At 29.4% G+C, this 57671-nt stretch carries 60 protein-coding genes and 4 tRNA genes (2 of these 64 running past the window's edge); 21 read left to right on the top strand and 43 right to left on the bottom strand.

The window, feature by feature from the left end; all coding sequences use genetic code 11:
- Positions 1 to 122 carry the final stretch of a hypothetical protein gene (locus QZ306_RS02415; protein WP_295160562.1) on the top strand. The gene continues 1069 nt to the left of window position 1, outside the view, so only the last 122 of its 1191 coding nucleotides appear in the window; the start codon falls outside the window, past its left edge; it ends in the stop codon at positions 120 to 122.
- Between the two features lie 3 nt (positions 123 to 125).
- Entirely contained in the window at positions 126 to 404 is a 279-nt protein-coding gene (locus QZ306_RS02410) for a hypothetical protein (RefSeq protein ID WP_295160559.1), read from the top strand.
- A 6-nt stretch (positions 405 to 410) separates the two neighbouring features.
- Here QZ306_RS02410 and smpB read toward each other — a convergent pair whose 3' ends face one another.
- From smpB to QZ306_RS02355, 11 genes are all read right to left on the bottom strand, one after another.
- On the bottom strand, positions 411 to 890 hold the full coding sequence (gene smpB, locus QZ306_RS02405; RefSeq protein ID WP_295160556.1) for an SsrA-binding protein SmpB: 480 nt from the start codon (positions 888 to 890) through the stop codon (positions 411 to 413).
- 145 nt (positions 891 to 1035) lie between these two features.
- Positions 1036 to 1992, bottom strand: coding sequence for a thiamine-phosphate kinase (gene thiL / locus QZ306_RS02400; protein WP_295160553.1), 957 nt, complete (start codon positions 1990 to 1992; stop codon positions 1036 to 1038).
- Positions 1993 to 2115: 123 nt separating this feature from the next.
- Positions 2116 to 2688, bottom strand: coding sequence for an FMN-binding protein (locus QZ306_RS02395; protein WP_295160550.1), 573 nt, complete (start codon positions 2686 to 2688; stop codon positions 2116 to 2118).
- Between the two features lies 1 nt (position 2689).
- A complete protein-coding gene (locus tag QZ306_RS02390; protein ID WP_295160548.1) occupies positions 2690 to 3787 on the bottom strand; it encodes an RnfABCDGE type electron transport complex subunit D in 1098 nt (365 codons plus the stop codon).
- 4 nt (positions 3788 to 3791) lie between these two features.
- Entirely contained in the window at positions 3792 to 5099 is a 1308-nt protein-coding gene (gene rsxC, locus QZ306_RS02385; protein WP_295160545.1) for an electron transport complex subunit RsxC, read from the bottom strand.
- A gap of 52 nt (positions 5100 to 5151) precedes the next feature.
- Positions 5152 to 6006 carry a 3-oxoacyl-[acyl-carrier-protein] synthase III C-terminal domain-containing protein gene (locus QZ306_RS02380; RefSeq protein ID WP_295160542.1) on the bottom strand — a complete coding sequence of 285 codons (855 nt, stop codon included), beginning with the start codon at positions 6004 to 6006 and terminating at the stop codon, positions 5152 to 5154.
- Positions 6007 to 6031: 25 nt separating this feature from the next.
- Positions 6032 to 7051, bottom strand: coding sequence for a phosphate acyltransferase PlsX (plsX, locus tag QZ306_RS02375; RefSeq protein WP_295160541.1), 1020 nt, complete (start codon positions 7049 to 7051; stop codon positions 6032 to 6034).
- A gap of 24 nt (positions 7052 to 7075) precedes the next feature.
- A complete protein-coding gene (gene rpmF, locus QZ306_RS02370; protein ID WP_295160537.1) occupies positions 7076 to 7270 on the bottom strand; it encodes a 50S ribosomal protein L32 in 195 nt (64 codons plus the stop codon).
- A gap of 120 nt (positions 7271 to 7390) precedes the next feature.
- The gene (locus QZ306_RS02365) at positions 7391 to 8392 is read right to left on the bottom strand and encodes an ABC transporter substrate binding protein (RefSeq protein ID WP_295160535.1); all 1002 of its coding nucleotides are present in this window, start codon (positions 8390 to 8392) and stop codon (positions 7391 to 7393) included.
- A gap of 5 nt (positions 8393 to 8397) precedes the next feature.
- The gene (gene trmB, locus QZ306_RS02360; RefSeq protein ID WP_295160532.1) at positions 8398 to 9048 is read right to left on the bottom strand and encodes a tRNA (guanosine(46)-N7)-methyltransferase TrmB; all 651 of its coding nucleotides are present in this window, start codon (positions 9046 to 9048) and stop codon (positions 8398 to 8400) included.
- 90 nt (positions 9049 to 9138) lie between these two features.
- A complete protein-coding gene (locus QZ306_RS02355; RefSeq protein WP_295160529.1) occupies positions 9139 to 10287 on the bottom strand; it encodes a hypothetical protein in 1149 nt (382 codons plus the stop codon).
- 127 nt (positions 10288 to 10414) lie between these two features.
- Here QZ306_RS02355 and QZ306_RS02350 point away from each other — a divergent pair, with 127 nt between their 5' ends.
- Positions 10415 to 11353, top strand: coding sequence for a hypothetical protein (locus QZ306_RS02350; RefSeq protein ID WP_295160527.1), 939 nt, complete (start codon positions 10415 to 10417; stop codon positions 11351 to 11353).
- Between the two features lie 18 nt (positions 11354 to 11371).
- Positions 11372 to 11689: a cell division protein ZapA gene (locus tag QZ306_RS02345; protein WP_295160524.1), complete on the top strand. Its 318-nt coding sequence runs from the start codon at positions 11372 to 11374 to the stop codon at positions 11687 to 11689.
- Positions 11690 to 11845: 156 nt separating this feature from the next.
- Here the strand turns inward: QZ306_RS02345 and QZ306_RS02340 are convergent, their stop codons facing one another.
- The 5 genes from QZ306_RS02340 to QZ306_RS02320 are packed head-to-tail and all read right to left on the bottom strand — an operon-like array spanning position 11846 to position 15655.
- The gene (locus tag QZ306_RS02340) at positions 11846 to 12799 is read right to left on the bottom strand and encodes a TIGR01212 family radical SAM protein (RefSeq protein WP_295160521.1); all 954 of its coding nucleotides are present in this window, start codon (positions 12797 to 12799) and stop codon (positions 11846 to 11848) included.
- A gap of 48 nt (positions 12800 to 12847) precedes the next feature.
- Positions 12848 to 13300, bottom strand: a complete 453-nt coding sequence (locus tag QZ306_RS02335; RefSeq protein WP_295160518.1) for a DIP1984 family protein — start codon at positions 13298 to 13300, stop codon at positions 12848 to 12850.
- Between the two features lie 29 nt (positions 13301 to 13329).
- Positions 13330 to 13929, bottom strand: a complete 600-nt coding sequence (locus QZ306_RS02330; protein ID WP_295160516.1) for a RecX family transcriptional regulator — start codon at positions 13927 to 13929, stop codon at positions 13330 to 13332.
- Between the two features lie 58 nt (positions 13930 to 13987).
- On the bottom strand, positions 13988 to 14488 hold the full coding sequence (locus tag QZ306_RS02325; protein ID WP_295160513.1) for a YcxB family protein: 501 nt from the start codon (positions 14486 to 14488) through the stop codon (positions 13988 to 13990).
- Between the two features lie 57 nt (positions 14489 to 14545).
- Positions 14546 to 15655: a glycosyltransferase family 2 protein gene (locus QZ306_RS02320; RefSeq protein WP_295160510.1), complete on the bottom strand. Its 1110-nt coding sequence runs from the start codon at positions 15653 to 15655 to the stop codon at positions 14546 to 14548.
- A gap of 331 nt (positions 15656 to 15986) precedes the next feature.
- Between QZ306_RS02320 and QZ306_RS02315 the strand changes: the two genes are divergently transcribed.
- Positions 15987 to 17456, top strand: a complete 1470-nt coding sequence (locus tag QZ306_RS02315; RefSeq protein ID WP_295160508.1) for a S41 family peptidase — start codon at positions 15987 to 15989, stop codon at positions 17454 to 17456.
- A 68-nt stretch (positions 17457 to 17524) separates the two neighbouring features.
- On the opposite strand, the gene QZ306_RS02310 is transcribed toward QZ306_RS02315, so the two are convergent.
- From QZ306_RS02310 to QZ306_RS02285, 6 genes are all read right to left on the bottom strand, one after another.
- Positions 17525 to 18661, bottom strand: a complete 1137-nt coding sequence (locus tag QZ306_RS02310) for a VWA domain-containing protein (protein WP_295160505.1) — start codon at positions 18659 to 18661, stop codon at positions 17525 to 17527.
- A 67-nt stretch (positions 18662 to 18728) separates the two neighbouring features.
- Positions 18729 to 19919, bottom strand: a complete 1191-nt coding sequence (locus tag QZ306_RS02305) for a hypothetical protein (protein ID WP_295160502.1) — start codon at positions 19917 to 19919, stop codon at positions 18729 to 18731.
- An 81-nt stretch (positions 19920 to 20000) separates the two neighbouring features.
- Positions 20001 to 20074, bottom strand: a tRNA-Arg gene (locus tag QZ306_RS02300).
- A 155-nt stretch (positions 20075 to 20229) separates the two neighbouring features.
- A tRNA-His gene (locus tag QZ306_RS02295) sits at positions 20230 to 20305 on the bottom strand.
- Between the two features lie 64 nt (positions 20306 to 20369).
- A tRNA-Arg gene (locus QZ306_RS02290) sits at positions 20370 to 20443 on the bottom strand.
- A gap of 2 nt (positions 20444 to 20445) precedes the next feature.
- Positions 20446 to 20519 (bottom strand) — tRNA-Pro (locus QZ306_RS02285).
- A gap of 159 nt (positions 20520 to 20678) precedes the next feature.
- On the opposite strand from QZ306_RS02285, the gene QZ306_RS02280 reads away from it, so the two are divergent.
- Complete coding sequence (locus tag QZ306_RS02280; RefSeq protein WP_295160500.1) at positions 20679 to 22622, top strand: fructose-1,6-bisphosphatase; 1944 nt, start codon at positions 20679 to 20681, stop codon at positions 22620 to 22622.
- 17 nt (positions 22623 to 22639) lie between these two features.
- Here QZ306_RS02280 and QZ306_RS02275 read toward each other — a convergent pair whose 3' ends face one another.
- Positions 22640 to 23218: a chromate transporter gene (locus QZ306_RS02275; protein ID WP_295160497.1), complete on the bottom strand. Its 579-nt coding sequence runs from the start codon at positions 23216 to 23218 to the stop codon at positions 22640 to 22642.
- Between the two features lie 17 nt (positions 23219 to 23235).
- A complete protein-coding gene (locus QZ306_RS02270) occupies positions 23236 to 23820 on the bottom strand; it encodes a chromate transporter (protein ID WP_295160494.1) in 585 nt (194 codons plus the stop codon).
- 175 nt (positions 23821 to 23995) lie between these two features.
- Between QZ306_RS02270 and QZ306_RS02265 the strand changes: the two genes are divergently transcribed.
- Together QZ306_RS02265 and QZ306_RS02260 are read left to right on the top strand one after the other, a co-directional pair.
- The gene (locus tag QZ306_RS02265) at positions 23996 to 24238 is read left to right on the top strand and encodes a (2Fe-2S)-binding protein (protein WP_295160492.1); all 243 of its coding nucleotides are present in this window, start codon (positions 23996 to 23998) and stop codon (positions 24236 to 24238) included.
- A gap of 22 nt (positions 24239 to 24260) precedes the next feature.
- Complete coding sequence (locus QZ306_RS02260) at positions 24261 to 24725, top strand: YbaK/EbsC family protein (protein WP_295160489.1); 465 nt, start codon at positions 24261 to 24263, stop codon at positions 24723 to 24725.
- Positions 24726 to 24761: 36 nt separating this feature from the next.
- Here the strand turns inward: QZ306_RS02260 and QZ306_RS02255 are convergent, their stop codons facing one another.
- The 13 genes from QZ306_RS02255 to QZ306_RS02195 form a co-directional block, all read right to left on the bottom strand.
- Positions 24762 to 26351 (bottom strand): arginine--tRNA ligase, encoded by a 1590-nt coding sequence (locus QZ306_RS02255; RefSeq protein WP_295160486.1) that lies wholly within the window; start codon positions 26349 to 26351, stop codon positions 24762 to 24764.
- 86 nt (positions 26352 to 26437) lie between these two features.
- On the bottom strand, positions 26438 to 27157 hold the full coding sequence (locus tag QZ306_RS02250) for a nuclease-related domain-containing protein (RefSeq protein WP_295160483.1): 720 nt from the start codon (positions 27155 to 27157) through the stop codon (positions 26438 to 26440).
- Between the two features lie 23 nt (positions 27158 to 27180).
- Complete coding sequence (locus tag QZ306_RS02245) at positions 27181 to 28128, bottom strand: transketolase C-terminal domain-containing protein (RefSeq protein WP_295160480.1); 948 nt, start codon at positions 28126 to 28128, stop codon at positions 27181 to 27183.
- A 23-nt stretch (positions 28129 to 28151) separates the two neighbouring features.
- Positions 28152 to 28961, bottom strand: coding sequence for a transketolase (locus QZ306_RS02240; RefSeq protein ID WP_295160477.1), 810 nt, complete (start codon positions 28959 to 28961; stop codon positions 28152 to 28154).
- A 137-nt stretch (positions 28962 to 29098) separates the two neighbouring features.
- Positions 29099 to 30952, bottom strand: a complete 1854-nt coding sequence (gene mnmG / locus QZ306_RS02235) for a tRNA uridine-5-carboxymethylaminomethyl(34) synthesis enzyme MnmG (protein ID WP_295160474.1) — start codon at positions 30950 to 30952, stop codon at positions 29099 to 29101.
- Positions 30953 to 30971: 19 nt separating this feature from the next.
- Complete coding sequence (locus tag QZ306_RS02230) at positions 30972 to 33191, bottom strand: DNA methyltransferase (RefSeq protein WP_295160472.1); 2220 nt, start codon at positions 33189 to 33191, stop codon at positions 30972 to 30974.
- 228 nt (positions 33192 to 33419) lie between these two features.
- The gene (gene scpB, locus QZ306_RS02225) at positions 33420 to 34037 is read right to left on the bottom strand and encodes an SMC-Scp complex subunit ScpB (RefSeq protein WP_295160468.1); all 618 of its coding nucleotides are present in this window, start codon (positions 34035 to 34037) and stop codon (positions 33420 to 33422) included.
- A gap of 160 nt (positions 34038 to 34197) precedes the next feature.
- The gene (locus QZ306_RS02220; protein ID WP_295160465.1) at positions 34198 to 35397 is read right to left on the bottom strand and encodes a phosphoglycerate kinase; all 1200 of its coding nucleotides are present in this window, start codon (positions 35395 to 35397) and stop codon (positions 34198 to 34200) included.
- A gap of 111 nt (positions 35398 to 35508) precedes the next feature.
- On the bottom strand, positions 35509 to 36558 hold the full coding sequence (gene gap / locus QZ306_RS02215) for a type I glyceraldehyde-3-phosphate dehydrogenase (protein ID WP_295160462.1): 1050 nt from the start codon (positions 36556 to 36558) through the stop codon (positions 35509 to 35511).
- Between the two features lie 129 nt (positions 36559 to 36687).
- Positions 36688 to 38499 (bottom strand): translation elongation factor 4, encoded by a 1812-nt coding sequence (lepA, locus tag QZ306_RS02210; RefSeq protein WP_295160459.1) that lies wholly within the window; start codon positions 38497 to 38499, stop codon positions 36688 to 36690.
- Between the two features lie 247 nt (positions 38500 to 38746).
- Positions 38747 to 39907 (bottom strand): iron-containing alcohol dehydrogenase, encoded by a 1161-nt coding sequence (locus QZ306_RS02205; RefSeq protein WP_295160455.1) that lies wholly within the window; start codon positions 39905 to 39907, stop codon positions 38747 to 38749.
- Between the two features lie 173 nt (positions 39908 to 40080).
- Positions 40081 to 40515: an EamA family transporter gene (locus QZ306_RS02200; RefSeq protein ID WP_295160452.1), complete on the bottom strand. Its 435-nt coding sequence runs from the start codon at positions 40513 to 40515 to the stop codon at positions 40081 to 40083.
- A 16-nt stretch (positions 40516 to 40531) separates the two neighbouring features.
- Positions 40532 to 41371 (bottom strand): bifunctional 5,10-methylenetetrahydrofolate dehydrogenase/5,10-methenyltetrahydrofolate cyclohydrolase, encoded by an 840-nt coding sequence (locus QZ306_RS02195; RefSeq protein WP_295160449.1) that lies wholly within the window; start codon positions 41369 to 41371, stop codon positions 40532 to 40534.
- Positions 41372 to 41492: 121 nt separating this feature from the next.
- On the opposite strand from QZ306_RS02195, the gene QZ306_RS02190 reads away from it, so the two are divergent.
- Complete coding sequence (locus QZ306_RS02190; protein WP_295160446.1) at positions 41493 to 42656, top strand: hypothetical protein; 1164 nt, start codon at positions 41493 to 41495, stop codon at positions 42654 to 42656.
- Positions 42657 to 42681: 25 nt separating this feature from the next.
- Here QZ306_RS02190 and QZ306_RS02185 read toward each other — a convergent pair whose 3' ends face one another.
- Positions 42682 to 43593 carry an energy transducer TonB gene (locus QZ306_RS02185; RefSeq protein ID WP_295160444.1) on the bottom strand — a complete coding sequence of 304 codons (912 nt, stop codon included), beginning with the start codon at positions 43591 to 43593 and terminating at the stop codon, positions 42682 to 42684.
- 365 nt (positions 43594 to 43958) lie between these two features.
- Here QZ306_RS02185 and rsmI point away from each other — a divergent pair, with 365 nt between their 5' ends.
- Together rsmI and QZ306_RS02175 are read left to right on the top strand one after the other, a co-directional pair.
- A complete protein-coding gene (gene rsmI / locus QZ306_RS02180; protein WP_295160619.1) occupies positions 43959 to 44705 on the top strand; it encodes a 16S rRNA (cytidine(1402)-2'-O)-methyltransferase in 747 nt (248 codons plus the stop codon).
- Complete coding sequence (locus QZ306_RS02175; protein WP_295160442.1) at positions 44695 to 44988, top strand: flagellar biosynthesis anti-sigma factor FlgM; 294 nt, start codon at positions 44695 to 44697, stop codon at positions 44986 to 44988. The genes rsmI and QZ306_RS02175 overlap by 11 nt, the downstream gene beginning before the upstream one ends.
- Positions 44989 to 45103: 115 nt before the next feature.
- Here QZ306_RS02175 and QZ306_RS02170 read toward each other — a convergent pair whose 3' ends face one another.
- Both QZ306_RS02170 and QZ306_RS02165 read right to left on the bottom strand, forming a co-directional pair.
- On the bottom strand, positions 45104 to 46054 hold the full coding sequence (locus QZ306_RS02170; protein ID WP_295160439.1) for a helix-turn-helix transcriptional regulator: 951 nt from the start codon (positions 46052 to 46054) through the stop codon (positions 45104 to 45106).
- Positions 46051 to 46824, bottom strand: coding sequence for a sensor histidine kinase (locus QZ306_RS02165; protein WP_295160436.1), 774 nt, complete (start codon positions 46822 to 46824; stop codon positions 46051 to 46053). The genes QZ306_RS02170 and QZ306_RS02165 overlap by 4 nt, the downstream gene beginning before the upstream one ends.
- A gap of 569 nt (positions 46825 to 47393) precedes the next feature.
- Here QZ306_RS02165 and der point away from each other — a divergent pair.
- From der to QZ306_RS02150, 3 genes are read left to right on the top strand one after another with little or no spacing between them, the layout of a single operon-like run.
- On the top strand, positions 47394 to 48737 hold the full coding sequence (der, locus tag QZ306_RS02160) for a ribosome biogenesis GTPase Der (RefSeq protein WP_295160433.1): 1344 nt from the start codon (positions 47394 to 47396) through the stop codon (positions 48735 to 48737).
- A gap of 2 nt (positions 48738 to 48739) precedes the next feature.
- A complete protein-coding gene (gene plsY, locus QZ306_RS02155) occupies positions 48740 to 49387 on the top strand; it encodes a glycerol-3-phosphate 1-O-acyltransferase PlsY (protein ID WP_295160430.1) in 648 nt (215 codons plus the stop codon).
- Positions 49388 to 49411: 24 nt separating this feature from the next.
- Positions 49412 to 50287, top strand: a complete 876-nt coding sequence (locus QZ306_RS02150) for a DMT family transporter (protein ID WP_295160427.1) — start codon at positions 49412 to 49414, stop codon at positions 50285 to 50287.
- Positions 50288 to 50375: 88 nt separating this feature from the next.
- Here QZ306_RS02150 and QZ306_RS02145 read toward each other — a convergent pair whose 3' ends face one another.
- Both QZ306_RS02145 and QZ306_RS02140 read right to left on the bottom strand, forming a co-directional pair.
- Positions 50376 to 50801 (bottom strand): hypothetical protein, encoded by a 426-nt coding sequence (locus tag QZ306_RS02145; RefSeq protein WP_295160424.1) that lies wholly within the window; start codon positions 50799 to 50801, stop codon positions 50376 to 50378.
- Complete coding sequence (locus QZ306_RS02140; protein WP_295160421.1) at positions 50798 to 51322, bottom strand: hypothetical protein; 525 nt, start codon at positions 51320 to 51322, stop codon at positions 50798 to 50800. The genes QZ306_RS02145 and QZ306_RS02140 overlap by 4 nt, the downstream gene beginning before the upstream one ends.
- A gap of 177 nt (positions 51323 to 51499) precedes the next feature.
- Between QZ306_RS02140 and QZ306_RS02135 the strand changes: the two genes are divergently transcribed.
- Entirely contained in the window at positions 51500 to 51727 is a 228-nt protein-coding gene (locus QZ306_RS02135) for a hypothetical protein (protein WP_295160419.1), read from the top strand.
- 40 nt (positions 51728 to 51767) lie between these two features.
- Here the strand turns inward: QZ306_RS02135 and QZ306_RS02130 are convergent, their stop codons facing one another.
- Positions 51768 to 53093, bottom strand: a complete 1326-nt coding sequence (locus tag QZ306_RS02130; RefSeq protein WP_295160416.1) for an NfeD family protein — start codon at positions 53091 to 53093, stop codon at positions 51768 to 51770.
- A 182-nt stretch (positions 53094 to 53275) separates the two neighbouring features.
- Between QZ306_RS02130 and QZ306_RS02125 the strand changes: the two genes are divergently transcribed.
- The 6 genes in view from QZ306_RS02125 to QZ306_RS02100 are tightly spaced (at most 44 nt apart) and all read left to right on the top strand, a layout consistent with a single transcriptional unit that may run on beyond the window.
- Positions 53276 to 54070, top strand: a complete 795-nt coding sequence (locus tag QZ306_RS02125) for a hypothetical protein (protein ID WP_295160414.1) — start codon at positions 53276 to 53278, stop codon at positions 54068 to 54070.
- Positions 54070 to 55665: a hypothetical protein gene (locus tag QZ306_RS02120; RefSeq protein WP_295160412.1), complete on the top strand. Its 1596-nt coding sequence runs from the start codon at positions 54070 to 54072 to the stop codon at positions 55663 to 55665. The genes QZ306_RS02125 and QZ306_RS02120 overlap by 1 nt, the downstream gene beginning before the upstream one ends.
- A 44-nt stretch (positions 55666 to 55709) precedes the next feature.
- A complete protein-coding gene (locus QZ306_RS02115) occupies positions 55710 to 56261 on the top strand; it encodes a hypothetical protein (RefSeq protein WP_295160409.1) in 552 nt (183 codons plus the stop codon).
- A complete protein-coding gene (locus QZ306_RS02110; RefSeq protein ID WP_295160406.1) occupies positions 56248 to 56529 on the top strand; it encodes a hypothetical protein in 282 nt (93 codons plus the stop codon). Before QZ306_RS02115 ends, QZ306_RS02110 begins: the two co-directional genes overlap by 14 nt.
- The gene (locus tag QZ306_RS02105; RefSeq protein WP_295160403.1) at positions 56513 to 56785 is read left to right on the top strand and encodes a hypothetical protein; all 273 of its coding nucleotides are present in this window, start codon (positions 56513 to 56515) and stop codon (positions 56783 to 56785) included. Before QZ306_RS02110 ends, QZ306_RS02105 begins: the two co-directional genes overlap by 17 nt.
- Positions 56786 to 56812: 27 nt before the next feature.
- A protein-coding gene (locus QZ306_RS02100) for a phage tail protein (RefSeq protein ID WP_295160400.1) crosses the window boundary here: on the top strand, positions 56813 to 57671 show its 5' portion. The gene runs 545 nt beyond the window's last position; only the first 859 of its 1404 coding nucleotides appear in the window; it begins with the start codon at positions 56813 to 56815; the stop codon falls past the right edge of the window.

Genomic DNA, 57671 nt, shown 5'->3' with positions numbered 1-57671 from the left:
CTTTAATGCTTTCAATAGCAGGAATATTTATATCTTCTATCTTTTATATAATAAAAGTAAAAAAAGAAATACCATTTATATATGAATTAAACTTATTAAAAATAAAAGACAATAACAGGTAATATATGATTTTTGATTTGCTCAGAGACTTAGAAATATTAATGTCAGATATAACTTTCAGCGGAATTAATAATATAGATTACAGCACAATAGAAAAAATAGAATTTTTTTCGGATCAATTTGAAAAAATATGTATGAATAATTTAAAAAATTTACTTACGGATTTTATACAATCAATAAAAAAATATAAAACCGAAGATAATAAAAAAGAAAATATAGAAGAAGTATCAGTAAATATTTCCAAATTAGATTTTTATATAAAAAATGCCTTATCTTATGAATAAGTTTAATTATCTTTTTATATACCTTTCCATTTCTCTGTCCATAGTTTTTCTTTTAAGAGTTTCTCTTTTATCATGAAGTTTTTTGCCTTTAGCCAAAGCTAATTCGGTTTTTATCTTTCCATTTGAAAAATAAAGACTGACAGGAATTAAAGTAAAACCCTGTTCTTTAATTTTTCCGTATAAGCGTTTAAGCTCTCTTTTTTTCATTAAAAGCTTTCTTTCTCTCAAAGGTTCATGATTATTTCTATTTCCGAAATGGTAAGGAGATATATGCATATTAATTATAAAAAGCTCTCCTCTCTTAAAAGAAGCATAGCTGTCGGACATATTAACGCTTCTTTCTCTCAAAGACTTTACTTCCGTACCTAAAAGCACAATGCCAGCTTCAAATTTTTCCGCAATCTCATAATTAAAAAGAGCCTTCTTATTCCTTACTATTTCTCCAGATGAAATAACTGCTCCCTTTTTTTTATCTTTCTTAGACATAATATATTACCAAATATTAAAATGCTTATATTATACAGAAATTGATTAATTTGTCAATTATATTAAAAATAAATTTTTTTTTAAATTATAATAATTGATATATGCATTTTTAAGCTTAAGATACGCATTTTTTTATGCTTTAAGCCTATGAATGTATAAAGCCTAATGAATTAAAATAAATTTCTTTATTATCAGAATCTATAAACTTTACAAAACTATCAGAATATTCTTTTACCTTACCTATTTTTATTAAATTATTTTCTTCATATATTTCATCTTTGCTTGTAAATATTACAGCATAATCCTCGCCGCCTGTAAGAATGGATTTCAACACATCTTTATAATTCTCATTATTTTTATCAAAAAATCTATTAACTAAGCTCCAATTTGAATATTCATATATTTCTATGGTTTTATTTGATTCTTCTGCAATATGCGAAGCATCTTGTAAAAGTCCGTCGCTTATATCTATAGACGAGTTTATTTTATATTTATTTATAATTTTAAGCCATTTATCATAAAATAGTTTAGGTCTTAAATGAGTCTTTATACTTTCATCATTAGGGCTGTAATTTCCTTCAAGCAATTTTTTAAGTCCCAAATCGCTTTCGCCCGCAAAACCAAGCAAATAAACACTATCATTAATATCTGCATTTCTTCTAAGCAAGGCTTTGCTTTTTTCTATAATGCCTATTAAAGTTACAGATATAAAGAAACAGTCATTTGAGCCTGTAATATCTCCTCCCGATATTTCTATATTATACGGTTTGCAGGCATCCAAAAAACCTTCATACCATTTCAGTATATCTTCATCATTTATTTTTTTCGGTATTGAAAGAGATACAAATGCATTCTTAGGTAAGCCTCCTTTGCATATAATATCGCTTATATTAACCTGAGCCGATTTATATCCCGCATCATAAAAAGAATAATATTTTAAAGAAAAATGTATATTTTCAATCAATATGTCGGAGGTTACAAGCACATCTTTATCATAGCTTATATTTTTTATTACAGCGCAGTCATCTCCTATATTTAAATTATCTGTGCTTTTATATTCTGTTAATTTCTTTATTTTTTTTATAAGTTCAAACTCTTGCATAATCTTACTCTTAATTTAAGCTAAAAAAAATTTCTAGTTCAATATTTTATTATTAAACTAGAAATTTTCCGCATATTCATTTTTATTGTTTAGCTGATGCAATAAATCTTATACAGATTAATATTAATTTTTAAATAAATTAACAGCCTCATCTTTAGCGCTATTAACTGCTGAAACAACCGATGCAGAAGATATTGTAGCTCCGCTTATTGCTGCAATTTCAGAGTCTTTAGCCTCCTCAGGCTTAATATCTTTAACGGCGGTAAGATTTACAGCTAAACTTCTGTCTTTAAATTGATCTCTGAAAGAATTTAATGTAATTTTAGCGCCTAATCCAGGGGTTTCTGCCTGCTCTGTAACGACTATAGCCGTAATTTTAGTAATATCTGCATCAAAACCTACAAGCACTTTATTTTGTCCGTTATAGCCTCCTGCAGAAGAAAGCAAAGCATATCCTGCAACGCTTCCATCCGTATTTTTTCCTATATAATAAGGATATGCCGAATTTTCAGTTAATGGACCTTCAATTTCATCTGCCCCTGCAATAACAGCTTTTACCCCGTTAAGCACCGTTTTTTCATTATTTGATATAATATCTTTTTCAAAAGAAGAATATATAAACGAAAGTAAAAAACCTGCAAGGAGTGCTGTAACAGTAACAGAAATAACTGCAGTATAACTAACTTCTTTTTTCATATTATTTACCTCCCTCTTTTTGCGCATTGGCTTTATTAATATTGATTAATTCTCTTTTTCCAACAGTCATAGGACGGGTAAACATAGAAATTAAAGGCATAAACATATTTCCTATAAGTATGGAATACATCATATATTCAGGAGATGAGCCGAAAGTTCTCAGTATTGCAAGTACGGATCCTATTAAAACGGCATATATCCAAGCTCCCAGATGGCTTGAAGGACAAGTAACCATATCAGTAGCCATAAAGAAAGCTCCTAATGCAAATCCTCCCGCTAATACCTGATAAATAGGAGATGCAATTTTTCCAGGCATAGCTAAGCAGAAAAGCAAGCTTACAAATACAAGCGATGCAAACATTCCTAAAGGTATTCTCCAATCTATAGTGTTGGTAATAAGAAGATATATTCCTCCTATCAAGAGAAGAAGAAAAGAAGTTTCGCCTATTGCCCCTGCCGTACTTCCTAACAGCATTTGTAAGTAATAATGAGATTCTATCTGTATCTGAGAAAATAATGAACCTCCGAAATCAATGGAATTAAATTTTAAGAAAGTTAAAGGAGTTGCAGAAGTTAAAGCGCTTACAGCATCTAAAGACTGAGTTGCTCCTGAAACAGTAAGATTTAAATCTTTCAATATATTTTCAAATACTCCCAAGAAAGGAACATTCTTAGGGGGCGCATAAATAGTCATCTGAGCAGGAAAAGCAACCTGCAGGAAAGCTCTTCCCACTAAAGCGGGATTGAATATATTGGATCCTAATCCTCCAAAAACCTCTTTTGCAAATACTATTGCTACAACTCCGCCTATAACAACCATAGTTACTGTGGAAGAAGGAGGAAGAGTCATAACTAAAAGTATGGCAGTAACGGAAACTGCATAATCAGGTATTAAAGGCTTCTTTCTCGCCTTTTTTACAATTATAGTTGAAAGTATGCATGTTATAATAGAAACCAAATACAAAACAGCAACTCTGTATCCGAATAGAATTATACTATATATAACGGCGGGCAAAAGAGCTATAATTACTCTCAGCATTATTTTATTGGTAGTATCTCCGTCTTTAATATGCGGAGATGATTCAGTATAAAATTTCATTATCTTATCTCCTTAATAAATCTTTTCCAAATCTAATCCACTGCACTAAAGGTATTTTAGAAGGACATATATAAGAACAGCATCCGCATTCCATACAAGTGGCTATATCCAAATCATTTAATTTGTCTTTGATTTTTGCTTTTGAGGTATGTGCAATTTCAGTAGGAGATAATTTAAGAGGACATACATTTGCACATCTTCCGCATTTAATACAAGGATATTCCGTTTCTTTAGGCATTTTATCTTTATCTAAGAAAAGCAAAGAGTTTGTACCTTTATTTACGCATTGGTCTGTATTAGGCACGCTTGCCCCCATCATAGGACCGCCTGCAATCACAAGAACATTTTCTGCTGTAATACCTCCGCATTCTTCGGCAACATGAGAAATAGGAGTTCCCAAAGGAAGCCATATATTTTTATGTTCTTTTATTGCATCTCCCGACACGGTTACAAGTCTTTCTATAAGAGGTTTATCTTTGGCTACTGCCTCATATACGGCATAAAGAGTAGCGATATTAATAACTACAACGCCTATATCCATAGGAAGCTTGCTTACGGGTACAACTCTTCCTGCAGCGGCTTCTATAAGCATTTTTTCGGCGCCCTGAGGATATCTAAGTCTCAAAGGAATAACTTCGGTATTATGCTCTTTTCCCATTTTAGTCATTTCTTCTATTGCCTTAGGCTTATTATTTTCTATGCCGATTATAGTTCTTTTTACGGAAGGCATAATTTTTCTTAATATTTCAATTCCTTTAAATAGTTCCTCAGTATGCTCAATCATAAGTCTGTAGTCGCTTGTAATATAAGGTTCGCATTCTACTCCGTTAATAATTAAAGTATCTCCGCCGACTTTAGCTGCTCCTTCAACTTTAACATGCGTAGGAAAAGTAGCGCCTCCCATACCTACTATGCCCGCCTTTTGAATTTTTTTAGACATTTCTTCTGCCGACATAGACATATAATCGGAAATCTCAAAATAAGCAAGATTATTTGCATTTCCATCAACATTGATAAGCAAGGCATCTGCCCCCCTTCCCAAAGGAGGAGCCGCAATTTCTACAGAAGACACTGTTCCTGATAATGAAGAATTTACATTTCCGGAAACATAGCCGTTTGCTTCGCCTATAAGCTCGCCTCTTTCTACTTTATCCCCTTTATTTTTCAATCTCTTAGCGGGAGCACCTATATGCTGCGCCATAGAAATTAAAACGGTTTTAGGGGGATTGGATAGAACTGATGAAGCTATATCAGCCGTATCCTTACTGTCATGCGGATGAACTCCGCCAAAACGAAATCTACCTAATTTCATATTATCAATCCTTAACTTAATTAAATTAAATAACACTATTAATTTAATAATATTAATTTATAGAAACCACAGCTACAGATTTGGTATAACCGCTTCCATAACCGCATATAGCAACTTTGCTGTTTTTCTTTATAAAGCCATCCTCTAAAGCCATAGAAAATGCCACACCTGCAGAGGCGCTTATAGAAGAATGGGCATTTTCCATTTTAGAATATACCATATCTTTATTTACAGATAATGCACCCGCAAAAGCATCGTATGCATTCTTTGTAAAATAAGAAGGTATATAATAATTAGGTTCTATGCCGTTAGCAGATAACACTTCTTTAACATATAAGCCCGCATTTCTAGCTTCATTTTCAAAAATATTACTATCCTTTACAGATATGTAATGCTCTTTATTTAATACTCCTTCTTTAGTGTAAGGCTTAGCCGTTCCTCCCATAGGAATATAGCAATTTTCTAATGCATTTCCGTCTGTAACAGAATCTATAAAATCTATTTGAATATCCGATTTTTCACAGGTAACAAGAGCGGCAGCACTGGCATCATTAAATCTGTCCTCGTCATCGCATATATAAAAAGATTCAGCTGCAACTACTAAAATATTTTTATATCTTCCGCTTTCAATGAAGGCATGGGCTATTCTTAATGCCGATAAGAATCCTGTAAAATCACTTTCCACATCAATACAGAATGCATTCATTGCCTTAATCTTTCCTGCTAAAATACAAGCAGTGGAAGGATAAACATAATCTTTAGTAACCGTAGCGCATAGAATAGCATCTATACTGTTAGTATCCATATCTCTAATTACTTCATTTATTGACAGCATAGCTAAATCAGAAGCCGCCATATTAGTTCTCTGATTTTTATAAGTGCCCTTACAAGATTTAATATATACCATATAATTCCTTTTTAAATATTATGTATTAAAAAATTCTTCTTTTTGCTCCTGAGTTATAAAGTTCTTTAGCTATTTTTTCATTTATTTTAGCATCTAAGAATCTATACATATTAAGAACAGCATTTTTCATACCTACGCCGCTGGTTTTTCCATGACCCACAAAAGCCCCTCCATTCAAACCCAAAAGTATAGCCGAACCATAGGAATCAGAACTCATTTTAGATTTCAAATTAGAAAATACGGGCTTCATCATAAGACCTCCCATAATGCTTACAGGATTTTTCTTAACTTCATTTTTAAGCATATTAACCACTAAAGAAGCGGTTCCTTCCATAGTTTTAAGCACTATATTGCCGTCAAATCCGTCTGCAACCACAACATCAACAGAATCAGATTTAAGCATATCGCTGGGTTCTATATTTCCTATAAAGTTAATTTTTTTCATTTTCTGAAAACGCTCAAAAACCTTTTTAGTATCAGCATTGCCTTTAGAATCCTCTTCCCCTATATTAAGAAGTCCCACACGGGGATTATTTATTTTTAAATATCTTTTGGCAAAAACCCTGCCCATCACCGCAAATTGAACCATATAATCAACTGTGCAGTCAACATTGGCACCCATATCAAGCATGCAGAACTCTCCTTTTAATTTAGGAAGAGTAGAGATGAGAGGAGGACGCATAACTCCTTTTAAACGGCCTATTTCTGTTAAAGCAGCGGCTAAAGTAGCCCCTGTATTTCCTGGCGAAAAAAAACCGTATGCTTCTTTCTCTCTAACCAATCTGGCAGCCAATAATACCGAAGCGTTTTTTTTATACTTAATACCGTTAGCGGGACTTTCATTCATATCTATTATTTCATCGGTATGTCTTATATCTATACGATTATAATCATATTTTACTTTAGATATTGCTTTGGATATTTTCTTTTCATTGCCTACTAAAATTAAACTGATATCTTCATTTTCGGATAAAGCTTGAGCTGCTCCTGCTACTAATTCTTCAATAGGTCTTTCTCCGCTGGCTACATCTATGGCTAAATTCATAACAGTATTTCCTAAACTATTTTATTAACCTGCATTCTGAGTTTTCAGAGCTTTTACAACTCTGTCTTTATAAAAACCGCATTCGGGACATATTCTATGAGGCATTCTTTCCGCTCCGCATTGAGGACAGATTGATAATGAACCTAAGAATCTTTTATCATTGGCGGCTTGTCTTGATCTTTTTTTTGACTTTGATTTTCTATGCTTTGGTACTGCCATTTCTGATTTCTCCTTACTTATTAAAAATTAAGATAATTATCGCTATTATACTATATAAATTTTAAATTATCATACTATGAAGCACCGATTTTGTCAAGCAGAATTAACATAATATTAAAATTATTTGCCTATTGCTTTGCCGTCCCTTACTATTAAATAACTTTTTTTCAGTATTTCATCTGTAAATTTTATATTATAGGAAGATGCTACATCTTCATTAATTAATATTCTATGTGCATTTGACACTTTTACAAAATCCAAGCCTTCAGTTTTATAATTATTTTCTATCACTTTGCCGAGAAGCATGGCTAATTCTCTGCCTAAATAATAATAATTAAAATCTAATGAAAATAATATTCCTGCATTTAAAGCGTCAGATATATCGGTATTAATCATAGGTATAGAATATTTTCCGCATATATAAGATATAGAATATATATTATTGTCTATATAATTATCATTTGCGAGAAGAATATAATCCAATTTTTCTCTGCCTATAATTTTTTCCATATCGGAAGATGATGAGTTTTCCTCTATTTCAAAAGGGTAAAAGGCTATATTTTCCTTAATACAATATTCAGCAATATATTCCGACATATAAGATGATATTCTTGATTTTTTCATATATAAATAGCCTAATTTATTAATATTTCCTGAAGAAATATTTTTTATATATTTTGTTATATCCAAATCTCCGTAAACGCCTGTAATATTATTGTTCTGCATTTTGCTTCTTTCAATATTGCTGAGAGATAAATCATCAAAACAGCCCGCAAATATTATGGCCTGAGGAACTATAATATTCATTGATAATAAAACCGCATTTTCTCCTATAATTATAGTTACTAAGGAATTATCATTTACAGAATTATTTGCGGCTCTTATTAAGGATAAATCATCTCTGTCTAATGTATAAAAGTTAATTTGAAGATTTAATTTATCTAAAGAAGCCTGATCCAGAAAACCTTTTTCAACTGAATTATAATTTCTGCTGTCATCTTCTTTTATTATACTTATTGCGGCAGGAATCTCCGAATGCTCTTCATTACTGCAGCATACAGCAGAAAATAATATATAAAGCAGAGGCAATATAGTTTTAATCATAGTAAATAACCTGTTCATATTTTTTATATGCTTTTGCAATGGGCAAAAAAATATATATTATGCCCTAAAGCCCTCATTTTTTCTTCATAAAGAGTAACTCCGTATCCCTCCAGCTTATGAACATAATCGCTGTCTAAAATATTTATAAAATTATCAGAATCATTATAAATAGGATTCATTATTTCCAAAGCATAACTGCTGTCATCGGTAACAGAATAAAATATACCGTCATCTTTAAGTATAGGATAAACCTTATTTAAAAAATCCATATTAAAAATTCTTCTATGGGCATGTTTTTTTTTAGGCCAAGGATCTGGAAAGTTTAAGTATATTTTATCAAATAAATATTTATTATTCAAATATTTATCTATAACATTATTAGCCTCTCCGAATATTATAATAAAGTTTTCTATATTTCTTTTATACGCTTTCGACACTGCTTTTTTAGCGGCTTTATAAGAATATTCTATACCAACAAAATATTTATCTTTATTATTCATAGCAAGCTCTACTAGAAACTTTCCATTGCCTGAACCTATTTCCAATTCCTTTATATTGCAATTTGATAATCTATTTGATAATTCCGTTTCTATAAAAATATTATCCTGATTATTATTAAAACAGTCTAATAAATATCTTCTTAATATTTCATTGTTAAGATTAATATTTCTCAATATTTTCTCCAGTAATATTTTATTTGAATAATATATTACTTAATTTTTATGTCAATATAATTTTTTAATTAATGCAAATTTAAGAATATATTAAAACACCGCCTTCATAGCAATATAGTATCTTCCGTCTGTTGATCCTTGAAAACCAAAATAAAAAGGATTGAACTTCACATAAGCCGAATATTCAAAGCAGAATAAATTTTTACTTTTATCAAAATTATTAAATTTATCTTCATTAACAGGTATATAAAATAAGGGTCTTACCGCTATATTAAGCATTTTCCATTCAAGACCAAGTTCAAGCCTGATATAATGAGCATCATTATTTCTCCATGTATATTCTCCAAGCATATTAACCCATAATTGTCTGTCAAGCAGAGGAAGTCTTCCCATACATGATAATTGAACCAGATGACTGGTTTTATCATCATAAATATTTGAATATTTATTATAAAGAGTCTTAAAATCATCAGGAGACAGAGAGTTTTTATTGTATTGATAAAGAGCCTGCGCTCTTAAATAATCACCGTTAATTTTAAAAACAACAGCCAAAGGTTTTGAATCTTTTGAAAATCCCTGCGAATATGATAACTCATAATAATATCCTATAAAACCAGCCCTAAAACCCATTTCATTATTGACTCTGGGCAAATACCAATGCGGTGCAAAAGCTTTAGATGCACTGTCAATAACTGAAGGCATAAGCATAAATGTGGAGCCGTTAATATCATTAACAGCCTTCATTCTGAAAGACAGAAGTATCCTAGTAAGCGTAACCGTTTCTATGCCTGCATCATATAATCCTATGCTTCCAGTAGCATAATCTTTGCTGAATACATCAAATTCCGAAGTCATAGTTACAAAAGGAGTTGCGGAAAAAATCCAATCAAAATGAAAGCTTTTACCCAATGATAAATACATATTCGGCATACTGAAATGACCGTTTTTTAAATTTACGCCGATTAAAGTATTCATATGTATTTCTATAGTGGAAAGCTCATATAATATTCTTGAAGGGAAAGAGGTTTTTATTCTGCTTTCTCTTTTATGACTCTCATGTATATAATCAAAAGGCATACGGCTTTCCGTAGGTCTTACAGGTTCTAAGCCTATATAGCGCCATACATTTATTATACCTTCTATAAGCTTCTGATCCTTTTCAGTATATGGGGATTGTCCGTATACTGCCGATAAGCTTATAATTAAATTTAATACTATAATTTTTTTTATTTTCTTCATAACAAATAGATACAATTATTTTTAATTAATTATTTTTATGATGTATTTTATCATATAAATAAAAAATTGACAATTGAATTTATATGTGGTATAATTTTTAATATACTTTTTCGGCAGGGGGTAAAAATTGAAAGAATTTACTATTTTAGAAGAAAAATTAAAAGATATTCTAGACGACTACCAATTAATTTCATTTGACAATAAAGAACTGCTGCACACAATAGAACAATTAAAGTCCGAGCTTAATCAGATTAAAGATTCTTTTAATGCCTTAAAAGAAGAAAAAACTATTTTAGAAGCCGATAAAAGAAATGCAACCGATAATTACAATTCTGTTAAAGAAGATAAAGATAATCTTATAAAACAATTGGAAGCTACCAGAATAGAAAGAGATGCTTTAAAATCGAATTTAGAAAATACCGAAAAGGATTCTTCTTATTTAATAGAAGAAAATGATAATTTAAAAAAGGAATTAGAAAAATCTTTAAGAACAATAGAAACACTTAAAAGAGAAAATAATGAGCTTTTAGAGAAATTGGGAATACTGATAGACAGAATAGACAGCGTAAGAAAAATAAATACGGAGGCTAAAAAAAACAACAGATCCTCAGTGATTCATAATACAAATCATAAAAATTATGAAAAAGAAGAAACAGAATATATAAAAGAGGATATAAAAGATATTCCGACGCCTGATAATGATAAACTTACAAATAAAAAAGAAAATACAAACATAACAGATTATGAAGATGACCCTTTCAGCGATAAAGAATCTGTAAAAGAAGCAGAAGAATATAAAACGGAGAAAATACAAGAAGTAAAAATATATGCAAATGTTAAAGCATCTGAAGATGAAGATCCTTTCAGCAATGCCTCAGATTCCAGCTGGGATAATGATATAAAAAACGATAATACGGAAGATATGCCTGATAATATTGATAATGATGTCAAAGAAGAGATTAAAGAAAAAGAAGATAATTATGAGTTTGATATAAGCGAAGATGACAGATATATGTTCGGAGATGAAGAGGAGGAAGAATTCTTCTTTGATAATGAATCAAAATAATATATTAGGTAAATAATTATGGATAATATTTTAGAGGTTAATGTATACGGAAGGGTTTTAAATATAAAATCGCAGGACGGAAATACTCAATATTTAAAAGAAATTGCGGACTTTGTAAATGAAAGTATGAACGATATAGCGGAGCATTACGGAACAGGATATCCGAGAGATACAATAGCCATATTGGCATGTCTTAATATAGCGGACCTTTTAAAAAGGGAAATTGAAAGCAATAAAGCAGGTAAGGATACTTTATCGGCTTTTAAAGAAAGTATAGCATTAAGGTCAAATGAACTTATAAAACTTATAGACAAAACAAAAGCACAAAATAAATAATTTGATAGGCTTCTGCATGCTTTATTATATTTTTAGGTTTTATTACCGCTGATAAACTTTTAAATATTAGCGTAGTTGTTTTTTGTCTTCTTTTTTTATCAAATAAGAATTAAAACCGTCTATATATGCAAATACTTTTTTCATATAAATACGCAATTAAATAATATATCTGCTTCCCTGAAATATGTTTTTTTCCTTCATTTTTTTTATTATAAGGCTTATAATCTGAGATTTGTTTTTTTTCCATTTCGGAGCTATTAAAGAGTCTCCTAAACTATCGCCTGTCAGACGCGCTATAATAATATCTGAGTTAGTAAAAGAAATAGCTTCCGCAGTTAAATCTATATAAAAATCTTCGTCTAAAACAGGAAAATAATATTCTTTATACATATTTTCAAAATAAGAACCTTTTACTATATCAAGCTGATGAAATTTTACAGCATCTACTTTAATAGAGGATACATCTTTAACTGTTTTAATCATATCTTCTCTGCTTTCCAATTCTATAATTTTTTTATCTTCATGATATGCAAATCTTTTAGGAAGACCGAATATTATATGAGCGCATATTATAATACTCGGATAATTTTTTTTTATATGCTTTACCTTATTAGAAAAAGACATATAATCATGTCCTCTGTTTATGAACTTAAGAGTTTCATCATTTGAAGACTGAATGCCCATCTCAAGCCAAATTTCTTTATTTGAGGAAACAGATAAATCATTTAGTTTTTTTAATACTTCTTCCTCAAGCATATCGCTTCTTGCCCCGAACATAAGACCTATGCAGTCATCAAAATATATTAATTTATATGCATACTTAAGAGATTCTTCTGAAGCCTGAGGCGACAGGGGAGTTCCCAATTGAAAATATCCGTAAAATCTGCTGTATCTGTTTTTATAATTTTTTACGCCGTTATTCCACTGATTATTAATATTTTCTTCCGATACATAAGGAGGCTTATAACTATTTAAGCTGCAGAATCTGCATCCTATGCCGTCATATTTATGTGCGCATCCGAAATCAGTGTCTAAAGATATTTTACCTGCCTTAAAGCCGTATTTATTTTTAATATAATCCGAAAAAAAATAACATATATTGCCGTTCATATTATAAATTATATCATAAAATTAAAGCCCATACAAATAATAGGCTTATTATAAATCGGTATTCCAAGAAGTTTTCTGTATCATAATATCAATATCATTATAGGCTTTTGATAATTTATCAAATTCATTTTGCATATCCTTTACATTAACTAATACTGTAATATTTATTTCATTTTTAGCATTTCTGTAATCTTTGCTGCTTACTTCTTTTAAAATAGTTTTATAAATATCAATTTCTCTTGAGAGCTTATCTCTTATATTAACTGCATCATATACGGATATTCCTATATCCAATTTTGCATTATTTTCTCTGTCTTTTATTTTAATAATTAAATCGGAAAGCTCATTATTAATTTCAATATATTCTTCTATTAAATCATTCGGATTCTCATTATTTTTATTATCTTCTTTTATTATAATATTGCTTTTTATTCTTTTCTTAAGATTATCCATTTTCTTTATATATTCTTCTTTTTTTATAATCGCTTCGCCTAATTTCATAAAATTATACACCTCATTAAAGTATACAGCTACCTTTTTTTATTTTTTAAATATCTAGAAAGCATCGTTTTTATTCTGTCATATTTAAATCCTTTTCTCATTAAAGATCTTATTATATAATCTTCTTTTTTATCCTTATTTTCATATATTTTATAATATTTTCTTACTGCATTTTTTAAAGCTCTGTCTTCTATTCTGCTGCTTATAGAGTTTTCGGCTTTTTCTATCAAAGATGTTTTAATACGGCATTTTTTTAAATAATCTATAATATGCCTTTTGCTTTTTCCTTTAAGCTTTAAGCTATTAACAGCAATCTTTACAAATCTTTTATCGTCTATAAGATCATATTCTTTGCAGTAATTAACGGCATAATTAATAAATCTTTTTTTATGCCCCTTCTTTATAAGCTTATCTCTGAGCATTCCTTCGCTTACAAAAGATCTTTTCAAAACGGATACTGCTGATTTTCTGGCGGCGCATTCAAAAGCTTTGAGTCTTATATGAGGTATCTCTTCATATTCAAGCTCCATACCCTCATATAAATCAAGCTCATAAAGTCCGTTTTTGGGTATAGTAAAAATATCTCCGCCTGATACTTTAATATATGCCTTACCGCCTTTTAATTTCATTTTTAAAATAACCATATAAATAATAGTATAATAAATAAATAGTTTTTCAAGTATTAAGTCATAATAAAAAATCCGTATCTCCGCTTTTAATACAGCTCTTAGGAATAATAATTGCAGACATATCATCTGTATAAAAGAATATGCATTTTAAAGTGCATTCTATTTTTTTTATTTCATTTCTTTTAAACTCGCTTGCTCCTCTCTCTTCTTTAAAAACTATTTTATCATCATAAATAATCAGCTCTTTAATTCCTAAAACTTTATCCAGTTTTCCGCTTCTTATATACTCCCTAACTTTTTTAATTATTCTTTTTTCCAAACGCTTTTTATATGTAAGTATTTGAATAACAGAAAATAATAAAATCAGCAATGCCGCTGCAGATATCATAAATGCATTGCCTCTGAAATATAAAACCGAAGATGAAAATACTATAATATAAAGTGCGGCAAGTATAATAATAGTTTTTTTTACGGATAATTTTATATTTGATTTTAAATAATGCATTTGAAAATCTATAAAATGATCTTCTGTTAATATGTATTTATATTCTTTTATCATTAATACGCCTTTTAATTATGGTATTAAAATATTTAATTTTTATAAGTATAATATTTTTTATTTCCAATTTTTATATGCAAGCCTATCAAGAGCATATTTTTTATATTTCTCTCTTAAGGTTATTGAAGGGAGCCACCAAGCCTTATTAAATACTCTTTTCTTTAACCGTTCTATTTTTTCCATATACATATTATAATCTTCATAAGTTTTCATTATAAAAAGACTATAGGCATAAAATGCATGCTTATCTCTGTCTATTTCAGGATTTAATTTTTTCATTAATTCATGACATTTTTTATAGAATTCATCCTTATTTGAAGCTTTATAATTATTAAATACAAATAAAAAAGAATTGAAATTATAATAATTGGATTCTTTTAATAGGTTAATATTTTTTTCTTTATAGAAGTTAAATATATTGCTGAATACAGATAATGCATCTGATACAGTTTTCTCATCTTTCTCTATAGAATGAACCGCTGATGATTTTCTTTGAACATAATAATATTCAGCATTATTATTGTAATACATTTTTGGATTATAAACTAAATATTTATAAAAAAAATCACTGTCTTCAGCTACTATATAATTTTGGAATTTCAAAAAATTATTTGTAATAAAATCTTTTTTAAATATTTTATTTACACTTGAAACCAATGGATATTCGGGAGTATTTTCTTTTTCTATTGTGCTTACATTAAAATTGCTTATACCCTCAAAACATTTATCTTTAAAATCTTTTTTCCATCTTTTTAATCTGTTATGATAATAAGGTTTTATATATCCTTTGCTTCCATTAACTGTATATATATTGTTTGTAAAAACGATATCTGCATCATATTTTTTTGCCGTAGTATATAGATTTTCCAAATAATTACTTTCTATAAAATCATCAGAATCTATGAAAGAGATATATTCTCCATTACTTAAATCAATACCTATATTTCTTGAAAAACCTACACCGATATTATCTTCATTATTTATAAATTTTATTCTATTATCTTTTTCAGCGTATTCTTTTATTATATTCCCGCAATTATCAGCAGAGCAGTCATTAATACATATTATCTCTGTATCTTTTAAAGTTTGATTTATAATGCTCTCCAAACATTTTTTTAAATATTTTTCAACATTGTAAATCGGAAGCACAACGGAAACTTTTATCATAATTCAAAGCCTATATAAATAATAATAATATTTTTTCATAATATAATTTTAATAAAAAATATGCATTTTGATTATACTTAAATAATACAGATTTTTCAACGGCGCTTTTTATTATTCTTTATTTATATTATTATTTTATATATGAAAACTTTTTATAAATACAGTAAGAAAAATAACAGAAGTATATTATTAAAAATTAAAAGTTTTCATATATAATTTTTTTACTATTTATGTTATAATTTATTTATATTATAAGCGAGCCGAAAACTGCATAGGCAATTAAAAATGATTATAGCCAAGTTCAAGCAATAACAACAATAAGGATAAAAACATGATAAAAAACAAAGAAAGGCTTTTATGGATATTTCTTTTAATTTTTGTGGCGGCAGTTTCTTTTTTTAATTTTAAAAGCCCGTCTCTTGCAATAGCCCAGCAGGGAAAGGCTCAGTCCGACAATGATTTTTATTATTACAGCAGATTATTTCAGAAAGTTTTCGCTACTTTGCAGCAGAACTTTGTTGATACCAATAATGTAACTACAAAAAAATTAATGTACGGCGCTATAAAAGGAATGCTTGAGGCTACCGACGATCCTTTTACATTTCTTCTTGATGAGGAATTAAATACAGCATTAAATACGGAAATGTCAGGAAGATACGGCGGAGTTGGACTCTCAATTTCAAAAAATGCCGATAAAGGCTTGATGGTAGTCTCTCCCATAGAGGACGGTCCCGGAGAAAAAGCAGGCATTTTATCGGGAGATATAATAACCGAGATAGACGGAAAAAGCACAAAAGATATGTCCGTTGATAATGCGGCTAATATTATGAGAGGAAAAGAGGGTACGAAAGTTACTCTTACAATAATAAGAGACGGAGTTTTAGAGCCTATTAAATATCCTCTAACCAGAGCAATAATAGAAATAAAAAGCGTAAAATATAAAATGGCTGACAGTAATATAGGCTATATAAGAATTACCACTTTCGGAGATGATACTGCTAAAGACTTGGAAAATGCCTTAATAGACTTGAAAAATCAGGGTATGAAAAAGCTTATTCTTGATTTGAGAAATAATCCGGGCGGAAGACTTGACACAGCCATTAATATAGCGGAGGAGTTTTTAACCGAAGGCAAAATAGTTTATACCAGAGGAAGAACTAAAAATGAAAATCAGGACTATTATGCTTCTAAAAAAGGCGATGAATGGCTGAGCGGAGATATGATTGTACTTGTAAATCAATACAGCGCTTCGGCATCTGAAATACTTTCAGGAGCTTTGCAGGACAGCAAGAGAGCCAAGCTTCTAGGCGAAACTACATTCGGAAAATTCAGCGTTCAGTATGTGCTTCCTCTAGATACAAGAGATAATACTTCTTTTAAATTCACAGTTGCGCATTATTATACCCCTAACGGAAGAAGACTTCATGGAAAAGGTATTACTCCGGACTTCATTGTTGTGGAGCCTAAACTCAGTGCTTCGGATATAACAGCTTTAACAGAGCTCAGAAAAGGAGAAGAGATATCAGCTTATGTTAAAAAATATCCTAATGAAAACTCAGATTCTCAGGCTCTGCCTTCTTTTAAAGAAGAGCTCAGAACAAAAAATATAATGCCAAGCGATTATCTCTTAGAGCGTTTAATATATAATGAAAGAAATTTGGACAATTATAAAGAAATATATGATCTCCGTTATGATAAGCAGTTAAAAGCGGCAATTGAATATTTACAGACAGGCAAAGAGCCTCCTCAGGATAAAGAAGCACCCAGAGATAATTGGTCAAATGAAAATGAAGACAATTAATTAAATACAATATTTTTTAAGGCGTTAATATATTTTATATTTGCGCCTTTTATTTTTGCATGTAAGTTTCAAGATATTACGGAGCTTATCCAATTTGAAAGCTCATTCGGAGTTAAAGCCGCAACTTTAGCGCCTATTTTTGCAAATTTCTGTGCGGCATTTTTATCATAGCTTGCATTCGAATTATAATCTAAAGCGGTAAGAATAAAAAGCTTTGAACCAGATTCTATTATATCCCCTGCGCTTTTATACATATATTTATAATCATTGCCGTCATATAAATCGCTTATCAAAAGAACTATAGTTTTATCAGAATTAACCGTTATTTTTCTTGAATACTCCAAAGCCTTTACTATATCCGTACCGCCGCCTAACTGAACTTTAAACAATATATCTATAGGATCTTTTACATAATCGCTTAAATCAACTATAGCTGTATCAAATATAACAATCTTTACAGATAAATACGGCAGGTTTGCAAATATGGAAGCCATTATTATTGTATATATTATGGAATCAAACATAGATGCGCTTTCATCTATCAATATTATAATATGCCATGGATTATATTTTTTAATATTTTGATTGAAATATAATTTATCCATAAATATAATCTTATATTCCGTATTATAGTTTTTCAAATTATTTCTTATAGTTTTTTTTATGTCCAGATTTTTAAATATTTTATTATTGGAATAGGAGTTCGGCATCTTTTTACCATAAAACACTTTTTTTATATCGCTTTCCATTTTCTTTTTTATATCTTCAACAACTTTTTTTACAATACTATATGCAAGTTTTTTTACTTTTCCATCCATCATATCTTTAAATGCGAGTATATTTTTTAAAAGATCCATATTAGGCTCCATCTCTTTTAAAATATTCTCGTCTGTAAGCATTTCTGTCATATTGTATTTTTCTAATGCATGACTTTGCATTATCTCAACTGTTTTTTTAGGAAATAATTTTTTTATTCTTGAAACCCATACAGGTACAGTTAATTTCGACGCTTCTTTTCCGCCTTCTTTTACATTATCAAAATCGGCATATCCCGCATTTTCTCCGTATACTCTGCCGTATAAAAAATCTAAGGCTTCATCAGTTTCTGAGTATGCGCTGTCAATATTAATATTATCATTGGCAAAGCTTCCAAGAATTAAGCGCCATCTATTTAAATTTTTATAATCCGTACTTTCCTTTTTCATTTAATTATAATATAATTAAAAATATAAAAAATCAATAAGGCTAAATTAAATATTATTAAAATAGAAATCAGAATTTATATATATAGATATCTATGCCGTTATCCTGCAATGCTTTGGAGGAATTTATCTTAAAAGCTCTGTTGCAGTCTTCTATTGATTTATCAAAATATGCTTTATCTCCTGAGTTTTTATATTTATGAAAATAAAGCATGCTTCTATTATTAAGCGCATATATATTATTTCTGTCATTTTTCATAATTTCTTCATAATCATTTAAAGCTTTTTCAAATATATTTTCATCTGTGCTCATCTTATACTTTACCAAATATAAGGCGGCTCTGTTGTTAATAAGCTCGGTATCCAAATGATTGCGGGATAACGCATCATTAAATATAATTAATGCCGTTTCATAATCTTCTTCCGTTTTTTTAAGCTCATATTTTAACGAATATAAAACGGCTCTGTTGTTTAAAATATTTTCACTGTGATTATAAAGAGATAAAGCATATTCAAAATATTTATCAGCTTTTTTAAAATGTTCGCTTTTATTTTCTTTTAAATATATTTTAGTATATGAAATACCCGCCCCGTTTAAAGTTAAATAATTTCTGCCGTCCAATTGAAACATTTTTTCGGTAATTTCCAATGCATTTTCGTATCTGGAATTTTTTATTTCCTTTGCCAAGCTTTTATACATTTCTTCTATCTCAGCTTTTATGCTATCGCTTAAAGAAGAATCTATAACATAGCCTATAGGATTTGCCGTATGCATATTATCATTATTTTTATTGCCTGAAGATATTTTATCAGCATTATGCGTATTATTTGAAGAATAGGATACAGTTATATCATTATTTGTAAAATTGACAATCAAAGTCAGTATAAACATAAGCACCGCTACAAAAACTAAAGCATAAGTGGTGTTTCTTCTGGCTGCTTTCATAGTATAGTCTATATAAAACTTAAGAGAATTATAATGAGGCGTGATGCCCAGTCTTACCTGTTCTTTAACCAGATTTGTAAACCTATCTGCCGTATCATGATTATTAAGCTCATCTTTAAAAAAAGCTCCTATCATATCGGTATATTTGCTTTCCATTCTAAGAGACAGGGAATTTGTAAAATGTTCTAATTCTTTTTTGATGCTTTTAGAAACTTCCGTACTGTATATATTATATGTAATGGAAAATACTAAAAGTATTAACGGAAATAGTATTAATATAAATAAATTAAATTTCTTTACAGTTTTTTCATTCATTTTCTATAAAAACCTTTGCTTTCCATTACAAATTGATAATTATTTTAACTATATTAATTAAGCAACCAATTTTTTTTAAAACGCGTCTGAGAGGATTCGAACCCCCAACCGGCGGAACCGAAATCCGCTGCTCTATCCAATTGAGCCACAGACGCAGTTAAATCAGACATAATTATCGGCAATTATGAACTATAGTTTATAAACCGCCTTTAAATAAATTATATCTATTTTATTTTAATGTCAATATATTTTGCTAGAAAAATTTGAATATTACCTATAGAAAATATTTTTTTAATAATTTAAATAGTATGGGCGAAAGACGGGGCTTGAACCCGCGACATCCAGATCCACAATCTGGCGCTCTAACCAACTGAGCTACATTCGCCGTATTAAAATAAAAACATTACGATTACATAACAACCGTTTTTTAAGCCGTATAATTACAGCATACGCGCCAGACAGGAATCGAACCTGTAACCTACTGCTTAGAAGGCAGTTGCTCTATCCAATTGAGCTACTAGCGCATTCGGGATGGTGAGACTCGAACTCACAACCCCCTGCTCCCAAAGCAGGTACGCTAACCAATTACGCTACATCCCGTTAAATTATGTTTATTAATTATATAATAATTATTTTTTTTGTCAACATTTTTGCATATAATAAATTTATCATAATTAAATGCATCATTTGATGCTGTTCTGTAGATTTGCAGATATTTTTGTATATAATATTATTATATAATAAGCGGAGTTTTTTATTATGAGAGATAAAGATTATTTGGAATTATTATCAAGAAAGTATCCGACAATAGATGATGCATCTGTGGAAATTATAAATCTGAAGGCAATATCCAAGCTGCCTAAAGGAACGGAATATTTTCTAAGCGATATACATGGAGAATCGGACGGATTTGAATATTTAATAGGAACCTCTTCAGGAGTAATAAGAGAGAAAATAGAACTGCTTTTTAAAAACACTTTGCCGGAATATGACAGAGTGGAGCTTCAGATATTGATAGTGGATACTAAGAATTTAATAAATAAAAAATCGGTAAATGCAGATTTTGCAGATTGGTGCAGAATAACTATATACAGACTTATAAGAATATGCAAACTTGTAACAAGCAAATATACAAGGTCAAAAATAAGAAAGAAAATGCCGCCTAACTTCGCATATATACTAGATGAGCTTCTTCAGACAGACTCAGAAGAAAATAAAGAGAATTACTACTTTTCAATTATAGATGCTATTATTGAGGTATCAGCAGCAGATAAATTTATATTGGCATTATGCCAGCTTATACGCCAATGCAGTGTAGACAGGCTTCATATTGCAGGCGATATATATGACAGAGGACCTCACCCAGATAAAGTAATGGATAATATAATGATGTTTAACGATGTAGATATTGCTTGGGGAAATCATGATATACATTGGATGGGAGCGGCTAAAGGAAGCTTAATATGCGTTGCTAATGCCGTACGCTTGGCTATAAGATATAATAATTTTGATCTTTTAGAATACAGCTACGGTATTAATCTGAGATCCTTATCATCTTTTGCAAATGATATTTATAAAGATGATCCATGCGAAGTTTTTAAGCCTAAAACATTAGATAAAAATATTTATGATGAAGTAGATAAAGATCTTGCAGCTAAAATGCATAAGGCAATATCAATAATACAATTCAAATTGGAATGCCAGCTTATAAAAAGACACCCTAATTATGAAATGGATGAGAGAATACTTCTTGATAAAATAGATTATGATAAAGGCACTATATCAATAAATAATAAAACCTATGAACTTAAAGATAAGTATTTTCCTACAATAGACAGGAATAATCCTTTTGAGCTTACCGACGGAGAAAATACTCTTATACAGACTTTAGCATTCTCTTTTATGAATAGTCAGACGCTTCAGAGACATATTAATTATATATATGCAAAAGGAGGAATATATAAAATATTTAACGGAAATCTGATATATCATGGATGCATACCCACAAGGGAAGACGGATCTTTTGATGATGTTTATATAGATAATCAATACTTATCTGGAAGAAAATATTTAAATCAGGCTGAAGATAAAGTAAGAAAGGCATTCTATTCCGAACAGGGAAGCGAAGAGCAGCTTAATGCCCTTGATTACTGCTGGTATTTATGGTGCGGACCTAAATCGCCGCTTTTCGGAAAAAATAAAATGACCACATTTGAAAAATATTTTATAGATAATGAGGAAGTTAATAAAGAACATTATAATCCGTATTATTATCATATAGACTGCAAGGAATACTGTCAGAATATTTTAAGAGAATTTGAATTGGATATTAAAAAATCTCATATAATTAACGGACATGTTCCTGTAAAAACCCATAAGGGAGAGAGCCCTATAAAAGGAGGCGGAATACTTCTTGTTATAGACGGCGGATTATCAAAAGCATATCATAAAAATACGGGAATAGGGGGATATACTCTTATTTCAAACTCCAATATGATGATGATAGCTGAGCACAGACCTTTTACGGAAGTAGCTGAATCGGGATTTAAACTAACTCCTAAATCAATAATAGTTGAAATATTTGTAAAGAGAATCACAGTAGGCGAAACAGATATCGGAAATCAGCTTGAAAAAAGAATAAAAGATTTATCCGAACTTCTGAACGCTTACAGAAACGGCATAGTAAAAGAAAAAGTAAACTGACATCTTATAGAATATTATCAGTACAGAATTATTCCCAAAACGGCAGAAATTATAATTATAACCAAAATAGGTACTTTTTTTATCTTCAGAAAAATTGATAAAACAAATATAAATATTCCTATAGGGCTTATATATTTAAAAATATTCTGAATAAAATCAATATTTCTTAAAATTGAAGTTTCTGTAAGCTGAACAAAAAATGCATCTTTGGAAAAAGTTATAACTGCGGATGCTATCAAGGCAACTGCGCATACTCTAAGTGCATTCATAATACTATTAAACTGCTCATTATTTTTTACGAAGCAGAAAAACTTTGATACTATCATCGTTATAATAAAAGCAGGAAGAAATATGCCGAAAGTCGCCGTAAAAGAACCCAAAACTCCCGCAACTTTATATCCTACAAATGTAGCCGAATTAACAGCAATAGGTCCCGGTGTTATTTGAGATATGGCAACTAAATTTGAAAACTCAGAAGATGTTATCCAGCCGTACTCCTCCAATACTCCTAAAAGCAATGCTATAATGGCATAGCCTCCTCCGTAAGTAAAAAATCCTAGTTTGGCAAATACATAAAAAAGTCTTGCATATATCATAATAAAAAATCCTCTTGCTATTTGTTTATAATATATTTATTAATCATATAATAAATAGATCCTGTTAAAGCGGAAATAAGCAATGCATATATAACATTTAAATTAAAAAATACCACCAATACAAAACTGAATATAAACAGAATAACAGTAAAAGCATCTTTCATTACCTGTTTTCCCATACCGAAAGCAGATAAAAGTATAAGACCTGCAATAGCTCCTCTTATGCCCAAGAAGGCTTTATTAACATATTGAGTATCCTGAAATCTTTCAAATATAGGCGCTATCATAAGTATTATTATAAAAGAAGGCGTCATAACTCCTATTCCAGCCATTATGCCTCCCAATATTCCAGCCGTTTTAAATCCTGTGAGAAGAGATGTATTTATAGCAATTACACCTGGTATGCTTTGGGCTAGGGCAAATATATCTATAATTTCATCTTTGCTCAAAAACTTTCTTTTATTTACAAACTCTTCCTCCATTATTGGAAGCATAGCAAGACCTCCTCCTATGGTAACAAGCCCTATATAAAAAAAAGAAAAAAACATAGTATGCCAAGAAACTTTTTTATAAGTCTCTTTTTTATTTAAATTACTATACATATATTATCCGTATATAAAATATTTATAAACTATAAATTATATTATATTTAATTATTGTCAATAAAAAAATAGCAGTTTACATAATTGATTTTTTATAAAAATATTATATACTGTTATTCTACATATTTTAATATTATTTATATGTTAATGCATATATAAAAAATCGGAGAAATATATGGAATATGATGTGGAGTATTTAAAAAATCAAACTTCAATTAATTATAACAAAACATTATGCTTTTGTAAAAATGTATCTTACAGAGATGCATACAGAGTAATATCCGAAAACAAATTAATAAAATTGGAGGATTTGGCAGAAAAAACTCATGCATCTACAGGATGCGGAGAATGCAAAGACAGAGCAGCAAGCTTATTAAAATATGCAGAAAAAAATAATTATGAAGAATTAAATATTTAATAAAAACAGGGCGGCGTCTGTTATGAATGAAAGAGTACTTAAGGCTTTGAAAGAGCTTAATATAGAATACAGAGAATTTGAAGAGGCGGGAGTTACAAAAACCGTTGATGATGCGGCTAAAACTCTCAATATAGAAAGAGGGCAGGTTGCAAAATCAATATTAGTTAAGCCTTCTAAAAAAGATAACTTTGCTATGATTATAGCTTCTGGGGATAAAAAAATATCCTCCAAAAAAATGCGCATATATTTCAATTGTAAAACAAGCTTTGCAAATGCTGAAGATACATTAAATATCACTGGATTTACTTTTGGGGGAGTATGCCCTTTCGGTATAGATAAAAATATAGATGTGCTTATTGATAAAAGCATGAAGCGCTTTGAAGATCTTTATATAGCCTGCGGAAGCGACAGCTCTTTAGCTAAAATGAGCTATGAAGAAATACTTGAAAAAATATCAGCTGAAGAAGTTGACTTAACAGAAAATTAAAGTAATGTTTTTGTAAAACTATAAATTAAGATTAAATCAATTGTCAGACCACATTTTTTCTATTTTTGATATTCCTATTATATCAAAACAGATGCCTAATATTTTTTTTACGGCTTTTACAAGAGTAAGTCTCTCCTGCCTTATATCATCATTATCTTCCAAAACTATATTTTCATAGTAGAATCTATGCAAAGCTCCCGATACTTCATAAATATAATTGATAAATGAATATACCTCCAAAGATTTAGCGCTTTCTTCTATCTCATCTGGAAACCTTAATATAATTTTAGTAAGCTTCAAAGAACTTTCATCTGCAATTTTTGAAATATCAAAAGGCTTCTCATCATCATAATACATATTTTTTTCTTTAAGCTTAAAGAATATATTGCATATTCTTGCATAAGCATACTGCACATAATAAACAGGATTATTATTATCCTTTTTTTTAGCAAGCTCCAAATCGAAATCCAAAGAGCTTGAATATGAACGCATAAGAAGAAAATATCTTGCAGAATCAACTCCTATCTCATCAATAACATCTTCAAGACTTATCATATCCCCAGTTCTCTTGCTCATTCTCACTAATTCGCTTCCCCTGTAAAGACGCACAAGCTGACCTAATATTACTTTTAAAGAAGCCTTATCTTGGCTTAATGCCCTTACCGCCGCTGTAATTCTCGGAACATAGCCATGATGATCGGCGCCCAATATATCTATTAAAAAGCTATATCCTCTGTCTATTTTATTTTTATGATAGGCTATATCTGGAGCGAAGTATGTATATCCGCCCGCACTTTTTTTTACAACTCTGTCTTTATCGTCTCCGTATCTTGTGCTTCTGAACCAAACGGCATTATCCTCTTCAAATAAAAGCCCCTCCTTATCTAAAAACTCCATAGCTCTTTCAAGTTCTCCGCTTTCTCTTATTTTAAGCTCGGAGGCATAATTATCCATATGAGTTCCGAATTTTTCTAATAATTTTTTCTGACTTTCCAATATAATATCTTTAGGAATGCCTTCCTGTTTTGCAACATCATTTATATATTTTCCATGATATCCGTCTTCAGGAATTTCTTTTCCTTCTTTTGCCGCATTAATGCTTTCATTTAATTTATTTATCTGTTCGCCGGCATCATTAACATAAAACTCCTGATAAACTTCATGTCCTGCATATTTAAGAATATTTGATAAAGCACTTCCTATAGCAGCCCATCTGCCATGCCCTATATGAAGAGGACCTGTAGGATTAGCGCTTACATATTCAACTAATATCTTCTTTTTATCTTCCGCCGTATTTCTGCCGTAATTATCATTATTTAAAAGATCATTAATGCATTCGTTTATATAATCATAAGATAATGTTAAATTTATGAAGCCGGGTTTAGCCGCCTCTATTTTTTCAAAATATTTTCTATCTATTTTTTTAATTATTGAATTTGCTATTTCAAAAGGATTCTTCTTTAAAGCTTTTGCAATCCTCATGGCAATGGGGCATACATAATCGCCGAATCTGTCCTCTGCGGCATATCCTATTTCTATATAATAATCTATATCTTTTACTTTTAAATCGCTTAGATATTCGGCTAAAGCCTCTTTTAATATATTTGAGATAATTTTTTTCAGCATAATTTCTCCGTATTATATTTTTAAGTATGCAGAGTATATCAAAGATTTTAAGTTGTGCAAGTACGGACATAATTAATAAATATAATCTATCTTTTTAATGTAAACCTGCAGTTAGGATAATTACAGCATCCGTAAAACTTTCCGTATTTACCCTCTCTCAAAACTAATTTTCCTTTACATCTTGGGCATATAAGATTATCCATTTCTATTTTTATTTTATTTATATTTTCTATATGTTCGGATTTAGAAATATCTTTATTAGCGGAAATTAATTTATTATAAATATTATTAATATCTTCAATACTGTAATTAGAACCGCTGTTAAAATTTTCTAAATAATTTTTTAAATCGCATAAATTTATTACATTGCTTATATTAATTTTATCCGCATTATTTTGAGTAAATACTATTATAGAATGAACATTATAATTATTTCCTAATATTTTTTTTATATAAAATGCATGCGATTTATTTTGTTTAACTGGATTATAAAAATAATTCTTTTTTCCATTTCTTAAGCATTGCACCCATTTCTGACTATTTTCGCTTCCGAATATAAATCCGCTGTAATTTTTAGTTTCTATGCAGAATATACCGTTATGTCTTATTTCAATATGATCTATCTGATGACTTCTTCCATTATCATCATAAATCATTAAATTATTTATTTGTCTATGCTGAGTTTTTTCAAAAAAAATCGGATTTAAAACATAATCTACTTTTTTCTCTCCGATAATCCCTTTTATATAATTAGATTTAAAAACATCTGCAGAAATTATTCTAAATAAATAATTAAATAATCCCATATCTTAAGTTTAATAAGGCAAAACTATTTTATAACTTCTTTTACTTTTTTAAGGACATTTACTGCCGAAACGCCGTATTTTAATTTAAGCTCCGAAGATTTTCCTGATTCCGTAAATACATCATCGCAGCCCGCTATTTTCAAAGGAGCAAAGTCCTTATACCCTGCAAGAACTTCAGCAAAAGCGCTTCCCAATCCGCCTATAATACTATGATTTTCTAATGTAACCATGCATTTTACTTTTTCTGCATAATTTAAAATATTTTCAGTATCCAAAGGCTTTAAAGAGCGTACATGTATCAAATGATATGTTATATTATTCTTCTCCAATAAATTAGCCGCCTCTATAGCCTGCTCAAATGAAGATCCTTCAAAGAATAATGCAACATCATCGCCTGTAGAATTAATAACCTTATTTGTAATATTAAAATCGGCTTCTTCAAAAGAACCGTACATAATAGGGACAGGTTCTCTTGCAACCCTCACATAATAAAGCCCTTTATTATGTAAAGCATAACTTACGGCTGATTTTACATCATTCTCATCTGAAGGAAGAAGTATATTCATATTAGGCATGCATCTCATCAATGCCAAATCCTGAGTAGCCTGATGGCTTGCCCCGTCAGGTCCGGCATCCAAACCAGGGTGAGTTGCTATTATTTTAATATCGGCTTTAGCATAAGCAGCCTGCCTTATCTGAGTCCATACGGTTGCGCTTGCAAATATTGCAAAATTAACATATACTGGAAGCATTCCTTCCAAAGCCAAACCAGTAGCCGCACTTAAAGAACTCTGCTCTCCTATTCCGAGCTCCCAATAATTATTAGGATAAGTTTTCGACACATCGTATGATGATGTGGAAGTTCCCAAATCATTATCTATAACTATAATTTTATTGTTTTTTTCTATTAAGCTTGTTAAATGCTTTCCGATTACAGCTCTCGGAGCGGAAGTTTTTTCTATATTTATCATAAATTTAATTCCTTAATAATAATTTACATATCTAAATCTTTTTTTGCCTGTTCATAATCTTTATCGCCTATTGTAAGAGAATGGCTGTTCGGATTATTCTCTAAAAAAGAAATCCCTTTTCCTTTTACAGTTTTCATAATAATTGCTGTTGGTTTTCCGCTAAGCTTTTCCATCTTATCCAAAGCCTCCAAAACCTCCTGCATATTGTTTCCGTCTTTTACCGATATAACATTCCAATTAAATACTGAAAATTTATCCTCCAATGAACCTAAATTAATAACTTCATTTACAGGGTCATGAGATGATAAGCCGTTATTATCTATAATAGCCACTAAATTATCCAATTTAAAATGAGCAGCCTGCTGTGCCGTTTCCCATATTTGTCCCTCATGCATCTCAGCATCTCCGCATAAAGCAAATATTTTATTTTTATTATTATTCATTTTTCTGGCATACGCCATACCCATAGCAACGGCAAGCCCCTGACCTAAAAGTCCCGTATTCATTTCGGTTTCTGATATTTTATTTATATCTGGGTGCCCCTGAAGACGACTTCCTATATGCTTTAAAGTTTTTAATTCTTCCGTATCTATTATATTTTTATCGGCTAATATTGCATACTGCATAACAGCTGCATGTCCTTTTGATAAAACAAAGCGGCATCTATTGGGATCCTTAAAATCATTAATATATCGGTCATATACGGCAACAGACATGTCCATAGCCGATAATGATCCTCCTATATGCGCAACAGATTTTGAATCGTAAACCATTTTTAAAAGCATCTGCCTGCATTTCTTAGCCTTTTTTTGTAATTCTTCTACTGAACTCATTAAATATCTCCTGATTTTATTTATAGAAATAATTAAAATACATAGATAATTATATAAATTAATCTTAAAAAATCAATTTATTTATAAAAATTAACGCCTCTATTTAAAACAAAAATCAGATAATGTATTTATAATTTTTAAGTATATTTTTTATTGGTAAGCGCCAATATAAGAATATGCACAACGGATTTATCTACTTCGGGTATTCTCAAAGCCTGCGATATATTATAGGGCTTATACTGCTTTAATTTATTAACTGCATCTTTTTTTACGCTCTTTAAAGAAGAATAATCAAAATCATTCGGTATAATCATGTTTTCATACTTTTCAATATCCTTTATTTCATTTAAATATCTTGAAATATATCCCTCATACTTAATATATATTTCTGCATTCTCCAAAACATTTTCATTATATTCGCCTTCTATCAAATGCTTAAGCATATTAATACCGCATTCGGGGCGCTTTATTACAGAGGCTAAACTCATACTTCGGTATTCCTCCGCCTCTTTTTTAAATCCCAAAGATTCGGCTTCCCTTTTAGTAAGAGTGCGTTTACTTAGATAATCTGCAAGTATCTGAGTTTTTTGTTTTTTATCTCTTACTTTATAAAGTCTTTCTTTATCTGCCAATCCTATATTATAAGAAAGCTCTGTTAATCTTTCATCGGCATTATCCTGTCTTAAAAGCATTCTATGTTCCGCCTGAGATGTAAACATTCTATGAGGCTCTTTTGTACCCTTAGCCGTTAAATCATCAATTAAAACACCTATATATCCGTCGCTTCTTTTTAATATAAACGGAGATTCTTTTTTTATTTTTAAACAAGCATTTATTCCAGCCATAAGTCCCTGACATGCCGCTTCCTCATATCCGCTTGTTCCGTTAATCTGTCCTGCTAAAAATAAGCCTTCTATTTTCTTCGCTTCCAAAGTAGGTTTTAACTCTATGGGATTAACATAATCATACTCCACCGCATAAGCTGGCTTTAATATTTTCGCCTCCTCCAATCCTTTTAAAGCTCTTATCATTTTTATCTGTATTTCTTCAGGAAGGCTTGAAGAAAAACCGTTTATATAAACTTCGTTTGTCCTATAGCTTTCCCGCTCTAAATGAAGCTGATGTCTCGGCTTATCTGCAAATCTTATAACTTTATCTTCTATGCTTGGACAGTATCTGGGACCTATGCCTTTTATGGCACCGCTGTACATAGGCGAAAGATGAATATTATTCTGTATAATCCTATGAATATTTTCATTTGTATATGTTATATAGCATGGCTCCTGAACTATATCTATTTTTTCATCTAAAAAAGAAAAAGGGATTATTTTATCATCTCCTTTCTGAACTTCAAGAATATCAAAATTAATAGAATTATAATCTATTCTTGCAGGCGTACCCGTTTTTAATCTGCCTACTTCAAATCCTAAGCTTCTTAGATTATCCGAAAGACCTATAGCGGGAAGCTCTCCTATTCTGCCTGCAGGTTTCTGATATCCTCCTATATGAATAAGTCCGTTTAAAAAAGTTCCTGCGGTAAGTATGGCAGCTTGGCATTCGTACTCTCTGCCTCTTTCTGTTCTAAGTCCTTTAAGCGTATTATTTTCGGTTATAATTTCAGTTACAATATCCTGATGAATGGCAAGATTTTTTTCAGAGTACAGAGTTTTAGAAGCCTCATCTTTATATGCATATTTATCAGCCTGCGCACGCGGAGCCCATACGGCTTTACCCTTGCTTCTGTTAAGCATTCTGAACTGCATCATAGTTTTATCTATTAAAATACCCATCTCTCCGCCTAATGCATCTATTTCTTTAACAATAGTTCCTTTAGCAACGCCTCCTATAGAAGGATTGCATGACATCTGTCCTATGGTATCAAGATTAATAGATATAATAAGAGTATTCATACCGAGTCTGGCTGATGAAAGAGCTGCTTCTATTCCTGCATGGCCTGCTCCTGCTACTATAACATCGTATTTATTATTCATACTATAAATATCCTATTTTTTAATCAAATAAAGTTCTAGAATCATTATTAAGTACCCAACCCTCACCTTTTGGCATAGCTATAGAATTAAGCACATCTTTAATAGTCTGTTCTTCTGGTGTAACACCATTTTTTAACATAGGTATTATATCAAGTATTATATCATCAAAGGTAGGATAATTTTTATTTCTATTTTCCCTTTGTAAATATGATTTTAAAAAATATTTTATTCTTAATTTTATAGGTATATGGGATTTAAATTTATTATTTTTTTTCAAATGATACTTTTCTGTATTTGAATCATATTCAAAATATTCATTTAGTGTAGGAGTTAAATCAGAATATTTTTCGCTTAAAATATCTAAAAAACCCAATTCTAATCCATGTACTATTAATTCATCATATATTTCATCTATAGTAGCACCATGATTTTTAGCTATTAGAGCTTCAATATTATTAATAATAATATCTAATATATCAGCACCTAAATCATGTTTAATCATAGCTTTCGGATTATTAATTTTTTTAAAATAAATAATTAATTGTCCTGATAATACAGAAAAAGGATTCTGTCTTTTTTTAAAAGAAGTTTGTCCATTAGAATATCTTTGACATCCTGCATATTCAAAACCAACATTTATAGCTGTTTCAACTATTAGATGCCAATATTTAGGATCCTGATGCTGGAATACAAAACTAAGCCATCTATTCCATTTAAGAACTCTGAACATTTCTTTAATAGACTCTTTTATTAAATATTGATATTCTTCTGAAGTTTTATTTAGTTTGCCGCCTTCTATAGCCTCATTTTTATAATCTTCTTCTGATACTTTAAAATCAAGCCAAGCATTCCACATTATAGATAAATCAAGATATTCTATTTTAGCACCATAAGGAGGATCTGTGTATATATAATCTATACTTTCGTCTTCTATTTCAATTAATTTTGTAGCATTGCCTTTTAATATACGACTATTAGATAATGCCTTTTTATAATTATGTTTATTAATTTCTATTTTAGCACTAATTAAATTTTTAGATTTATTTTTAAAAGAAATTGCTAAATCAACTTTTGTAGGATTTGGAGCTATTCTATATCTATAATATCTGAATATTCCTGCATCACCAGCATATATATTTTTTTCATTGAATTTTGATGTATGATAAGTTAAATTATTCTGTGTAATTGAACTTGAAAAAGCTAATAATAAACAATTTCTTATATTTTTTTTCTCTTTTAAAATTAAACTTTTAAGTAATGCTAATTCTGCCATTTGTTTTTTTGAAAAAATATCATGTAAATATTTTGCATCTGCTGTTTTCGGCAATTGTAAATTTTCAGGCAAATCTAATTCTTTTAAATATTTATTTATTTCTTTATCATTTCTTGGTCTCAAATCATTGAATTTTTTTAATATTCTATCTACTGAATTTTGTAATGAATCTATACTTACATCTTCAAATAAAGCTTCAGTCCAAAAAACTGTTAATGGGTTTAAATCTATATATATAGAACTTCTTCCATTTAAAACTGATTCTATAAATGTAACTCCGGAACCTGAAAATGAATCTAATACTAAATCACCTATTTTAGTAAATTGCTTTATATGAGATTCTACTATATCCCAAGATTGTTTTGTAAAATATCCATGAACCCCATAATGTATTTTACTTGCTTGTTTTCTAGGTTTCTTTATTACTTTAGGAAATTTAATATTTAAATAATCAAATTCAGTATTATTATCCAATTCTTCTATAGATATTTCATTACTATTATTAAATAGTAAATATTTCTTTAATATATTAATTTTATCTTCATCTAATTCATTTATTGCATATTTTAAAATTGGCTTATGAGAAGGCATTTTAAATAAAGCAAATTCTCTTCCATTACATAATAAACATTTATCTGTTTGTATTTCTCTATGTGAAGCATAAGAAAATATCTGCTCTATATGATCATCATCTATAACTTTTTCATTTGGAGATTTTGCATCCATTACAAATAATGTTTTATGGTTATCATCATAAACAATATAATCAGGAAATTTATTGATAGTTTTTTTTATAGAACCCTGCATTACATAATTAGATTGTAGTTTTTTACCTCTTTCTATATTTGTATTTTTTATACCAATAAAACTAAAAAAAGGAATAATTATCTCCTCTCTAACAGAACTCTCATTAAATGAATCAATATCAAATCTATTAATATCAAAATCTAAAAATATATTATGCATTTATTACTTCCTGAATAATGATTTATGAAATGATATACTAAAAACTTCTAATTGTCAAAGAAATATTTAAATTCAGATTTAAATATAATTAATACAGAAGCTTAAAATACAAAAGTAAATATTATAGTACAGGTATATATAAATAAAACTTTTATTTAAAAAACATAAAAATAAAGTCTTTGTTTTTATAAAAAGCAAAGACTTAATATTTTTTATTAAATATTTTTATTATTCATTTTTATTAAACTCTAAATCTTTTAATTCTCTTAATTTAGGAAGATCATCTAAACTGTTTATGCCGAAATGCATTAAGAATTTATCCGTAGTTCCGTAAGTCTGTCTTTTGTCTAAATAGTCCTTTCTTCCCTTCCAAGCAATAAAGCCGTCTTCCATTAAAACTCTAAGATGATATCCGCTGTCGCTTTGTCTTATATCGTCAATTTCGGCTTTAGTTAAAGGCTGCTTATATGCTATTATTGAAAGAGTCTGAAGCATTGCCTTTGATATTTTTTTCTTTCTTTTTTTATCATATATTGCAGATAATGTTCCGAATGCTGAAGGTATTATCGTCATAAAAATAGAATCTCCTACCTCAAGTATTTCCAAAGAGCTTTTTGCATTCCTGTATCTGTTATTAATATTTTCTATATGATTTCTTATATCCGAATTCTCGCATTTAAAAAGAGTTCTGAGCCTGCTTATGGCAACATTTCCTTCAACATATATAACCGCCTCCATAAGCTTTTCAAGTTCTTCATCATTTGAAAGTAAGGATTCGTCTATACCGTTCTCCGTATTATCCGAAACAGCTTCATTTTTATATATTTTATCAATAATTTCGTCCATAATATTTATATCCCTAAAAAACAAAATCCTTTTTATTTTTAATATATTTAAATTATAACATATATAAAAGTTTTTTCAAGAACAGTTTTTTTATAAGATTATTAATAAAAAAACCGCCGAAACCTTAAGGCGTAGGCGGCTCATAATTCATTACAAAATATTATTTATCCTGTAATACTGCTATACCCGGAAGCTCTATTCCTTCAAGAAACTCTAAAGAAGCGCCCCCTCCTGTAGATACATGAGACATTTTATCAGCAACACCCGATTTATTAACCGCAGATACACTGTCTCCTCCGCCTATAATACTTACAGCTTTTGAATCGGCTATAAATTTAGCAGTTTCAAATGTGCCTTTAGAAAAATTAGACATTTCAAATACTCCTAAAGGTCCGTTCCATACAATAGTTTTAGCATTTTTAAGTATATCTTCAAGATCTTTTAAAGTTTTAGGTCCCACATCCATACCCATCCAGCCTGCAGGTATTTTATCGGAATCTACTGTTTTTATATCGGCATTATTATCAAATTTATCGGCTACAACATTATCAACGGGCAGATATAAAGTTTTATTTAATTCTTCAGCTTTATCCATAATTTCTTTAGCTGTGGCTATATAATCATCTTCGCATAAAGAGGCTCCTATTTCAAACCCTTTAGCTTTAAAGAAAGTATAAGCCATACCGCCTACAACTATTAAAGTATCAACTTTATTAAGCAGATTTTTAAGCACCGATATTTTAGATGAAACTTTTGCACCGCCTATAATGGCTGCGAAAGGACGTGCAGGACTGGAAACGGCATCGCCTAAATATTTAATTTCTTTTTCCATTAAAAAGCCCGCAACTGCCGGCATACCCGCTTTAGCAGAAACTATTCCTGCGGTCGAAGCATGTGCTCTGTGCGCTGTGCCGAAAGCATCATTAACATAAACATCGGCTAAATCTGCTAATTGCTTGGAGAAAGCCGCATCGTTTTTTTCTTCCTCAGCATGATATCTTAAATTTTCAAGAAGAAGAACATCTCCTGATTTAAGTTCTGAGGCTTGTTTTTTTACTTTGTCTCCTATGCAGTCATCTGCAAATTCCGCTTTATTATTCGGAAGTTTGGTTTTCAAATAATCGTAAACAGGTTTTAAAGAATATTTAGGATTAGGCTCTCCCTTAGGTCTTCCCAAATGGCTCATAAGTATAAGAGATGCATTCTGAGAAAGTATATATTCTATAGTAGGCATAGCGGCATCTACTCTTGTACTGTCTGTTATTTTAGAACCGGTTTCTTTATCTAGAGGGACATTAAAATCCACTCTCATTATAACTTTTTTTCCTTTGATATCTATATCTTTTACCGTTTTTTTCATATTCAAATCCTTATATTATTATTTGCATTTACTAATAAAATTTAAAGGGTGCTATAATTAAATATAACACCCTTATATTATAGCCTAATAAATAGTTATTATAACTTATTATTATTTTCTGCCGTACATATATAATAATAAATCAATTACTCTGTTGGAATAGCCCCATTCATTATCATACCAAGAAACAATTTTAAAGAATCTTTTCTCATCTTTCAAATTGTTCTGAGTAGTGGCAAGAGAGTCATAAATAGAACTTCTGGGATCATGTATAAAATCGCTTGATACCAATTCTTCATTGCAGTAGCCTAAAACATCTTTCAGATAAGTTTCTGAAGCTTTTTTCATAAGAACATCTAATTCTTTAATAGAAGTTTCCTTCTCGCTCCTGAAAGTTAAATCTACAACTGAAACATCAGGAGTAGCAACTCTGAAACTCATACCTGTTAATTTGCCTTTAGTAGCAGGAAGCACCTCTCCTACAGCTTTAGCCGCTCCTGTAGTTGAAGGAATAGTATTGATAGCACCTGCGCGTCCGCCTCTCCAATCTTTTTTAGAAGGACCGTCTACTATTTTCTGAGTTGCGGTATAAGAGTGAATAGTAGTCATAAGTCCTGTTTCTATGCCTATACCCTCTTTAAGAAGAACATGCACTATAGGAGCTAAACAGTTAGTAGTACAGGAAGCATTGGATACCACATGATGATTTGCAGGATCATATTCCTCATGATTTACGCCGTAGACAAAAGTTTTTAAATCGCCTTTGCCCGGAGCAGATATTATAACTTTTTCAGCACCAGCTTTGATATGTCCTTCAGCTTTTTCTTTTTCAGTATAAAGACCTGTAGCTTCTATAACAAATTCTACGCCTAAATCTTTCCAAGGAAGCTGTTCCAATTGATTAAGAGGAGCCGCTTTAATACATTTTATTTTGCTTCCATTAACAACAAGCACATCTTCGCCCTCATAACCTATATCGGCTTTCATTTTGCCATGAACAGAATCATATTTTAATTGATAGGCAAAATATTTAGCATCGGTGCTAACATCAACCACGCCAACAACTTCTATTTCTTTGCCTAATAAACCGCGTTCTACCAATGCCTGAAAAACCAGACGACCTATGCGTCCGAAACCATTTATTGCCACTTTTACAGCCATAAATATACTCCTAAATTAAAATAATATCCTATATGCGTACATATAAAAATATGTTATTATGCTAACATAAATATACGATTAAGTCAAGATTTTATATAATATTGATATTTAAAAAACTGATATAAAACTCTATTTATTATCATCATCGGTTTTAAGCACATTTATAAAAGCGTCCTGAGGAATTTCCACATTTCCTATAGATTTCATTCTCTTTTTACCCTCTTTCTGCTTTTCTAAAAGTTTTCTCTTTCTTGTAATGTCTCCTCCGTAGCATTTTGCCGTAACATTCTTTCTTAAGGCGCTTATATTTTCACGGGCAATTATTCTTCCGCCTATAGCCGCCTGAAGCGGAATTTGAAACATATGCTTCGGAATAAGATGCTTTAATTTTTCTATAATCTGTCTTCCTCTTGACTGGGCATTGCTTATATGCGCCATAAAAGATAATGCATCCACAACTTCGCCATGAACTAAAATATCTATTTTTTCTATGCTGCTTTCTCTGAAATCCGAAAAGTCATAATCAAAAGATGCATATCCTCTTGAAATGGATTTTAATTTGTCATAGAAATCATATACAACTTCTATTAAAGGCAAATCAAATTTAATTTCAGCTCTTTTATCATCTAAATAATTTAAAGATGTCTGAATACCTCTTCTGTCTATGCAAAGAGAAATAATATTGCCTAAATAATTAACAGGAACTATAATTAAGGCATTTATAAAAGGCTCATAGCATTTTTCTATATACTGCGCAGAAGGAAAATCAGCGGGATTATCTATAATTTTCTCTTCGCCGCTGTTAAGCTTTAACTTTACCTCAACGGAAGGGCTTGTTATTACAAGATTTAAATTAAACTCTCTTTCAAGTCTCTCCTGAACAATTTCCAAATGAAGAAGACCTAAAAATCCGCATCTGTATCCGAAGCCCAAAGCAATAGAGCGTTCAGCCTCATAAACTAAAGAGGCATCATTTAATTTTAATTTCTCCAAAGCCTTTTGAAGATTCATATAATCTTCATCTTCTGCGGGAAATATTCCTGCAAATACCATAGGAAGAACTTCCTTATAGCCTATTAAAGGCTCATCTGAAGGATTCTCTTTCAATGTGATTGTATCTCCTATTTTTATATCCGATATATTTTTAATTCCTGCAATAATATATCCAACTTCCCCGCTTTTAAGCTCATCAGAAGATTTAAGACCAAGCAGAAGAGTTCCGCATTCTTCAGTTTCATATTCAGCTTTTGTCTCCATTAAAAGAAGCTTATCATTTTTTTTAATAGAGCCGTCAAATACCCTTACTATCATAACAGCGCCGCGGAAAGGATCATAATAAGAATCGAATATCAATGCCCTTGTTTTTTTATCTGTATTATCCTTTGGTGCAGGTATAATTTTAACAACAGCTTCAAGTATATCATCTATGCCTATATCATTTTTTGCGCTTGCTAAAACTATATCTTCTTTATTAACTCCGAACTCTTTTTCCATCTGCTCTCTGCAAAGCTCAATATCGGCGGCTGGAAGATCTATTTTATTAATAACAGGCACAATTTCTAAATTATTCTCAAATGCAAGATAAAAGTTTGAAATAGTCTGAGCCTCCACCCCCTGAGCAGCATCTACCACAAGTATGGCGCCCTCGCAGGCTGCAAGAGAACGCGAAACCTCATAATTAAAATCAACATGACCCGGTGTATCTATAAGATTAAAAGTATATATTTCTCCGTCCAGAGCCTCATAAGATAGTTTTACGGCTTGGCTTTTTATAGTTATTCCTCTCTCTCTTTCTATATCCATAGAATCCAGTATCTGCGCCTTCATCTCTCTGCCCGACACAGCTTTTGTATGCTCTATTATTCTGTCGGCTAATGTGCTTTTTCCATGATCGACATGCGCTATGATGCAGAAATTCCTAATTTTATCAGAGTATGACATTTATTAAAATATATCCTTATATTAAAAATTATTTGATAATAAAATTATATTTAAATATTGATGATATATTATAATACAGGGAATATGTTTTTGCAAATATTTTTTACTGATTCATTACTATGTTATAGGCATGCATATTATGATTTTTTTGTTATACTGCAAATGCCTTTTAAAATGCTTTTCAATTTAAAAAATAAAAAAGAAGCTGAAAATTATGCTCCAGCTTCTTTAAAAATATTATATTAATTTACCTGTAAGACTTTTCCAATATCTTTAAAACCTCATCATTTGTGAAATTATGAGGATCGCATTTGAATAATCCTCCCATAGCGAATCTTGCATTTTCAGCTATTGCAGGCAGATCCTCTCTTTTCATGCCGTAATCCGAAAGCTTAAGATTATCAACCCCGCATGATTTCTGCAAACTCTCTAATGCATAAACAAAATCCATAGGTTTATCGGCATCTTTTTTTCCTAAAGCCTTAGCCATATTTATCATTTTATCATCGCAGTTATGCGCTTCGGCTATAGCTGTATAATATTCTCTGCTTATGATTATAAGTCCCGCTCCATGCTCAAGCTTTGGATAATAAGCACTCATGGCATGCTCTATAGAATGCTCAGCTGTGCAGCTTGATATGCTTTCAACTATTCCAGATAATGTATTTGCCATAGCAACATTTTCTCTGGCTTTCATGTTATTTCCGTCTTTAACCGCATCGGCTAAACTTCTGCCTATAAGTTCTATAGCTTTTAATGCAAATAAATCACTCATCTCGCTTGATATTTTATTAATGTATCCTTCCGTGCTGTGAAATAAAGCATCGAATCCCTGATAAGCGGTAAGCTTAGGAGGAACAGTTTTCATAAGCTCAGGGTCTACTATTGAAAGATATGGATATGTCTTCTCATAACCGAACCCTATTTTTTCATTGCCGTTGGTTATTACAGTCCAAGGATCCGCTTCCGTTCCCGTACCTGCCGTTGTTGTTACAGCCACCACAGGCAGAGGATCATTAGGTATTGCTTTTCCTTTTCCTGTGCCTCCGAATATATAATCCCAATAATCGCCGTCATTTGAAGCCATAACTGCAATAGATTTTGAAGAGTCTATGCTGCTTCCTCCTCCTATGCCTATAATAAAATCGCAGTTTTCTTTTTTAGCTAAAGATGCACCTTCCATTACATGATCTTTAATAGGATTTGGAAGTATTTTGTCAAATAAAACATACTCAATATTTGCCTTGTCTAATTGTTCCTCTAACTGATTTAAATAACCGTATTTTTTTATTGAAGTGCCGCCCGTTACTATCAATGCTTTTTTACCCGGCAGTTTCTGCTTATGAAGCTTATTCAATGATCCGAATCCGAATATTACTCTACTCGGCATATAAAAATTAAAGTTCATATTACCCCGCTTAAATATATTATGTTTACCTATTATACAGCCCTGTTATATTTAAATCAATATCATTATAAGGAAATATTTAAATTCATATTATATCCGAGAAAAACATATATAAAATATATTATCTTCTCTGTAATTTTCAATATAAAATAAAAAATACATATCTATAAAAATTACTGCATAGCAATGATAATAGTTCCTGCTGCTGTCATAAGTATGCCTATAATAGTTTTTATATTCAAATATTCTTTTAAGAATACTGCGGCTAATATTACAGCAAAAACTATTGAAAGCTTATCTATTGCTATAACTTTACTTACATTGCCTATCTGCAAAGCTTTAAAATAAAAAAGCCAAGATAAACAGGAAGCGGCTCCTGAAAGAATTAAAAATATAATTGTTTTAGAATTAAGATTTTTTAAAGCTTCAATAGTATTTACAGAGTTTATACTGTTAATATAAAATACTATAATCCAAGACATTATCAGTATTACAATAGTTCTTATTGCAGATGCTAAATTTGAATTGATACCGCCCAAGCCTATTTTTATAAATACTGCCGTAAGAGAGGCAAATAAAGATGAAATCAGTGCAAAAATAATTTCCATAAGAAAACCAGTATATTTATAAATTATATTTTTTATGGAGATAAAGCAGATTATCCAAAAGCATGGCAACCGTTACGCTTCCGACGCCGTTAGGCACAGGAGTAATATATGAAGCTATTTTAGAAGCCTCTTCAAAATCAACATCTCCCTTTATAGATCCGTCTTCGGAAATATTTATTCCTATATCTATAACTAATGCACCTTCTTTTATATATTCCCCTGTAATAAATCCGCTTTTTCCTATAGATACGCATAATATATCAGCATTTCTGCAAAGCTCTTTTAAATTTTTGGTTTTGGAATGAGCTATCGTTACAGTGGCGGATTTCTGCAAAAGCAAATGAGCTAAAGGTTTTCCTGCTATTTCGCTTCTTCCTATTACAACTGCATTTGAGCCTTCTATTTTTATTCCTGATTTTTCTATTAATGCAAAAGCGCTCTTTGCTGTGCAGGGAATCAAATTGCTTTCGCCTATGAATATTCTGCCCAAATTAACGGGCGATACTGCATCGGCATCTTTTTCAGGAGATATGGCTTCATATACTTTCTGCCTGCTTATATGCTTGGGCAGAGGCATTTGTATAATTATGCCGCTTGTTTCTTTTTCCATATTTAAGTATTCTATCAAAGTTATAAAATCTTTCTCATCTGCAGTTATCGGAAGCTTATGAATAGAGCCTGTCATTCCTGTGCTTTCCGCCTGCTTTTTTGCATTTTTAAAATAAATTTCAGCAGATTTATCATCTTCAAAATATAAAAAATCTATTCTGGGTTTTTTGCTCAGCGCCGCAACCTCCTGCTTTATTCTTTCCTTTATCTCTTTTGCTAATTCTTTTCCGTATAAAATATCTGACATATAATCTCCGTATATTTTTATGATTTACTAAATAATATAATGTTAAAAAATAAAATACAAGTATGGATTTTTTAATGTTTATGCTGTATATTCTTAAATAATGATTAAGAAACTAATATTTATGTTTTTTATTATATGCAGTATATCTTTTGCTCAAAAGAAAATGCTTATTTTAGAAACATACATTTCCAATAATTATGCCGTATATGCAGTTTATGATATCATAGTAAAAAATATATTTTTATACTGTGATTTTCAGATAATACCAAATCATAATAATATAATAAAAAACAACAGCTACAGCAATATAAAATATAATATAAAAAAACTTACTGAAGAAAATAATGCTGATATATTGATTGCATATAATGTATCCAGTTATGAAGATAAAGGTTTTATACTCAGCTATTTAATATTTAATACAGAAAAGCCTTATGAATGGACGGAGAAAAATATATATTCAAAAGAGGAAAATTTTTTCAATTCCCTTAATATTATGATAAAAGATATATATTCTATGTCTTTGAATAATAAAGATATACATTATATTAAAAAAGATGAATATATTTCTCTTATAGGATATTACAATAATAAAATAAAAGATGAAAATCAATATAAGCTGTTTTTTGATTTTTATAAAGACAATATATATTTTAATATGGATTATATGCAGTACTTATATGAAAAATCAGATATTGATTCTATAAGAGATATCAGCATAATACTGAATAATACGGAAAAATATTTAACTAAAAAAAATCATTATTATTTATCGGTTTTAGGCGATTTTTATTACGGGAAGTATAAAGTTAATGCCGAATCGGAAGATATAGAAAAAGCAATAGAAAATTATAAAAAATCGATAGAGGCTAAAAAAGATTATTATATATATTATAAAAAATTGGCTCAGGCTTATATATTAAAAAACGATTATGAAAATGCAGCGATATATTATAATTTGTCTTTAAAAATATATGACAAAGACATCAATTTAATAAAAGATGCCGTATATCTTCTTAAAAGAGATATGAATAAAAACGGAAACTTGGTAATAGAATATTTAAAAAAAATCATTAATCTTAATAAAAATGATGATGAAGCTTTGGAAGAATTGGCAGGCATATACGAAGATTTAAAAGACGAATATAATTCTGAAATTTATTATAAGCTTCTTCTTGAAGCTGTAAATTATAATCTTTATATAATTAATAATGAAAAACCCAATACAGTATTGTATGATAAATATACAAAAAAAAGAAATGAAATAATTAAAAAATTAGAATAAAATATATTTAATGGGATAATAAAAATTAATTTCTGCTGAAATTCTGATATATAAATTTAAAAGGTATATAAATCTTACCGTTTTCCGCATAATTATTCCATAGCTCTTTAGGAGGCGGCTTTAATTTTTCAGCATATTCAACAGCCTTTGAACATGAATTATCAAGACTGCTCTGACCTATAGGAGATTTTTTTAAAAAATTTTCAAACAATATATTTCCCTCTTCATCTATAGAAATAAGCACCTCAACTTCATCGGTTCTTATAAGACCAAGATAATGCGCCTGATTTGGAATTGTAAGATACCATGCATCTCTTACAGACAAAACCAAAGAATAGAAATACCAGAAATATTCCTGAGCTTTTGTACCCAATTGAATACTTCCCGTTTCGCTTGAAAATATAACGGCTCTGTCTGCCCCCTCTTCAAAGGAAGCAGGTATTTTTACATCGCCTTTTAAACCAGGATTTTTAGGCTTATAGGACTTTACATTATCTTTTGATGCTTCATTTCCTATATCTTTTTTTTCGGTTATTGTATTATTAGGATTTATATATTCTTCAGATTTTCTTTCTATTACTGGGCTTCTTGCTCCATCTCCTAAGAATGATAAAAAAGAAGTCTGAGAAAAAGTTTTGGAAGGATTTACATACTCTCTTCCTTTAGATTTTAAAGTTTTATCGGATGCAAAATAAGTATCCTCTTCGCTTTCCTCCTCCTCTATCTCAGGAGTTTCAACCAAAAACATATAATCATCTTTTTTATATATCTCTTCATAATTTTTTTTATGCTGTTCAGATGCAAATACATCGTTTATTAAATATGTGTTTATAAAGCTTATCATAAATATATGAAGTATAAAAGACACTATAACTGAGAATATTATATCTTTTCTTATTATTATTTTTTCTTTTATTGTTTTAATTTTTTCTTTCATAATTTTCTTTTTTCTTTTATATATAAATTATATAAATACAGATAAACAGCTTCAGTATAGCTTAAAATATTATATATTATTTTATAATAATTAATATAGTTTTCAATAATATTTTTTTATATTTAAAAACATTTAAAAACATATATAATAAAAAAACCTTATTTAAAAATGTTTCACATGAAACATTTTTAAATATTTTCCGTTTTTAATTAAATGTTTCATGTGAAACATTTTCAATATTGTATTAATAAAAAATTAATATATAATTATTTACATAAAGAATAGGGGGCACAGCAATAAAAAATAAAGAAAATAAAAACGGTGAAAAGTTTACAGACTATATAATAAATAATGATAAAAATAAGATAGAAGCAGGCACAATATATGTTGTAGCAACACCTATAGGAAATATGGAAGATATAACTATAAGGGCTTTAAAAATACTTAGAAATGCAGATTTTATATTATCCGAAGATACAAGAGTGGCTTTGAAGCTTCTTAATTTTTATAATATAAAAAATACTCTATTTTCTTATAACAGCCATTCTTCAAAACATAAAATAGACGGATATATAAATGATATATTAAAAGGAAAATCTGCGGCTATTATAAGCGATGCAGGAACTCCATGCATAAGCGATCCTGGCGTGAGCATAATAAAAACAGCTATAGAAAAAAATATAAAAATAGTACCTGCTGGAGGAATATCCGCTTTTACTTCTCTTTTATCTGTTTCAGGACTTTCGGGAGATACTTTTTTTGCAGGGTTTCTTTCCAATAAATCGGGTAAAAGAAGAAATCAATTAAAAAAACTGCATCAAAATCAGAAAAGCATTATAGCAATATATGAATCAGTACACAGAGTTAAAGAATGCATATGGGACATTGTTAACATATTCGGAGAAAAAACGGATATTGTTATAGGAAGAGAAATCACAAAGCAGTTTGAGCAGATTATAAGAGATGAAGCTAAAAATATTCTTGATTTTTTTACAGATGGCAGTATAATAATTAAAGGCGAATTTTGTATTATAATTGATAATAGAAAATCTAAAGTATGCAGGGCTAATGCCGAAAATAACTTATGTAAGGAGTCAGATTATGACAATTGATAAAATAGGCGGCGCATCAAATATACATCAAAAATCTAATATTAAGTATAATGAAAAAGTTTCTAAAGCTGGTTCAGACAGAATAGAAATTTCTAATGAATCAAGATTAGCTTTTCAGAATGAAAAGCTAGCTGATATCATTAAAGAAGCTCCGGATATAAGAGAAGAAAAAATAGCAGAAGCAAAAAAAAGATTGGAATTATACATGCAGGACGGAGCTTTAAAAGAAGAGGTGTTGCATTCTCTTGCAAACTCTATATTAGATTCTATGCCTATGGAATAATGCCTTATTTCCATATTTTAAATTATTACCTAAAAAATAGTAAGAACAGCAGACTTACTATTTTTTAATACAAAGTTATCATAAACATATAATTTCATACATAATAAAAGACTGATTATCTTTTCTTTGAAAACTTATTTACTAATTCAACTCTGTTTTTGACTCCGGATTTTTCATATATATTTGATACATGATTATTAACAGTGTTAAGAGATATATCAAGTATTAAAGATACTTCTTTATTTGTCTTTCCTTTAAGAAGATATGATAATATTTCCCTCTCTCTTTTAGTTAAATTTATATTTTCATCTTTCGTATATTCTTCTTTTTCATCTGATAGCTGCTTTATATTTAAAACATCTGAATTAAGCATTTTATTATTAAATATATTTATAAAATACCAAAATAAATATCCGAGCATAACTAAGTTCCACCATATATAAAAAAGAACTAATGTTATATCCATAGAAACTATATCGGCGGCTTCCTTTCTGTATATAATAAGCTGATATATAAGTATGGGATATATTATCATTGTGATAAATCCTAGTATCTTTACTATAAATTTAATTGTCTTATCTTTTATATTTTTATAATTAATAAATCCTATAAAAAATATTGCTATTATGGATATATAAAATATAATGCCGCTTATTATATATAAGTCAAATATAATAAGTATTCCCAATATGCTTAAAATAAAATGAGTTATGGATAATGATATATAAATTATATTTTCTTTAAAAGTCCATTTCATATTTAAAAATCTGTATAAAAAAGCAGGTATAAAATAGAGCATTAAAGACATAGATACCGAAAAACTGAAAAAGTACAGAGTATTAAATATATTATTAGACATAAAATAAGGGAGCGTAAGAAGGCTTAATAATTTTATGGCTCTTATTAAAAGCAGAAGTGCAAATGTAAATAAAAATATTATATAATATTTAAGCCATGCCACTCTCTCTATTATATAATACATAATAGAGAACAGTATTGAAGAAAAACCTATTATAAATGATAATAAATAGGCTGCTAAAAGAATATATCCTAATATATAATTCATAATCTTTTATCAGCAGGAAAAATTATATTGATCCTCTGCTTATTTTCAAAAGTTTCCATCCAAATATTTCCGTAATGCTTCTTAATAATATTATAAGCCGTATATAAATATATATTATTAAAATTTATATTTTCATAAGATATCAAAGGAGTTTTAAAAAGCATTCTTTTTATCTCTTCGGGTATTTCATCAGATACAAAAATTAAAGATATTTCTATGCATTCCTTATTTAATTCTAATTTTTTCCTTTCTCTTTCGCTTATTTTATCAACTCCGTTCATATAAAGAAAATTTTCATTATCTTCATAATTAATTAAACTGCATAATATATTCATAGAAGAGTTTACTTTTATTATATTGTATATAAAAGAAAAAATGTTTAATAAGCTTCCCTTTATTCTGGATCTGTCCATCATAGATATTAAACCGTCTGATATATTATTATCAAGAGTAATCTTTATTCTTTTGGATCTGAATAAATCTAAAATACTGTCTAAAGATTCATTTATTATAAGATTTATATTTTCGAAATTCATATTAAGTTTAAAGGAATCCGAGTTTATATCATTAAAATCATTCAAAGCCTCCATAGTTCTGTTTATAAGAAAAGACTGTCTTATTATAGTATTTTTTGATTCGCTGCAGTAATTATTAGAGCATCTTTCAAAGTCTATATATTTATTTATTATGCCGCTGTAATTTTTAACATCATAGATTATATTTGAAATTAAATCCTTAAGTTTGCTGTTAATATAGAAGTTTTGTTTCATATACAGACCTAATATTTTTATTTATTATAGCATATAATTATTAAAAATGCTAATTATATATTTTTAAATTCAATTTATGAATTTAAAAATAAAATTTAAATAATAAATTTTTAATATGAATTCTTATATTATGTTTTATAATTAATTTATTAACATTATCAACATATTATCAACATTTAAAAAATAATTGAATTCATTAATATTTTATTTTTATTAAATTCATAATTTGAATTAATCTGTTTTTTCATAATATAATAATATTATATATTTAAATTTTTAAATAAATTTTTTATTATTATTAAGAAGTTAATATGTTGATAACTTATGCATATAAGAAGAAAATATAAAAAATTATTTATATAATGTTTGTAAATATGTTAATATTAACAATATATTCTGTAATTAATAATATAAAATTTATAATTAAAATTCAGAAATTATATAATTTAAAAATATGTTTATAATGTTTGAAATATTTTTTACTTATCAACAGTTTATGAACTATATAGCAATATATTAAAAACTATGATATTATTTTAAATGATATGTAATTATAAAAGGTTTAATAAATGAAAAATATTGCAATATTGGGAAGACCTAATGTTGGAAAGTCCACTTTGTTTAACAGATTCGCAGGAAGAAGAAAGTCTATAGTTGATCCTATGGCTGGAGTTACCAGAGATATAAGTATAGCCTCCGTATATATAGATGATACAGCTTTTAATATTCTTGATACAGGAGGGCTTTTAGATATAAGCGAAGATGCTTTAAATGAAAAGGTAAGGGATAAAGCTTTAAAAACAGCTTCTTCCGATTGCGATTTGATTTTATTTTTAGCTGATGCCCGTATGATGCATCCAGATGACAGACATTTTATTAATACAATAAGAAAATTGGGAAAGCCTATTATACTTGTTGTAAATAAAATAGACTGCAGTTCTCACAATGATTTGATTAATGAATTTTATTCTTTGGGAATAGAAGATATTGTTCCTATAAGCGCAGAGCATAACAGAGGCATCAACGATTTAAAAGAAAAAATTCTTAAAATATTAAAAGATACTGATAAAGAAGATAAGCATATTAAAATAAAGACTGAAGATTCCGATAATGCTGAAAGTAAAGCTATAAATATAGCTATAGTGGGAAAGCCTAATGCGGGCAAATCTACGCTATTAAATACATTAATAGAAAAAGACAGAAGCATAGTATCTGATATAGCAGGTACAACAAGGGATTCTGTAGATGAAACTTTTAATTTCAAAGGAGATGATATTTGTCTTGTTGATACTGCAGGAATAAGAAAAAAGAAAAATGTAAATACGGATATTGAATATTACAGCGTAAACAGGGCTGTAAAAGCCATAGAGTCATCCGATGTATGCATACTTATGCTTGATGTTCTTGAGGGACTGACTGATCAGGATAAAACTATTGCCAATCTTATAATAGAAAGAAAAAAAGGAATTGTAATAGCCGCAAATAAATGGGATATAAGAGAAAAAGGGACTACTTGGAATGATTATGAGGCATATATGAAAAAAACTTTTCCTGTTCTTAATTATGCATTTTATGCAAGAGTTTCGGCAGTAAGAAAAAATGATGCAGATAAATTATTATCGCTTGCAGTAAGGGTGGCTAAAACAAGGCTTCAGAAATTTGAAACGCATGCCGTTACAGAAACTATGATAAGAGCTACAAGAGAATACACAATATCTGCAGGCGGAAATCCTTTCAAAGTTTTTTATGTAGCTCAGACGGGTATAAATCCTCCTGCTTTTGCCGTATTCTGCAATTATCCTCATAAATTAAATAAGCATTATAAGAGATATTTAGAAAACAGATTCAGAGACATGTTTGATTTAAGAGGAACGCCGATTATTCTTAATTTCAGAAAAAGAGGTAAAAAATAATTATGATATTAAAAATTATACTAAGCGTATTAGTATCCTATTTAATAGGATCCATCCCATTTTCATTTATAATAGGAAAGATAAACGGTCATGATGTCAGAAAAGAGGGGAGCTTAAATTCAGGTGCAAGCAATGTTCTTAGAGTATGCGGAAAAAAGGCAGGCATTGCAGCTTATATATGCGATATAGGAAAAGGCATTATTTCCGTTTCAGCGGCTTCATTCATACTATCGGATATAATATCATCGCATAGCTATATATTGGCTGTATGCGCTGCTTCTTCTATTTTAGGTCATGTATTTTCTGTATTCTTAGGCTTCAAAGGAGGAAAAGGAGTTGCCACAAGTGCAGGCTCAATGTTTATGCTTGCGCCTGTAAGTCTTCTTATAACTATGGTTTTTTTCTTTATAGGTTTATTTGCATCAAAAAAAACGGTTGCAGTAGGATCTACAATTGGTGCGGCTGTTTTTCCTGTAATTTTAAGCATACTTTATTTTAAAGCTAATTTCTTATACAGATTATTTTTTAATATAAATTATAAGGTGATGCTTCCCATAGGAATACTTCTTGCAGCCTTCATTATAATAAAGCATATACCCAATTATAAAAGAATGCTTAAGGGAGAGGAAAATGCCTTTTCTAAAAAATAATAAAGCGTATACTAATAATTTAATATGATTAATAATTCAAATAATAATATAAAATTAGGTTCTTTATTTATAGTATTTTCTGCCTTATCTTTCAGCATAATGGAAACGGCTGTAAAAATATCGGGTTCAGATATTCCTTTAATGGAGCAGGTTTTTGCCCGAAACCTTGTAACATTATTTATAAGTTCTTTTATGATGATTAAAAACAAAGAAAATATTTTTCCCCATAAAAAAAATATTATTTTAATATTATGCAGATGCATTTCTGGATATTTGGGAGTTATATGTTATTTCTATGCGGCAAATAATATGCTTCTTGCGGATGCTGCAGTGCTTCAAAAAACTTCTCCTTTTTGGTCAAGCTTATTTGCCTTTATTCTTATTAAAGAAAAAATATTAAAAGTGCAGTGGATAGGCATGATCATTGCAGCAGCAGGATCCGTATTTATAATAAAACCTTCTATGAATTCTGATATTATTACGGCATTAACAGCATTATCAGCTGCGTTATTTGCAGGCATATCTTATGCTGTTATAGGATACTTAAAAGGCAGAGAAAGTAATTCTCTTATAATATTTTATTTTTCATTATTTTCATGCTTATTTTCACTATTTTTTATAAAGAGTTTTTTGATTCCGAATATTTTTGAAATATTTATGCTTTTAATCATAGGCATATTTGCTGGATTAGGTCAGTTCTTTTTAACATTTGCATATAAGAAAGCCCCTGTATCCTCTATAAGTATTTATAATTATACAGGCGTAATATTTTCTTATATGTTCAGCTTATTTTTATTTAATGAGACCGCTGATATATATTCACTGATAGGAATGATCACTATAGTATCTGCGGCTTTGCTTGTATATTTTTACAGAAACAGATTTTATATTAAAAATTAATATATATTTTTATTTATTTAAGATGAATAATTAAATTTTTCTTCTTGGCGAGTCTTTTATTAAAATATTTTCATGTACAGATATTTAATTATGATGTATTTACTATATTTTCCAATTCCTCTATTATAAGGCTTATAGTCTGATTATATTCTTTAAATCTCCCGCTGTTTGTAAGCATATCCCAAGTACTGAACTTTAAATCTTCAGCATGACCTGTGGTATTGTCAAGTAATTTTATATTGGAGAAATCAACCATAAATTTATCGTATTCCAAATGAAATCTTATATCAAAGCATAAAGAATTATTTTCTATAATATTATTTGAAACGAAAAATAAATATATCTGTCCGTTATCATAGCTTCTGAATCTGTTGTATGATGCTTCTTTTTTTACCCATTTAAGTATTTCTTTTCTAAGTTCATTTCCTTTTAATTTTACCGATATAAATATTTTCTGTTCCGCAAAAGACAGAGAATATAAAATTAAAAATAATATTAATGCAGTCTTTTTCATTTATTTTTACTCTGTAATTCTTTTATTGTGGATAAAATATTGTTTAAGTATTTATTTTTTTTACTGCCGCCTATTAAAGCCGCCATAAACTGATGATAATAATTTTCTGTTTCCAATGCATATAAGATATAATTTACAGGCATATTTTTATAATATGAATTAAATTGTGCAGAATATATTTCTTTATTATTAAATTTTATATTTTTCAATGATATTATATTCTCGCCTTCAATACTGCTTAGAATAATATTATTATATTCTTCTAAAGTAATATTACCGAGTTCATTTTTTGATTTGGAAAACATTATAATGCATACGCCTTTTTTATTGTTAATAGCTTCTAAGTTTGAGTTTTCATTAAGTTCATTTTTATTTTCTGATAATTTCCAATCTTTAGAAAATAGCATACTGAATTTGCCGTCATAGCTTTTAATATGAAATTTATTATCTTTTATTTTTTTTATAGCTATAAAAGCGGCTGATGCTGTTATTAAAATAATTAGAGGAAGTTTGATTTTCATAATAATGTCCCCCTGCATTTTATTATATAGTTAATAGGCTATAATATTTTTATCAAAAAATCAAGAAATACTGTAAAATATATATAATTTATTTGTTGAAGTATTTTAAAATTATTAAGTTTTTTTTTATATTACCGTTAATACTATAAACTATTTATGAAAAAAGGAATTATTAGTATGACAGTTAATAAAATAAGTAATATGCAGACAAGCATTCAAATGCAGGCTTCTTCAGTAAAGGAAAATATCAAAGTTCAAAATCCAGTTAATATAAAAAATACAGAAAGCGGTATATCCCCTCTTTCAAGCAGATACACCTATGCTATAGGAAGCGACGGAAAAAGATATGTTCTTCAGCTTAAAATAGATATATCTTCCGTAAGAGTTTTCAGTTCATTAGCTTAATATGGAATATTATAAATATTGCTGATTTAAAATCATAAGCTTATATTTTTTTAACAACTATTCTGTTTCCCTCTACAAGTATAACTGTTAGATTGCTTCCCTTATCTATAAATTCGCCCTCGCTTACGGCATCGTATTTTTTACCGTCTATAGATATATATCCCGAAGGTCTGAAGAAAGTTTCAGCAGTGCCGTTTTTTCCTAAAAGCTCATTATATGATATGCTTGAATGGTATCCTGCAGTATCATTATTCAGCGTAATTTTATACTTAAAATTTTCAGATTTGCTCATAAACTTAGCTATTAATATTATAAGTATTATATCTATTATAAGAGATGTAAATACAACTATGGAAGCTATAGCTATATTATTAATTCCGAAGGATATAAATATTCCTGCTATTATCCCTGTTATGCCCAATATTCCTGTAATTCCGAAACCGGGTATAAGAAATATTTCAACGCATAGAAGAACTGCGCCTAAAATAAATATTGCAGGTGCTAAAAAACTGCTGCTTCCCGATAAAAACTGCACAAAGAAAAATACTGAAAAAGCTATAATTGCAGTAACTCCTCCTACTCCGAAGCCTGGTGTTTTTATTTCAAGATATATGCCTGCTATTCCTAATGACATTAATATGCTTAGCACGGCTGGATTAAGAAGAAATTTTAATATGCTGTCATATTTTTCTTCTTCTATATTTATAACAGAGCAGTTTTCTGAAAGTCCTTTTAATTCTATTATTTCTTCTACAGAATCTGCTTTTTTATCGGCGATATTTATTTTAACAGCCTCATCGGCGCTTAATGTCAATAATGTTTTATTGTCTAAATTGATTCCGTCTTCTTTCTGAGTTAAAACTATAGTTTCATCAACCATAGCTTCCGCAGCTTTTACATTCTTTTTTGTGCTTTCGGCAGATGCTCTCATAGCCGCACGCATAGCGCTTATTTCTTTTTCTCCAGCTTTTTTAGGTTCTCCGCCATTTAAATATACGGGAGTTGCCGCTCCTATTACGCTTCCTTCAGACATATAAATTTCTTTTGCGCTTAGAGATATTAAGGCTCCAGCCGATAATGCATTTTTATTGATAAAAGCAGCAATAGGAACTTCGCTTTCCATAATATAGTTTTTTACGGCAAAGGCTGAGGAAATAAGACCGCCCGGTGTATCAAGCTCCAATATTATTAAATCTGCCCTATCCGATGAAGCTTTATCTATAGCCTTCTTTATGTATCCTGCATACCATCTGTTAATCTCCTGAAATTCCTTTTTCTTTATAACATACACTTTATAATCTTTAGCATAAAGATAATTGCCTAGTGCAAAAATGCATATTAATACTGAAGTTAATATATTTTTCATTAAAGCTGTCTCTCTTATTTAAATTATAAATATAATTTTAGTATAACTTATATTTTTTTTCAACTTTATATAAATATTAAATAAAATTAATTTTTTTATTTCTTTGCTATTGTGAATATTCTTTTTCTTATAATGGCTTATATTTTTTATTATTTAATGAGTTTATTTTGGAGTTTTTGCCTATGTCTTTTGATTTTAAGTTAATTGTCAGAGATAAATATTCTGAAAAGATTTTTGATATAATGAATACTGCAGAAAGCATAAAAGCAGGAGATATAAAAACCGATTATAAAGCGGCAGACGGAAACAGAATATCATCTATAAAATTGGGTATAGGAAATATATCAAGCGGAAGATCTTTTAATATAGGAATTCCTATTTATGAATATAAAGACGGTTTAGGTTCTTGGGTAAGAATAGAAGAGCAGTATTCCAAATATACAGGTATGATATTATCAGGAAATATTAAAAGGTATTTTATAAGGACAGTATTTGAAAATGAGATTTATGAGGCGGAATATATTATAAAATCTGTAAGCGGATATAATATCAAATATATAAATAATTTGGGAGTTGCCTATATTTCTCTTGAGGCTCTTGACAAGGTATTTTTAAGGCAGAAGGAAGAGGAGTATGAAATTTCTGTTACTGAGGATAATAAACAGGATATTAATTATAAATCCTTAAGCTTAGTTCCTGTGCCTTTAAGTTTTAATCTGCAGTTTCTTGTGTCTGGCGGAATGCTTGATTTTTTATTTGCAAACAGAGATAATTTCGGAGTGCAATGCAAAGCCGAGTTAAGAAACGGGGTTTATAATGCCGACTTTAATGGAGAGAGATTAACTATAAACGGCGTTGCTTATAATTATAAAGGTATAAGACCTGAACTTAATGCAGGTATTAATGTATTTTATTTAGAAAGCAATCAAACCTGCATTAAGGCTTCCATAAGATACAGAAGAGGTATTTTAATATAATGCCCTATGTTGTTATGCCTTATTATTTTCTGAGAAATAAAATATATAAGCTCTCTCCTCCTGCCTATATTAATTTTGAAGATATCGGTAATTATATAAAGATTAATAATAATATATATGCAGAAAATGCCTGCAGCAGTTATTTAAGCTATGAGTTTAAAGTTAATAAAAGAGGCGGAGATGTAAGCAGAATAAGCTTCAGCATGCCTTTAAATTACTTCAATATAAATGATAAAGTTGAATATTATCTTAATGGTAAAAAGAGATTTGCAGGATATATTGAAAGCATAGATAATGCGGGACTTAATTTAAATATTATTCCTATATGGGGAAGGCTTCTTCATCAGTATATACAAGGCGATTTAATTCTTGAATCTTCTAAAGGTGTATTGGATATAGTTTTATCTTTAAAGGATAAAATTGAGGAAATGGGTATAATATTCGATGAAAAAAATATTTCTCTTAATAATGATAAGCAGATTATTATATCTTTCAGCGGAAAAAATATTTCCGATATACTTGACGAAGTGGAAGATAATATGTCTGATACTTGGTGCTGGGGAGTGGATTTTGACGGATATTTTTATTTTAAGGAATTTTCAGATATACCCAGTAAAAAATTAAATTGGCATAATAATGATTTTTCGCAAAGCGATTATGAGGAGGATTCCGCCGACTTGGTAAGCCGCTACATTATAAAGATGAAAGACTGCATAACAGATGAAAACGGCAATGAAAAAGAGGTATACAGAACTCTTCCTAAAATAGTGGGTGCTGATAAGCTTTATCCTCCTATACCTTTAGAAAAAGAGATAGGAATAAAAACAGATATATTTGAAATAGAATATAGGCTTGAAAATTATGATTTAGCATATAAATATGCATATAGTTTTTTAATCAATCAGTCAAAAAAAGAAATAATAAAAATAAAAACCCTCAATTTAAAAAATTATGATTTAAATATTAATGAATGCGTAGAATGCATATTAAAGCCAGTTAATAACTTTTATCAGATTATAGACTTTAATGATTTTAATATACTTGAAAGAGAATTAAATAATGTTTATTCATCAGATATAATTAATATTGATGAGTGCATAGAATACAGAAAATTTCCTAATTATAAACAGCAGTATTCAGTTTCGCTTGCCAGCATAGACAGATATTATAATCTTGTATGCAGTCAAAGCGGCAATATTACAAAGATAGTAATATTTTTTTCAGACGGCATTAAAATTGGAGAAGGCAGATCATCAAATGTTTCTGCAGTATTTCAAATAGAAGATAAAAAACATTTTCAAAGAAAGTATTTTACAAACGGCTTCGGAGTATTTGATGTTCAGGGTTATGATAAGAGAGATATAATAATAACTTCCGAAATGGGCAATATACTTTATGATAAGTTTATATGCTTTTTTGATTTTGCATCTAGAACTGCTGATATGAATATAAGAACTATAGATTATAAATTTGAAAAAAATACTCTTAATATAGATTTGGAATTATCAAAGATGAATATAAAGCTTACAAATTATTTATACAGTCAGGAAGAGCAGAGAAAGAATCTTGAGAAAATTTTAAACTCGGGAAATTAATAATTTTATACTCAATTAATATTGCTTAAAAAAAGGATAAAAATATGGCTGATGACTTTAATAAAAATTTAAGCAGAAATCTTTCGGATGCAGGCAAAGAACTTAAAAATATAGAAACCAGTATTTTAAATATAAACAGTGCTTTGGAAAAATCTGTATCATTATTCAAAGATTCAAAAGATTTATTAAAAGACTTTTCAGATGAAAGCTCCGATATTAAAGATGCTGCAGACTCCGTTAATGATGCGCTAGAAAGCATAGATATAAAAAAATTTTCTGAAGAAATAAAAGACTGCGTATCAAGCGTATTAGAAATATATAAAGATTTAAGCTCTTTGTTCAGAGATTTTTTTCATTATGATTTAACTTCTTATGATGATGCTGTTGAAAGGGCTAAAAATAAACTGAAAGAGTTTGACGATTATCAGAAAGAATTAAAAGAAGATAAAAAAAGCAGGGACAATGAAGATTATGAAAATTATTTATTAAGGCTTGATGAGGAATTGGAATTGGCTGTTAAAAATAATGATGCTATGAGTGCCGAAGCCATACGGATAAAACGCGAAGAGTTAGATAAAAAATATGCTAAATTATAAAGAACTTAAGGCTGGAGAATCTTTTTTAGCCTATACAGTTATTCCTTTGGCGCTTAATCAGGCTTCGCGTTATTGGATATCAAAACTTAATGATGAGGGTGAGCGTATAGCATTATCTCCTGTAATTAAATGGGAATCTCCTTCATTTGACAGTGAAAACTCAAAAAGACATTTTAATGATTTTTCATCTATAAGAGGTGTTAATTTTTCTCTTGATATTAATTTTAAGATTATGACAGGGAGTTATTTGAATGAAGTTCTTTACTGATTTAATTAATAATTCATTTAATAAAAAGGTTTATGACTATGTTCGAAACAGAGATAAGCTTTATAAAGTGAAAATTATATCATTTCCTGATAATGCGCATATAATGATGAATAATGAAAAAAAATCTTTCGGTGCTTATAAAAACGGAGATATTATAAATTATCAAGTAGGAGTTGAAGGATATAGTGCAAAATGCGGAACTATAACCGTTTCAGATGCTGATATTACAGAGAATGTAATTTTAGAAAGTATATAATTATTATAATATGCGGGTGATTTATTAATGAGTATTTTTGATTTAAAAGGTAATTTAATGAATGATGAGGACGGCTTAACTGTTATAAACGGTTCAGGTTATAAGGTGAGAATAGCAAAAACAAAAAGCAGAGATGAAATAATCGATTTTGCATCAGATAATGCTGAAGTCAAAGGAAGGTATTTAATATATCCTTCGTATGCAGGTCTTACTCCTTCATCGGAATCTATGAATAAAGAATATATAGGCGCTCCTTCTTCGGAAAGCTATGCGGGGGCTGTTTCTTATTCGGGAGATATATCTTTCGGTGCTTTTCCGAATTCTAATGCATATTATGTAAGTCTTATATGGGCTAATGTGCATACAAAAGAAACTTCAGGGAATCTGCTTTGCATTAGCCATTTTAATAATTTTGCCTTAAGATTTAATAAATCTTCGGAAGATGAAAACATTAATATGCTTGAAATTATAACGGAAAATGAGGAAGGTTATATCAGCAGCTTTATTGATATATATTCTTCTATGAAGCATAAAGATTTGATAGATTCTTTAAATAAAATAGAAAATATAAAGGCATTCTTAATAACAGGAAGCGAAGATGATGAAGTTGATTTTACCAATTTAATAAATGAATTAAAAGAGTATAACAGAGAAAATCAAAAGGTAGAATATCTGATAAGCTTTAAAAGGGCAGGATTTATAGAGAGCGGATTATTCAGCGAAGAGTCAAAAAAGAAATATCCTAAATATCAGAATATAATAATGCCGAGATTTGGAGAGGCGCAGTATTATAATATAGCTTTATGCGACGGGTCTAAAAATATTGATACGGTTCAGTATATAGGCTGCGAAAGCAAATCCATTAATTTTAATTTTGCAAATAAGT

This window comes from uncultured Brachyspira sp. (genome assembly GCF_910588665.1).
GTDB lineage: Bacteria > Spirochaetota > Brachyspiria > Brachyspirales > Brachyspiraceae > Brachyspira.
The sequence above is the reverse complement of the archived record's forward strand: the minus strand, read 5'-3'. Positions and strand labels throughout refer to the sequence as shown.

Coding starts and splice junctions, on each gene's coding strand:
- rsxC (WP_295160545.1), bottom strand. CDS start 5,099: ATGAAATTAGGTAGATTTCGTTTTGGCGGAGTTCATCCGCATGACAGT.
- mnmG (WP_295160474.1), bottom strand. CDS start 30,952: ATGAATAATAAATACGATGTTATAGTAGCAGGAGCAGGCCATGCAGGA.
- QZ306_RS02135 (WP_295160419.1), top strand. CDS start 51,500: ATGACAGTTAATAAAATAAGTAATATGCAGACAAGCATTCAAATGCAG.
- QZ306_RS02170 (WP_295160439.1), bottom strand. CDS start 46,054: ATGAATTATATATTAGGATATATTCTTTTAGCAGCCTATTTATTATCA.
- QZ306_RS02190 (WP_295160446.1), top strand. CDS start 41,493: ATGTTTTTTATTATATGCAGTATATCTTTTGCTCAAAAGAAAATGCTT.
- QZ306_RS02130 (WP_295160416.1), bottom strand. CDS start 53,093: ATGAAAAATATATTAACTTCAGTATTAATATGCATTTTTGCACTAGGC.
- gap (WP_295160462.1), bottom strand. CDS start 36,558: ATGGCTGTAAAAGTGGCAATAAATGGTTTCGGACGCATAGGTCGTCTG.
- QZ306_RS02145 (WP_295160424.1), bottom strand. CDS start 50,801: ATGAAAAAGACTGCATTAATATTATTTTTAATTTTATATTCTCTGTCT.
- QZ306_RS02395 (WP_295160550.1), bottom strand. CDS start 2,688: ATGAAAAAAGAAGTTAGTTATACTGCAGTTATTTCTGTTACTGTTACA.
- QZ306_RS02365 (WP_295160535.1), bottom strand. CDS start 8,392: ATGAACAGGTTATTTACTATGATTAAAACTATATTGCCTCTGCTTTAT.
- QZ306_RS02185 (WP_295160444.1), bottom strand. CDS start 43,593: ATGAAAGAAAAAATTAAAACAATAAAAGAAAAAATAATAATAAGAAAA.
- QZ306_RS02150 (WP_295160427.1), top strand. CDS start 49,412: ATGATTAATAATTCAAATAATAATATAAAATTAGGTTCTTTATTTATA.
- QZ306_RS02310 (WP_295160505.1), bottom strand. CDS start 18,661: ATGAAAAAGGAAAGTACGGATTATAAAAATTTAAATAGATGGCGCTTA.
- QZ306_RS02175 (WP_295160442.1), top strand. CDS start 44,695: ATGACAATTGATAAAATAGGCGGCGCATCAAATATACATCAAAAATCT.
- QZ306_RS02120 (WP_295160412.1), top strand. CDS start 54,070: ATGCCCTATGTTGTTATGCCTTATTATTTTCTGAGAAATAAAATATAT.
- QZ306_RS02140 (WP_295160421.1), bottom strand. CDS start 51,322: ATGAAAATCAAACTTCCTCTAATTATTTTAATAACAGCATCAGCCGCT.
- rpmF (WP_295160537.1), bottom strand. CDS start 7,270: ATGGCAGTACCAAAGCATAGAAAATCAAAGTCAAAAAAAAGATCAAGA.
- QZ306_RS02230 (WP_295160472.1), bottom strand. CDS start 33,191: ATGCATAATATATTTTTAGATTTTGATATTAATAGATTTGATATTGAT.
- scpB (WP_295160468.1), bottom strand. CDS start 34,037: ATGGACGAAATTATTGATAAAATATATAAAAATGAAGCTGTTTCGGAT.
- QZ306_RS02220 (WP_295160465.1), bottom strand. CDS start 35,397: ATGAAAAAAACGGTAAAAGATATAGATATCAAAGGAAAAAAAGTTATA.
- QZ306_RS02275 (WP_295160497.1), bottom strand. CDS start 23,218: ATGATATATGCAAGACTTTTTTATGTATTTGCCAAACTAGGATTTTTT.
- thiL (WP_295160553.1), bottom strand. CDS start 1,992: ATGCAAGAGTTTGAACTTATAAAAAAAATAAAGAAATTAACAGAATAT.
- QZ306_RS02280 (WP_295160500.1), top strand. CDS start 20,679: ATGAGAGATAAAGATTATTTGGAATTATTATCAAGAAAGTATCCGACA.
- QZ306_RS02315 (WP_295160508.1), top strand. CDS start 15,987: ATGATAAAAAACAAAGAAAGGCTTTTATGGATATTTCTTTTAATTTTT.
- QZ306_RS02335 (WP_295160518.1), bottom strand. CDS start 13,300: ATGAAATTAGGCGAAGCGATTATAAAAAAAGAAGAATATATAAAGAAA.
- plsX (WP_295160541.1), bottom strand. CDS start 7,051: ATGAATTTAGCCATAGATGTAGCCAGCGGAGAAAGACCTATTGAAGAA.
- der (WP_295160433.1), top strand. CDS start 47,394: ATGAAAAATATTGCAATATTGGGAAGACCTAATGTTGGAAAGTCCACT.
- QZ306_RS02255 (WP_295160486.1), bottom strand. CDS start 26,351: ATGCTGAAAAAAATTATCTCAAATATATTAAAAGAGGCTTTAGCCGAA.
- QZ306_RS02265 (WP_295160492.1), top strand. CDS start 23,996: ATGGAATATGATGTGGAGTATTTAAAAAATCAAACTTCAATTAATTAT.
- QZ306_RS02115 (WP_295160409.1), top strand. CDS start 55,710: ATGGCTGATGACTTTAATAAAAATTTAAGCAGAAATCTTTCGGATGCA.
- QZ306_RS02240 (WP_295160477.1), bottom strand. CDS start 28,961: ATGAGTTCAGTAGAAGAATTACAAAAAAAGGCTAAGAAATGCAGGCAG.
- QZ306_RS02355 (WP_295160529.1), bottom strand. CDS start 10,287: ATGAAGAAAATAAAAAAAATTATAGTATTAAATTTAATTATAAGCTTA.
- QZ306_RS02200 (WP_295160452.1), bottom strand. CDS start 40,515: ATGGAAATTATTTTTGCACTGATTTCATCTTTATTTGCCTCTCTTACG.
- QZ306_RS02320 (WP_295160510.1), bottom strand. CDS start 15,655: ATGATAAAAGTTTCCGTTGTGCTTCCGATTTACAATGTTGAAAAATAT.
- QZ306_RS02245 (WP_295160480.1), bottom strand. CDS start 28,128: ATGATAAATATAGAAAAAACTTCCGCTCCGAGAGCTGTAATCGGAAAG.
- QZ306_RS02345 (WP_295160524.1), top strand. CDS start 11,372: ATGGATAATATTTTAGAGGTTAATGTATACGGAAGGGTTTTAAATATA.
- QZ306_RS02305 (WP_295160502.1), bottom strand. CDS start 19,919: ATGAATGAAAAAACTGTAAAGAAATTTAATTTATTTATATTAATACTA.
- QZ306_RS02165 (WP_295160436.1), bottom strand. CDS start 46,824: ATGAAACAAAACTTCTATATTAACAGCAAACTTAAGGATTTAATTTCA.
- QZ306_RS02380 (WP_295160542.1), bottom strand. CDS start 6,006: ATGGTATATATTAAATCTTGTAAGGGCACTTATAAAAATCAGAGAACT.
- smpB (WP_295160556.1), bottom strand. CDS start 890: ATGTCTAAGAAAGATAAAAAAAAGGGAGCAGTTATTTCATCTGGAGAA.
- QZ306_RS02205 (WP_295160455.1), bottom strand. CDS start 39,907: ATGAACTTTAATTTTTATATGCCGAGTAGAGTAATATTCGGATTCGGA.
- QZ306_RS02125 (WP_295160414.1), top strand. CDS start 53,276: ATGTCTTTTGATTTTAAGTTAATTGTCAGAGATAAATATTCTGAAAAG.
- QZ306_RS02250 (WP_295160483.1), bottom strand. CDS start 27,157: ATGGGATTATTTAATTATTTATTTAGAATAATTTCTGCAGATGTTTTT.
- QZ306_RS02325 (WP_295160513.1), bottom strand. CDS start 14,488: ATGATAAAAGAATATAAATACATATTAACAGAAGATCATTTTATAGAT.
- lepA (WP_295160459.1), bottom strand. CDS start 38,499: ATGTCATACTCTGATAAAATTAGGAATTTCTGCATCATAGCGCATGTC.
- QZ306_RS02195 (WP_295160449.1), bottom strand. CDS start 41,371: ATGTCAGATATTTTATACGGAAAAGAATTAGCAAAAGAGATAAAGGAA.
- QZ306_RS02260 (WP_295160489.1), top strand. CDS start 24,261: ATGAATGAAAGAGTACTTAAGGCTTTGAAAGAGCTTAATATAGAATAC.
- QZ306_RS02110 (WP_295160406.1), top strand. CDS start 56,248: ATGCTAAATTATAAAGAACTTAAGGCTGGAGAATCTTTTTTAGCCTAT.
- QZ306_RS02105 (WP_295160403.1), top strand. CDS start 56,513: ATGAAGTTCTTTACTGATTTAATTAATAATTCATTTAATAAAAAGGTT.
- QZ306_RS02340 (WP_295160521.1), bottom strand. CDS start 12,799: ATGAACGGCAATATATGTTATTTTTTTTCGGATTATATTAAAAATAAA.
- plsY (WP_295160430.1), top strand. CDS start 48,740: ATGATATTAAAAATTATACTAAGCGTATTAGTATCCTATTTAATAGGA.
- QZ306_RS02390 (WP_295160548.1), bottom strand. CDS start 3,787: ATGAAATTTTATACTGAATCATCTCCGCATATTAAAGACGGAGATACT.
- QZ306_RS02270 (WP_295160494.1), bottom strand. CDS start 23,820: ATGTATAGTAATTTAAATAAAAAAGAGACTTATAAAAAAGTTTCTTGG.
- QZ306_RS02410 (WP_295160559.1), top strand. CDS start 126: ATGATTTTTGATTTGCTCAGAGACTTAGAAATATTAATGTCAGATATA.
- QZ306_RS02330 (WP_295160516.1), bottom strand. CDS start 13,929: ATGAAATTAAAAGGCGGTAAGGCATATATTAAAGTATCAGGCGGAGAT.